We start from the raw sequence: 57,671 nt of genomic DNA on the forward strand, positions 1-57,671 counted from the left end.
CGAAAAGTTGCTGTACTAATGAATGAATTAGGTGAAGTATCTATTGATTCAGACGCAGTCGATGGTGAAACCCCTTTAAAAGAGCTCTTGAACGGCTGTGTCTGCTGCACAATCCAAGGACAATTAGAAGCCCAGCTCCAAGAACTTCTGCATGTACATCAATTAGATGCGATTTATATCGAGACAACTGGTGTTGCTCATCCAATTGAGGTTGTGGATGCCTGTATGTCACCAATTCTAGTGGAAAAAATCAATGTAGAGGGAGTTATTAGCTTAATAGATGCAAAAAGATGGAAGGATCGTAAATCGTTAAATCCACAACTTCAATCATTATTGATTGAACAGGTTAAACATGCTGATGTGTTACTTTTAAATAAAGTTGACGAACTCTCAGATTCTGTTCAAGGTCAGCTTGCTTTTGAAATACAACAAATTAATCCATATGCTAAGTTGTTATTTACAACCTTCGCCGCCATCAATCTAGATGATATACAAGTAGCCCAGCGAAAAAACAGAGAGGCACACGAAGAAATTCGTGTTGATCAACAATTACGTTTAAAAACTTTTGTTTATAAATTCACTAAACCTGTTGACCTTGAGCTATTTGAGGAATGGTTAAGAAATATGCCCGATCAAATATATCGGATTAAGGGATATATTAGATTTACACATTCAGACTCTTTATATTTATTCCAGTATTCATACGGAATGCCACTTTATATGAAGGAACTGGTGAAGATTCCAACTAATTTAGTTTTTATAGGGGAACAGCTCCCCATAGCTGAAATGCGCCAACAACTTGCCCAATTAGAAAGGCAATCACAATAAAAAGAAAAGAAGCTGGGACATAAGGATTTCAGCCAGTGATACACCCGAACTATTAGGTGATATTTTGATGTATCTTTCACCTACTAGTTCGGGTCTTTATTGTTGGTTTGTTGATACTGCATTCTATTTTATAATTACTAGTGGAATGGAGCGGAAGACACTCGACTCCTGCGGGAGATAGAGGAAAGGCTGAGACCCCGCAGGCGTAGCCGAGGAGGCTCAGATTCCTCCCCGCGGAAAGCGAGTGTTTGCAGCGCAATGGAACAACCATGTTCATCTAGCTTAACTAGTTAATTAGTAATAAAGTAAACGAAAACAGTATAATTTGATAGTAAATTAATTGAGAGATTGTTCGGCTTTGAGACCGGTGTAACAGGTTTTGTCCCAGCCTCATTCTGTTTAATTATAACTAATCTTATTAAAAGCAAATACGAAATCTAATGAAAGGAAGAACACATAGAGAAATTAAGGTTCTGGACTTCCTTTTATATAAGCAAACTTATCCTTTAAAAGTATCCATCCTATATAATCCTGTATGGACCTTCTTTAAAAATGGATTCATTTCACCAACATAATTTATTAGTAACTCGTGCATGGCTCTTGTGCAAGCAGTATAGAATAACTTTTGTTCATTTACCTTCTCGTATTCAGACGCATTGAAAATAATAACCGAGTCAAATTCAATACCTTTTGCTAAGTAAGCCGGTACCACTACAACACCCTTTTCATATGTTGAGGTTTCACCTTTTATTAATTTGATATCTGCCATCTTTTTAAGTTTTTCATATACATATTGACTTTCTGCTGCGGTTTTACAAATAACTGCTATATTAGATACATCATTGTTAAGCTGATTGTGAATTTGGTTGATTGTCAGAACAACTAAATCCTGTTCACCATTTCCTTTCGATATAACAGGCAGTTCTCCCTCGCGATTAAAGGGTTCAATATGCTCACTGTCTTCTAACAGCTCTTTTGTAAACTCAACAATTTGTTTAGTTGAGCGGTAGCTTTTCGTTAATGTGATTGTCTCTTTTGACTTTTGGCCACCCAAATGAGATTGTTGAAAAATTGTCCCATTAATAGACTGCGGGAAAATCGCCTGATTAAAGTCCCCTAACAAAGTAAAGCGACTATTCGGAAATAGCAAATAAAGGGTTTCAAGCTGAACCATTGAGTAATCCTGGGCTTCATCGATAAAAATATGGCGGACTGATGTGTTTTTATGAGTACCTTCTATCTGCTCCTTTAGAAATAGATACGGTGCCGCATCCTCAAATAATAACTGTCCTCTTTCTAATGCTTGAATGGTAAACTGGCAGATCTCCTTCCACTCAGTTTGAACATTAACTAATAGGTCCTCATGTATAATAGTTTCTTCTATAAACATCCGCTTATAGATTGCTTGAAGATCAATAAAGCCGTTGTCCTTTACTTGTTGTATGATGGGCCTAAAATGCTCTCTTATTACCATTTTTGAGAGTACTTGCTGTTCTAAGGCTAAATCATTAAACGATTGGTCGGAGAATTGCTTTTTATTTTTCTTTTGAAGCTTTTGATACGCCTCTAAGTAATCCTCTTTATCTAAATACTGAATTTCTTCCTCTACCCACTTTTGACGAATTTCCTGCTTAGCCAATTTTTTAATTTGTCTTAGCAAATGTTCCTTAACAAGCTGGACCCTATTCGGAATGGAGATACTTGAATCCTGTTGATAAAACCATTCTTTTATTTCATGGGCAGGAATTAAAACTCGGTTACCTAAACAAATATCCTTGAACACTAATCCTTGTTGATTTAACTGGTCTACATAACTATTTAACACTTTTAAGAATTCCTCAGATGACTTATAGGTAATGGATGCCATTCTATTTATGTAATCATTCTGCGAAACTCCATGTAATGTATATTCCATTTGTTCAAAAGGATCTTCTATATTAAAATCATCAATTAATTTGTTATGAAGAAAATCCTGATATGTCGTTTGCTGCATATTCTTTTCACCTAGTTCTGGTAATACAGAAGAAATATAATGATTAAACAGGGAGTTTGGTGAGAATAACAGGATATGCTCTGATTGAATAGTTTCACGATATCGATATAAAAGGTAGGCCACACGCTGTAAAGCAGCTGATGTTTTTCCACTACCTGCTGCTCCCTGCACAACCAAAACATCACTCACATCGTTCCGTATTATCTGGTTTTGTTCCTTTTGAATGGTTGCTACAATGGTCTTCATTTGAGTATCTGAATGTTGACCGAGCACCTCCTGCAACAGCTCATCTCCAATTGCAAGACCGGTATCAAACATACCTTTAATTTCAGTATTTTTTATAATGAACTGCCTTTTTAGTGACATGTTACCACAAACAGTTCCTGAAGGTGTTTTATATGCTACCTCACCAGGAAGTGAATCATAATAGAGACTTGAAATAGGTGCTCTCCAATCATAAATTAAGAATTGATCATTTTCGTCCAGGAAGGAAGCGATCCCCAAATAAACTTGACTTACCCTTTCTTCCTCATCAAAGGTCACATCAATCCTACCGAAGTAAGGGCTATTCTTTAATCGATCCAACTTAGATACTTGCCCATATCCATGGCCATGACTCCGTTCTCGTTCAGATAAAAATTCTGCTTGTTGTTTAATTGTAGTAAAGGTTTCAATTAACTCATGTGGTTCGTCTACATTTACACGCACATCTTCCCAGAAATTTTTTCTAATTTCAACAATGTCTGTTTTCATACTAGATAAGTGTTGCTGCATAATCTTTAATTTTTTTTCAACTTCGTGAACTACATGGTTTACTCGTTCCTGTTCGTTATGCCATTCTTGAGTTGAAATACTCATTACATCACTCCTAGTATTTTTTAAGGACCCTATTGACACTCACAGTTTAAACGTGTTAAGATATAATAGGGTAATATTATTATATACACCAAAATACATATCGACCAATAATTATCATATCATGGTTAATCTTTAATATCAATCTTAAATCCAAGACACAGTAGTGTCTTTTTTTTACTTCCTACAAATCATTTCACAAAGCCCTCCATCACCAAATTCTTACATGATCCTGTGTCTAATTTAATTCAATTCATGAATTTTTCTTATATTTGTCCAAACCCTTCTAAATTTATTGAATACGATGTTGTGTAAATTTAAAATTTTAAGGGTGATTAATAATGAAGAAAGTCAAAATTAAATATGTCCAATCGGGGAATCAGCTTCTTGTTTCTAAGGAGTTTTTTGAGCATTATAATCTAAACACTTCCTTACAGTTAAAACTTGGAAGCTGGAGTGCCGAGGTCGTAGTAACACCCGATCCACAAATAGAAGACACTACACTTGGGATCTCTAAAGAATTACTACCCTTTGATTTACCAGAAACTCTTCCTTATGAGATTAATATTGAAGACCACACACTACATTTAGGTCCGATAATTGGAATACTAAATAGTTCAAAATCAAGTAACACGTTAGGAACAAGTAAGCGTAAGGTTTTAAAATCAAGACTTAAAAACTTCGAAGATATAAACGGACTTATTTATGTTTTTTCATTAGAGGATTTAAACTTTGAAGACAAACTAATTAAAGGACATTATTTCCTTCCTACTAATAAAGAAGATAGAGTTTGGGTAGAAGGAACATTCCCGTTCCCAGATTCTATATATAATAGAATTCGTTTAAATCATAAGATTAGAAAAAGTATCATTGAAATCACAGGAAATACACTGTTTAATTCAACTCAATTTGATAAGTACAAGCTCTGGAAGGTATGCTCGACTGATTCATTAGCCTCACAATACGTACCAGACAGTATGCCCTACACCGAACCCAATGACTTTTTCGAGATGATCAATAAACACTCACATATTTATATTAAGCCGATTAGAGGCATGCAAGGAAAAGGAATAACAGTTGCGAAAAAAGAAAAAGGTTCCATTACCTTTCAAACCAGTAATGGTCACAAAACAGTATGTCATTTTATTGAGGAAATTGCTTATTATCTGGGAAAGAATTTAAGTAATAAACATGGATATATTCTTCAACAAGGAATTGATTCATTATACAAAGACAAAAAAGTTGATTTTCGTTTTTACTTTCAAAAAAACCCTCAAAAAGAATGGGTTTGCCAAGGTGTTGTAGGAAGAATTGCTACAAAAGATAGTGTCGTAACAAATTATAAATATCTATCAAAATTATTAACAGGTAAGAAAGCTGTTAGACGCCTCTTTAAGGTGAATAAAAATGAAGCAAATGGGATTATTAATTCTACTATTGAAAAGTGTAAAATCGTTTGTAACTTAATTGATGAACAGATTGGTCATTATGGAGATCTAGCTATAGATGTAATTATTGATAAGAACAAACATCCATATATACTTGAAATAAATAATAGGGTCTATGGAACAAAAAGCTTAAAAAAATTAAAAAAGAAAAAACTGTTTAAAAAAATCAGAACCACCCCTATTGCCTATGCTAAGTCGCTAGCTGGATTTTAAGGTGTAGGGTAAAAGGAGTCTAGACACCTAGACTCCTTTTTTACTGTTTTTCATTAGCTTTTTTTGTTTTTGTTCCTCATCAAATAATTTACGTTTTTTGTTTAAGACTTCTCTTCTAATCGTGGTAATCTTACTTGGGTTTAACCCATGTCCTAAAGAAGCAAAGACATGACCTTTTTGAGGATCAATTAACTCTTCTTTATTATAATATAAACGAGGTGTCTTCCAAAGGGCCTTCAAAGCCTGAGTTAGAGGCATTTCATGATAGCGCTCTGGCCACATCCGTTTAATCTGTTCCTTTACAAGAGGATAATATTTAGAGCTCATTCCCGGGAATAGATGATGCTCTGTGTGATAGGAAAAGTTAAAATGTAATACATCTATCCATTTAGGAACAGTTACCGTCAAGCTATTAGCCAATGGATCATTAATTTCGGTAATTGGATTTAATCGATGATTCGTTGATATATACATCATCACAATAAAATTTGCAATTAATAGTGGTAGTAAGAAAGCAAAGAACCACTTAATCGGTCCAAACCAAAAAAGTAGACCTATCCAAGTTGCCCAAGGTAAGATGGCCTCTACCCAAACAGCTGGTCTTTTCTTTGGATTAAATTCCTTCACATAAAGCGTTAGCATTCTTGTGGAATGGAGAGTGAATTGGACTGAAAGAGAAATAAAACTCGCTAAAGCACGGTAGGAATGTGGTAACTTATAAACCCAGCGTAAGAAACGGCTTTTTGCGAGTTTTTCAAAAGTCGGCCATGCATCAGGATCATGTTCCTCATGCTGTGTATGAACATGATGTGTAAGGTTATGCCATTTTCTCCAAAGCTTTGGTCCAGTTGTTAATGGCCAAAATGCGATTGCACCAAGTAGATCACGAAGCCACGCAGTTCTGACAACCGTTCCATGTAATATTTCATGTCCTAAAAACCCCATTGCAGCAAAGCTTGTTCCTAACACTACCGCGATTCCTAAATAAATAAAAGGATTTAAGTTAAATGCACCAATTGTTATAAAACCAGCAATTGTAATAAGTAGATAAGCAAGCCCTCCCCAAAGTCTTCCAGGTACCGGTTTAAATACATTTTTGGGTAGATGTGGTGAAATCCTTGCAGCATACCAGGCAAATGAATGTAGTTCCTTCAAATTAATCCCCTTTCTTCAACTTGTAATAATTTTTATATTTTTCCTTAGTAAGATGAAGAAAATGTAACGATAAGACTCAAATTTTATTAGAAGCTTCACGGTCCATCCTACTAATGATTATTCAAAGATAGTATCACCGAATTTTTTCATATCATTACAAAAAGTTCCATTATTTTTTACTTCTATCTTTTCTATTTCATGAATAGCATTTTATATAGCTTGTACTCTAGTAGGAGGTATTTAAATTGAAAAAGAAAGGTTTGCTAGCTGTATTAGTGTTAATATTTCTTTGTGCTTGTACCTTTATCGGAGGGAATAATCATCAAGAAACACAGCTGGAAGAAGTTCAATTGCTGCAGGATTATGATGAAATTGTAAAAAAGGCTGAGGATTACTCAAATGAATCTACTAACGGGACGGTAGAGTCCGTTTTTCATCATCAATCTGAAACCTTATGGAAAATTACCTTTTCAAATGGGATCGTCGTTTTGTATGATGAAACAACTGGAGAAATGACACATACGGAAGATTAATTTTTCTAAATGCAGGCACTCTTCATTACATAATGATGATTAGACAAACATTTACATATTTTAAAGTATAGTAGGAAATAGTAAATACAGGAGGTGCATAGTATATGACACAACCATACCTATGTCCAAACTGTAAAACAAATCGTTCTCGTTTTAATGTGATTCAGCAAGTAGCTACTCCTATTAAAATGGATCCACATACTGGTGAGGTAGTTCAGCAATTTACCAATGATGCTTTGGACCCCTTCCACCTACCTTATAAGGGTCCGGAGAAAAGAGTCCAATGTGGAACTTGCGGATTAGTTGAGGATGAGAAAACGTTTATTAAAAGAGCACAATACGGTAAGTAAAGCTAAGAGAAATTCTTGGCTTTACTTATATTTATCATTTTATGATATTCCATGTTTATGATATAGTAGGTGTATGATTTGCAAACGTATTCAAGGAGTACATAAATGAAGGATGCCTTTAAAGACCAAGAAAACCGAATTGCTGAATTAGAAGCGGAAATACATGCTTATCGCTCTCTTCTATCTAATTACCCATCTTTTATTTCCTATAAGGATTACCACCATGGTGTCCAGATTCAAAAACCTCGTGGTTCTTCCACTATTCCTACTTTTTCTAAGATTGAAAAAAAATCAGCACCAACTGAGTTTGTTCATGACATTCAATTAGATCAGGATCTTCCCTTTGAAAAGATTGAGGAGTTTTTACTACCTATTTTCGACACTGTACCACACCATATTGTTTTTATTAATGAGTGGGGAAATATTACATTATGTAACAAAAAAGCAGCCGAGGATCTTGGGGTAGATAGAGACTTAGTAGTAGGAAAGCATATACGTGATCTGCTTAATCTACCAGATGATTTGATCATGCTATTAGAGACCTTATATTCAGGTGAGGCTATTTATGACCGTGAAGTTCTTGATACAAACTATGGTATAAACAATACACGTATTTATCGTGACCATTCTGGAGAGATAAAAAGAGTATTAGGTTCATTTCAATTCTTAAATTTAGTTAAAGAATCTGAGAAACAGGCACTTGCAGGTAGAATTGCTGCAGGTATTGCCCATGAAATCCGAAATCCTCTTACAACAGTTAGAGGATACTTACAATTCTTAAAAGATGAATTTAAACCAGAAACAGCTCAACTAATTAATTCGTTATTAATTCCTGAGCTCGATCGTGCGAACAAGATCATCACTGATTTTTTAACAATTGCAAAGCCGTCTGAACCTAAAGATGAAATGGTTTATATGAATCAATTTATACAAGACCATATAGCCCCCTTCTTAAAAAGCGAGGCATTTTTACATGATGTTGAGATGGTGTTAGATTGTTCACCAGAGTTAGATGATTGTTTAGTATTTATAAACCCTTCAGAAATGCTACAAATCTTTATAAATTTATTCCGTAACTCTGTGGAAGCAAAAAAGAAGAACATGCAACTTAAAATTAAACTTAAAACTAAGCTAGACAAGCAGAGAGTTCAACTCATTTTTTGCGATAACGGACAGGGCATTCCGACGGACCATTTAGAACATATCTTTGATCCATTTTTCACTACCAAAGATACAGGTACAGGACTCGGGCTGTCCCTATCTAGAAAGATGGTTGAAAATCATGGGGGCTCTGTTTCGGTCAGAAGTTCCGAAAAGGGAACCTCTTTCTACATTCTGTTACCCTATGTAAAGGCAGAAGAATATAAATAAGTAAAAAGCACCCATTACTAAACTGCTTCAGGTTGTTACCAATCTGAAAGTCAGCCTAGAAGGGTGCTTTTCTTCTTAAAAGAGTTTAAGGTATTCTCCATAGCCCTCTTTTTCAAGATGATCTTTAGGGATAAATCTGAGTGCTGCTGAGTTTATACAATAGCGTAACCCACCTTGATCACGTGGTCCATCGTCAAAAACATGACCTAGATGGGAATCCGCTTCCTTACTTCGCACTTCTGTGCGCACCATATTATGGGTAACATCGAGTTCTTCCTTTATGGTTTGCTTTTCAATTGGCTTAGTGAAACTTGGCCACCCACAACCAGCATCGTATTTATCTTTCGAGCTAAACAAAGGCTCTCCAGATACAACATCTACATAAATCCCTTCATCTCTATGATCCCAAAATTCATTGCGAAAAGCTGGTTCGGTTCCATTATTTTGAGTCACTTCGTATTGAATTGGCGTTAACTTCGTTTTTAAATCTTGATCCTTGTCCTGATTCTTCCATGCGTCCCTCAAAAACTTCTCTCTTCCAGAGCCAGTACGATATAGTTTATAGCGAATTGGATTTTTTTTGTAATAGTGCTGATGATAATCCTCTGCTTCATAAAAAGGTCCTGCTGTGATAATTTCAGTAACGATTGGCTTTTTAAATTTACCGCTTACCTGTAATTCTTTTTTAGAGGCTTCCGCAAGCTCTCGTTGCTCATCATTATGGACAAAGATTGCCGTTCGATACGATTCCCCACGATCTGCAAATTGTCCACCTTCGTCAGTTGGATCAATTTGTTGCCAAAATAATGTGAGTAATTCCTGATAAGGATAAAGTTCAGGATCAAAAGTGATTTGTACAGCCTCATAATGACCTGTCTTATTAGAGCATACTTCCTCGTAAGTTGGGTTTTCTGTTGTACCACCTGTATAGCCTGAAACTACCTTATGGATGCCTGGTTGCTCATCAAACGGTTTAACCATACACCAAAAGCAGCCCCCTGCAAAGGTTGCAAGCTGAAGATTGTCAGTCATTTATGTAATACCTCCCTATAATTAACTATTGCTATTGTTCCCCATTATAGCAATACCTTACACTATGAAGCTAATACAAAGCCTTATGGGTGAATGCTTACTAACAGAGTGCTGAAAAACGTGCCAGAATAGAATCTGACACGTCCCACCCATTTTATTTAGTCATCCACTCAGGCTTACCAAACCCTTTAAATTCTTCATCAATAACAGCTTCAAATTCTGCTGACTCAACTGCCTCTTTAATATCTTTTGTGAACTGTGCTTCTAGATCGCTAGTATTTACAACCACACGATTACGGTAGTCATCCGGCATATTCTCTAACACTAACGCATCAAGTAAGTCCATCTTAGCAGCCAGTGCAAAGTTCCCTGGAACTGCTGATAAATCAACACTATCTACAGCTCGTGGTAGCTGAGCAGCTTCAATTGGCTCGAACACGAGATTTTTCGAATTTTCAACAACATCCTTCTCAGAAACTGTTAAAGGATTGACAGACTCGTCAAGTTTAATTAAACCCGCATCTTGGAGAATAAGCAATGCACGGGCAGCATTTGTTGGGTCGTTTGGAATGGCAATTGCACTTCCATCTTCAATGTCTTCTAATGAATTAAACTCTTTCGAATAAATACCCATTGGTGCAGTCGGAACGATTATTACTTCAGATAGATCTAACTCATGCTCTTTTGCAAAGCTTTCTAAATAAATTTTATGTTGGAATAGGTTTGCATCTAAGTCACCGTTCGCTAACGCTTTGTTTGGTTGGATATAGTCACTAAACTCAACCACTTCTATTGTATAACCTTTTTCTTCTAAAACAGGTTTTATAGCTTTGGTTACCATATCGGAATAAGGACCAGATGTAGCCCCAATTGTAATTTCTTTATCTTCTACTGTCCCTGAGGCATCTTCTTTTCCTCCACAAGCTGCTAGTAATGCAAGTAATGATAGTGATAATACGAATTTTTTAAACATTTATAGTTTCCTCCATTAGTGATTATTAAACAACATACTTCTTATTATCTTTTGTCTACAACTCTAGCTACTTTATCTCCGGCAAATTGAACAATCTGCACTAAGCAAATTAAGACCACTACTGTTGTAATCATCACGACATTATCATATCGGTAGTATCCAAATCGAATGGCTAAATCCCCTACGCCACCACCTCCGACAATCCCTGCCATCGCGGAATAGGCTACTAAACTAATAATGGTAATCGTTGTTCCTTGAACAATAGAAGGTTTCGCTTCAGGAATTAGCACGTCTTTTATAATCATCCAAGGCGAGGCACCTACCGAAACAGCAGCTTCTATAACGCCTTTATTTATCTCACGTAAGGAAGTTTCTACAATTCTAGCAAAAAACGGAATTGCTGCAACCGATAATGAAACAGATGCTGCTGTAGGTCCTATCGTTGTTCCGGTTATTAAATCGGTAAAAGGTAACAGGGCGACAAGTAAGATGATAAAAGGAATAGAACGTACAATATTTACAATAAAACCAAGCGTTGATTTTAAAGGTATATTTTCCAAAAACAAGCCCTTGTCAGTTACAAATAATAAAATACCTAATGGTAAACCCACAATAATTGCTACAGTCATAGATATTGAGACCATATAAATCGTTTCAAAGAACGCCTTATTTAGATCTGGAAGAAGTTCAATCAAATGATTAAGCAAGGTGAATCACCTCCACGCTTTGTGTTTTTTCTGTAATATATAGAATGGAACGTTCTATTTCCTTCGAGTCACCTGTTAGTTCCATAATGAAAATTCCAAGTGGAACTTCTTTTATGTATTCAATTTTTCCATGGAGGATATTTCCATTCACTTCAAATTTCTTAAATACATCTGAAACAACTGACTCCTCTGCAATCGATCCCTTAAACTGAATTTTTATAATCGTTCCTTTACTAGATGAGATAATATGGTCTGGTAGATCGAATTGTAAGACCGTGTTAATAAACTGTTTAGTTAAATCTTCCTTCGGATCGGCAAAGACATCATAGGTCCGGCCAATTTCAATTATTTTTCCATCCTGCATGACAGCCATTCGATCGCAAATATCTTTGACTACTTCCATCTCATGAGTAATCAGCACAATCGTAATTCCTAGCTCCCTATTAATCCTTTTCAATAATTTCAGAATTGATTTAGTTGTACTAGGATCTAATGCTGATGTTGCTTCATCACATAATAGGACAGTCGGGTCATTTGCCAAAGCCCTTGCAATCCCTACCCTTTGCTTCTGCCCTCCACTCAATTGAGCCGGATACACATTGCTCTTTTCAGATAACCCTACCATTTCAAGTAATTCGGTTACTCTATGGGTAATTTCTGATTTTGACTTATTGGCTGCCTTAAGAGCAAACGCGACATTTTCGAAAACTGTTTTAGAGGAGACTAAATGAAAGTGCTGGAATATCATTCCGATTTTTAGTCTAGCCTTACGTAAATGTTGATTATTTAGACTAGTTAAAGAAACCCCATCGATATGGACCTCTCCTGCTGAAGGCTTTTCTAATAGATTTAGACATCGTATTAACGAGCTTTTTCCTGCACCACTATAACCAACAATCCCAAAGATCTCTCCTTTACTAATTGTTAAAGTAACATCATCAACTCCAATTACTTTTCCTTTTGAAGTTTTATATACCTTTGACAGGTTCTTTATTTCAATCAATTTTGTTTACCCCCTTACCTCTAATTAAATAAAACTTCGTAGATTGTTAACCTAATAAGCTAGCCCAAAGCCTTTCTCGAAGAAGCTTGCTCAAAACTTCTTCATCAGTACTCACTTTCTTACAACAGCATAAAATAAAAAAATCTCTTTCCATTGAAAGAGATAAGATCGTCAAATATATACGACTTATCTCTCAGAATGTAAAACATTCTGCAGGAAGTGGCACCTTTCCAATTAGGAGGTTGCCGGACGTCATTGGGCCTGACCCTCAGTCACTCTTGATAAGTTTATTATGAAATTATGTGAAACTGTTTTTTATCATAAGTCTGATGTGCAAATTTGTCAAACAGTTTTTAATTCACTTTTCATTTTATTTAAAATGCTTAATAAATCCTTCAGTAATAAAATTATAAATTTTCAAAATAAAGGATTGACAAAAATTTCTAACCCATGTAGATTTGGGATTACAGTTATAAACTTACAACTTCATAATCGTTTTTCTTATCCAGAGAGGTGGAGGGACTGGCCCTTTGATACCTCGGCAGCAGACTTTTTCTAGTACTGTGCCAATTCCAGCAAGCATTCGCTTGAGAGATAAGAAGAGATCTGTATATTTATGCTTTTTACTAACCTCTTCTTTTCTTTCAAAAGAAGAGGTTTTTTGTTTGTCAAAAAATATTTTAATAAAGGATGGCGATCACATTGACCAAGCAAATAATTTTAAATGCATTTGAAATGACTAGTGCAATGCACAATTCTCACGGGTTTTGGAAGCATCCAGAAAGTAAGAGACACCGTCACTATAAGAATTTAGACTACTGGCTAGAATATGCAAAACTCTTAGAAAGAGGTAAATTTGATGCAGTTTTTTTCGCAGATGTATTAGGTGTATATGATACGTATAAGAAAAGCAAAGAGCCTTCCATTCGAGACGGACTCCAATTTCCAGTTAATGACGGTGCTCTGATTATCCCAGCCATGGCTAGCGTTACCAATAATCTATCTTTCGCAATCACAGTTAGTACTACATATGAACAACCCTTTGGTAACGCAAGACGTTTCTCTACTTTAGACCATTTAACGAAGGGCCGGATTGCTTGGAATGTTGTCACTTCGTATCTTCCAAATGCTGCTCGAAACTTCAGCTTGGAAGAAATGATTAAACATGATGAAAGATATGAAATTGCTGATGAGTTTTTAGAAGTATCCTATAAGCTTTGGGAAGCAAGTTGGGAAGATGATGCAATTATTGAAGATTTGGAATCAGAAAGGTTAATAGATCCGTCAAAAGTTCATGAAATCAATCATTCTGGTAAGTATTTCAGTGTGGAAGGACCGCACTTAAGTGAACCTTCCTTACAACGTACGCCAGTCATCTATCAGGCAGGAACTTCCGAACGAGGCCGTGAATTCGCTGCTAAGCATGCCGAATGTGTATTTATAGGTGGACCTACTCCTGAACGTGTTAAATACTACTCCAATACAATTAGAGAGCTTGCTAAGAAATATGGTCGGAACCCTGAACATATAAAAATATTCACGTTTTTAAGTGTGATTGTTGCTCCTACAACAGAAGAAGCAGAGCTAAAGTTCGAAGAATACTCACGGTATTGGAGTCCAGATTCTGCTAAAGCACAATTTGGTGGTGCCAGCGGTTACGATTTATCTGAGTACACAGAGAAAGATTATAATAATCCATTTGAATTTAAAAAGACAGAGCATGGCCATTATAAAGCTGCCTCAATGACAAAGGATGCCTCTAAGCAGTTAAAGGTCAAGGAAGCACTCGGTCGAATTGAAAAATTGGATCGCGAAAACTTTATCATTGGTAATCCTGTGGAAGTAGCCAATCAAATCCAACACCTATTTGAACAATCAGGTGTTGATGGCTTTAACCTTAATCACCTAGTAACACCAGGAGATTTAAAAGAGTTTATTGATTTAGTAGTCCCGATTTTACAAGAACGAGGGATTTACAAGACTGAATACAAGAGTGGCTCATTGAGGGAAAAGCTTTTTGACCATGGGAGTAGCTTATTAACAGAAGATCATCCTGCCAGTAAATATCGACAGGTCTATACAGCAAGTAAATAGATTCAAAAGTATCAGATACATCTTCACAAAGGTAGCATAATCGTAAAACGGTTTAAAAAATAAAATATATGAGGTGCTTTAATGAAAAAACATATTATACTATTACTGTCTTCATTATTTCTCGTATTATTAACAGCTTGTGGTGGAGCAGAAAGCTCATCAACAGGTGAAAAGAAAGAACTTGTATTAGGAGCAACAGTTCCTTATAGCGATATGCTAGAGAAGGGTGTCAAACCCTTTCTAGAAGAAAAAGGATATAAGGTTGAGATCAAAGAATTTAATGATTATGTTCAGCCCAATCTATCTTTAAGCAGCGGCTCCTTAGATGCAAACTTATTCCAACACAAGGTATATTTAGAGGCATTTGCAAGTGAGCATGACCTTGACTTATCTGAGGTCATTACCGTCCCCACAGCTCCTATTGGTATTTATTCTAATAAATATAATTCCATAGAAGAAATTGAGGATGGGAGTACCGTCGCTATAGCCAATGACCCCACTAACCTTGCAAGAGGATTAACCGTCCTTCATGAAAATGGAATTATAACTTTTGATGAATCTATAAACCCATTAAAGGCAACAGTAAAGGATATTAAAGAAAACCCAAAAAACCTAAAATTCAATGAAATTGAAGCTGCACAACTCCCACGGTCATTAGACTCTGTTGATCTCGCAGCTGTGAATGGAAACTTTGCAATTTCAGCGGGTATCGATTTAACAACTGCACTCGTATTAGATAAACTGCCGCCTGATATTCAAAATCGAGTTGTTGTACGAACAGAGGATTTAGAGGCTCAGTTCGTTAAGGATATAAAGGAAATCATTGAATCCGATGAATTCAAAAAAGTAATAGACGAGGAATTTAAAGGATTTAATAAGCCAGATTGGATGACTAAATAAAAGGAAAATCTTTAAATGTTTTTCGTGTATAATGATTTGCTCTTCTCCGCTCCGGGATCGACAATCATCCATATAGTAAACCTAAAAAGTGTATGCAGCCATACACTTTTTTCTATTCAGTACAGAGGAACTATAAATCCTCCAGTTTTCATTAGTTAACATGAATCTAGTTAGAGTATGTTTAAAACTAAATTTGAAAGGTAATGTTATTTATGTAATAAATTATAGAAAGAGGTTGAATCATGACAAACGTAAAACTAGCAATAATCTATTATAGCTCAACAGGTACCAATTACCAATTAGCACAATGGGCTGAAGCTGCCGCAAAAGAAACTGGAGCGGAAGTAAAGCTGTTAAGAATACCCGAAACAGCCCCTGACACTGCAATTGATACAAATCCAGCATGGAGAGGACATGTAGATGCAACCAAAGACGTTCCAGCTGTCACATTAGATGACTTAGAGTGGGCAGATGCTTTCATTTTCAGTGTTCCAACAAGATATGGTAATGTAGCATCACAATTTAAATCATTCATTGATACAACAGGTGGATTATGGTTTAATGGCAAACTTGCTAATAAGGTGGTAAGTGCAATGACATCTGCAGCTAACCCACATGGCGGTCAAGAAGCAACTATTCTTTCCATTTACACATCTATGTACCACTGGGGTGCTATTATTGCCGCACCAGGTTATACAGACCCATCACTCTTTGCTGCTGGTGGAAACCCTTATGGAACATCAGTTACCATTAACCAAGAAGGTAAGATGGTTGAAAATGTTGAAGATGCGGTTAAACACCAAGCAAAACGTACCGTGCAAGTGGCATCAGCAGTTAAAACTGGAATGCAATAAACAAAAATCAGGAGAGCTCTCTCCTGATTTTTTTATTTACGATCTATTTTTCAATTGATATCCTTCTTTTCCCCAGCATATAAACAATTGCATCGTCTGCAGGTGGATTGTGTAAACCTGCACGAACATCTCGAAAATATCGTTGTAATGGATTCTTTTCTGACAAGCTTCTAGCTCCCACAATCCTCATTGCTAAATCAACTATAGAATTAGCGCTATTGGTAGCAATATGTTTAACAGCAGCCAGTTCATGAGCTAATGACGCCCTACCCTCGGGATCATTAACCCATTTTAGCGCAACCGAATAAATCAGTTCTCTTGCCTTAAATAACTCCAACTCCATTTCGCCAACCTTTCGTTGGACCTCAGGCACTTCAGCAATAGGACCAGGTAATGTATTGGGTTGATACTCTCTTGCAAATGAAACAGCATAATCTCTTGCCGCTGTTGCAATACCTAAGTATACGGTAGGAATCTGCAGATACCAACCTTTTGGCAGGTTGGTACCACCCTCCTGACTTATAAGTGAATCTTCCTCAATTCGAACATTACTTAAAATTAAATCATCACTTTTTGTACCCTTCATGGAAATACTATCCCAAGTTTCTTCGATTGAGACACCTTCTAACCGGTGATCAATTAGAAACATTCCACGCTGTCCGGTTTGCTCGATTTGAGCAGTTACAATGGAATAATCAAGTGCAATTGCCATTGAAGTAAAAGCTTTCTCCCCGTTAATAACCCACTGATTACCGTCTTTAGTTGCAGTAGTAGTAGGCAGTCCTCCCCTAGAAGGACTTCCTGTCGCCCTTTCAGTAGCCGCAACATTGAATAATGCCTTAGACTGTACGATTAGTCGACAAAGCTTTTCAAACATTAATTCATTCCAAGAATGACTTTCTGCATTTTCTAGAATGCAACCTAAATGCCAACCAATTGATAAGGCAGTTGCTCCATCACCTTGGGCTAATATTTCTTGAATTTGAAGGAATTGATATAGATTTAAACCAGTACCTCCATATTTTTGAGGTACTGTGAGCGCCAAAAAGTTTTCTTTTTTTAAATCCTCAAGATTAGCAAGAAGGCAGTCCCCCTCATCCATTTGACCAGCTCTGTTATCAAAAATAGCTGCAAGTTTTCTTGCTTGTTGGAGTATATCCTCAAAATTTGTATCGGTATTTCCTCTGTTTTCCAACTATTCTCCCCCTAGCACTTCTTTATTTATAGTAATAAAATAAAAAAACCCCTTTCGATATATAGAAAGAGGTTTGTGTACATATTAAACTATACTCTTTCTTATCTGCCAGACCAAAAGTCTGTTGGATTTGGCACCGTTTTATTAAATATTAATAAATGGTTGCCGTGGGTTCTTAGGACCAAGTTCCTCCCCCACTCTTGATAAGTAAAATATTTTGCTATTTAATTTTATATATTAAATTTATCGTATATGAAAATATCTGTCAATTCAAAAAGCTTATTGTTTATCTAATGCAAGCTTGATCATAAGATTTGTCATTCCATCAACAATCTCTGCTTGACCTTCAAGCACTTGATAAAATGTTTGCAGGTACTTTTCTGTAATCTCCATATACTCCCTATCTTGTTTATGTTCACAAATATCCCTGAACAACTCTAATTGTCCTTCTAGGATAATCATTTCTTCATATGTTAAATAGAATTGAATGCCTTCTTCTGTGGATTCATTCTCATTAAATCCATTAAAGACAAGCATCTTTTCTGTAAGATCTTGGAGAACATGATATTCCTTTTGAAGGAGCTTTAGTTCCCGCTTGTTTTTTTCATGTTGGATTGCATAACCCAATGAATGGGTTAAATAAGAAAGCATATGAATCCAGAATGTAATCTCCGTCTTTATTATCAGTAGTTGAATGGCCTGTTCTTCTAACATAGACCTTGTATTTTCTTTTTTTGACTTAGCTTGTATGAAGTCAATAATCATGATTAGTCCCCTCCTGCCGTTATCATACTAGCATGTTTTCAGAAAAAACGGCAGTTGACTTTAATGGTAAGGTGTCAATTATTTTCCAAGTGTATGTTGTTTTCGAAAGACCCATGCCACTAAAGGCGGAACTAAAAATAGAATAAAGAAGATACGAAATAGCTGGAAACCAGTTACAATTGATAAATCTGCTCCAATCGCTTTTGCAGTTAGTCCCATTTCGGCTATGCCACCTGGAGCGGTACTTAAAAAGGCTGTGCCAAGTGAGATTGGATACACCCACTGTAATAAGCCTGCAATTAACACGGTAGAAAGGAGTAAGATTAAACAGGATATAATAGCTCCTGTACCAAACCGTTTCCAGTTTTTCAACTTATTAGGATCAACCATTTTTCCAATATGAATTCCTAGGAAGATTTGAGCAGCAATAAGTAATAACTCTGGAATTGGAAATGGAGTTAAACCAAAAACGACTAAAACAGCACAACCAATAATAGGACCTACTAAGTAAGGTGTAGGAAGTCTCCCTTTCACGGCAAGGAGCGATGATAGTCCTGTTACAGCTATAAAGAGTGTTATTTCCATTACAGTACTCGTTTTTATTGAAGATTCCACAGTGTTTAGAGTGGTAAGTGGTCCACTAAACCAATCAATTCGAACAATGGCTGGTACTAGGTAGATTACTGAAAGAAGACGTATTAACTGAAAAAGAGTAACACTTGTGACATCCACATCATCAATTTCTTCGCCTAATAACACCATTTGTGAAAATCCTCCAGGCATCATTCCGATAAAAGCAGTCTTAAAGTTGATTCCAATAAATCTTGAAATAAATATAGAGACTAAGAGAGAAAAACCAATCAATAAGATGGTTGTTGTCAGCATTGCAGGTAACATTTTTAACATTTGTAAAAGCGTATCATATGTAAATGCAATCCCAAGCATGTAACCAATGACTACTAAAGCACCATTTCTAGTTACTGGTAGACTTTTTATCTCCCGCTTAAGCAAGAGCTTCCAAATAACTACAGCCAGCAGGGAACCGAGCATCCAGGCTAAAGGTAGCTGTAGAAAAGTAAACAGTAGACCACCAATACATGCAATTAAAAGTGTTTCAAAAAATGGGAGTAATTTTTTCACTGGATCACGGCTTTCTAGAAAATAGATGACTATCATTCTTTTATTTTATCACTAAAAAAAGACTGCAACAATGAGCTGCAGCCTTTCATTTACTTACATAAGGTTTGGCGGAAGTGGATGCGGTAAAGTATCATGAACATAAAGTGGCGCAGGGGTTAAACTAGCCTTTGGTCCAAAAGGAACTGGTTGTGATACATAATTAAACACGCCACGACCATCAGGAGCTGGTCCTTGGGCAAATCTACCTTTACTGCTTGCTTCTCCGCGTGATAGATTGTAAAAGTCATAGGATACAGCTTGCTTTTCAAGCTCACGCGGGAAGGTTGTTGGGACAACAATATCACCTTCACGTGCTTCAAGCTCAGCAATCGCTGCCTTCCATATATTTTGGTGCGCAGTATCACGAGCAATTAGGAAAGAAAGCATATCCTTTACACCAGGATCCTCAGCTATCTCATATAATCTTACAGCTTGAAGACGCCCTTGAGATTCAGATGTCAAGTTTGCTCTAAAATCAGCTAAAAGATTTCCACTTGCACCAATATATGCAGCAGTCCATCTATTCCCAACACTATCAACTGGCATTGCACCTAATCCAGAGACAATAGCATGTTGTGGGTTCATTCCGCCCATAATTGCAGCCACTGCTGGATTATTATTATAAGCAGCTTGTTGATCCTCTAACGGAGCCCCATCTAAAAGACGTGCAATCATCGTTGCAAGCATTTCAACATGCGCCATTTCCTCTGCACCAATATCTAATAATAGATCACGATATTTTGCATCAGCACGACCGTTGAAACCTTGAAATAAGTATTGCATCATAACAGAAATTTCACCATACTGTCCCCCGAGAATTTCTTGAAGCTTCTTTGCATATATCGGATCTGGACATGATGGTTTTGCATCATATTGAAGTTCTTTAATGTGATAAAACATAGGTAATTATTCCTCCTTTATTAACATCCCTAACAATGTATAGGGATGTAGGAGAAATGGTGCTTGTATAGGCAAATTCTTTATAAAAGATTTACATTATTTATTTTCTTCTACGGTTACTTCATCAGTATGGATACAATCAAATTCACCAATTTCCTCTTGTATTTGCTCTAGAGTGGGAAGATCATCGTAGCTCTCTAACAACTCATGATTTACTAAACTAACTAAATGGTAGGGATACTCTTCATCAGAAAAAGGTGAATAAATCATTGTATATACTCCTCCACCTTTAGTAAAAAAAAACTGAAGATGGCTAGTTAGTCTCTCTACTTTTTTATTTCTAATTAGAACCAACTCTATCACCTCTACTTTTTCTCTACTAAACTGTATTCTTCTAGCAGAAAAAATAGAACTGATATAGTTAATTCTTATCTAATGAAGCAATACATCCTTTAAGATAGGTATTTCAACCACTACCTCATCACCATATCCCAATTCTAACGATTCGATCAAATCTCGATCTGTTACGATTTCGATGATTGATTGGCTCTTGTCTTTAAGAGGTGACTTATTTTCACTTGCCTCTAAATAGAACACCTTAATTCCATTCACAAAACAAGTATTTGAATGGTTAACTTGCCTCACTCTATCGCATCTTAAATATGGAGGAAACCCGTCTGAAGCAGGTTCCATTAGTTGAATCTGTATAGTAACAGGAAAGAGCTTTATACCTGTCTTAGAAGAGTAGTCGCTCTCTAGTTCCTTCATCCACTGTGATCGTTCGTTAACACCCTTTACAACTTTTCCCCTTATAACCCTCATGTTGTTGCCCCTCCTTTTGAAGTTCTAATTTATCTATTAAAAATTAGTTTTATTAAATACCTTTTCTATTATTATACCGAATAAACTAGTAAATTTTTTCAAATGAAATTCACATTTTATCGACCATGTTCTACATAAGGCGTCAAAGCATGTCGTACCCAATCCGCACATAATTTTGAATCAAATAATCTTTTCCCAATTATTGTAAACCGTGTTATAATAATCTATATTATTTTGACAAAATGTTATGAAAATTATGGAGGTTACGATGCAGCTCATCAAAAACACTACCTTTTTACTTATTCTTTATCTTTTTATAACCATACTTATCACTTTATTGATTCTACTGCCCAGAGAACCACAATACATTCATGTATCAAGGTTTCATATAGAATTTGAGTATAACTTTACGTTGAGTGATTATAAAAATAAAATTATAACTTTTTACGAATATATTAACGAACATAATGGTTTCGGCCAAGCACCAGAAGGAATTTCTTATTATGAGCTTACTGAAAGGTATACAAAACGGAGCTTACAGCTGATTATCCCAGCCTTTCTATTAACCATTTTAATTAGTTACTCAATAAGCTTGCTAATAATGAGAAAACGTATATCCAATCAGTTAGAATTAAAATCCAACCCTCTTTCACTATTATTCTCTCTACCTGATTTTTTTATTTTTATTTTAGTTCAATATTTATTTTTAATGATCAGTAAAAGTACTGGAATTTCGTTTGATCTATATGGAAATGATCGTTGGTTCCATTTCATTCTTCCTTCTAGCATTCTTGCAATCTATCCGATTTATTATTTGACAAAGATCATATTATCAACGTTAACAAATGAAATCCAAAAGGATTACATTAATACGGCCCGTTCAAAAGGTGTTCATAATGACAAGATTGTAAACCTCCATATTCTTTGGAATAGCTGGCCATCTATCCTAGGGCATACCTTTATTGCCTATCTATACTTAATCTCAAGTTTACCCATTATAGAATTACTCTCTGCTTATGACGGTCTTGGGTATCAATTTATTAAAGCAATCAGTAGTTATGATGATCTAAAAGCAATCGCATATGCTATACCGTTTATTTCACTTATTTTTATCTCAAAACTATTATTAGATCTATTTAAGCAAATAGTTCTTCCAAAAAGCGAGGTGCATCACCTTGACTAAGTTCTATAAAAATGTCTCGTTAATGATTGGGCTTGTTTTTCTCTTTATTTTAGTGAGTATTGCCTTATTTCCTGAACTATTCCCCTTTGTTGATACGAAACTAGAACGAATTCTTTATATCTTAAACGAAGACAAAAAGCCTGTAATGCCACCATTTCCCCCGTCTGAAGGAAATATTTTCGGGACTGACCATTGGGGAAGAGATTTGTTCAGTATGATTATTCTTGGTACAAGGGAAACCTTAATTTATGTACTTTTAATTAGTACCATTCGATTTGTAGTTGGGGTACCTTTTTCGTTTCTTGCCTTTCATAAAATTGGAGGGTCACATACACTTTTAGCTATAAGTAACCGACTATTTACATATGTACCTTCTATCGTTACAATCATCATTTTGATGACATTACCGCCTATCTTATTTTCGGAATTCAGGCCATATTTGGTCGTATTAATTATAGCTTTAGTTGAACTAAATAAAGTGTCGACTTCATTAGTTGAAGAAATTAGACATGTATATAAGCAAGAATATATGGTAGCAGCTAAATCTCTAGGAACTAAACCACTTGCATTAATTAAAAGATACTTATTACCACAGCTTTATCCAAACTTGATTGTTAGCTTCTCCTTAGATTTAGCAAGGAATTTTGTTATATTAGCACAGCTTGGTTTCTTCCAGTTCTTTATTGCTCATGTTCATGTCCAGTTAGAAGATGGAAGCTGGGAGTTCCAAAATACCTCTCTTATGTGGCCTAACTTTTTAGGGAATATCCTAAGTGATTTGAGGGGCCCAATCTGGATTCCATTTTTTGCAACCTTAGCAATTAGTTTTGCGATTATCACCTTTACGTTGATTGGAAATGGATTAACTAAACAGTATCGTTCTAGATTTCACTCTTAAAAATAGCAAGAGAGCGTAAACCATTTAAGGTTCACGCTCTCTTTATTTAGCGACGATGTACTCTTGTACGATCACCAGCGATTTTCTTCCATTTTTCTTTTTCAGCCATTTGAGCCTTTTTATCATTTTTACGTTCTAAATAGGCAAGCTCTCGTTGAAGCTTTATATAACTTTGTAATCGGTCTTCCTCAAGCCTACCAGATTGAATAGCTTCACGAACTGCACATTTTGGTTCATTTTGGTGCTCACAATCACGGAAATAGCATAGTTCTGCGAGGTCTTCTACATCTGAGAAGCTTTGATTCATGGCTCCATCTGCCTCCCAAAGCTGAAGCTCTCTCATTCCCGGAGTATCAATAATCATTCCACCTGTTGGCAGATGTACTAATTCTCGATGAGTGGTTGTGTGACGACCTCTACCATCCTCATCTCTTATATCCTGAACAAGTTGTTTTTCTTCACCGAGTAAATAATTGGTTAATGTTGATTTCCCTGCACCAGAAGAACCTAGTAAAGCAACAGTTTGGCCCTCTTCTAAATAGGTCTTTAAGTGTTCTAATCCTTCGTTATTCTTAGCACTCGTTACATGAACAGGTACTCCAAATGCAATGGCTTCAATTTGATCAAGCGTTTCTTCAATATTCTCAGCTAGATCTGATTTGGTTAATACAATAACAGGGTTCGCACCGCTCTCCCATGTCAGAAGCAAATATCTTTCTAAACGCCTAAGATTAAAATCCTGATTTAATGCATTAACTAAGAAAATCGTATTTATATTAGTTGCGACAATCTGCTCTTCCGTTGTTAGACCCGCTACCTTCCGAGAAAATTTGCTGAATCGTGGAAGAATTTCATGAATGCTTGCTCTTCCTTCAGATTGCCTTGGTGTGACCAATACCCAATCTCCAACAGCCGGAAAGTCTTCTCGTCCGTCTGCTTGGAATCTCATCTTCCCTGTTATTTCGGCTAATAATTCCCCTTCTTCAGTCACCACTCGGTACATTCGCTTATGTTCTAATATAACCCTTCCAGCAATCCAATTCTTTTGATTCATCTGTTCAAATGAAGATTGTAATTCGTTATTCCAACCTAATGTTTCTAAATTCAATGTTGTTTCCTCCTACGGAATGTTTTAATTTTTCCCATGAAAAAAAGACCGTACTCACGGTCTTTTATACAATAGACAAAAAAATACCATGAGCTAGATACACAGCCCATGGTACTTTTCCCGTTTAAGTAGAAGAAAACGTTAAAAAGATACAGAGGGCTGTGATATAAAATTAGTTAGAGTATTAACAATTGGCTTTTTCATAAAACATCCCTCTCTTTCCATTCAATTTATTAATCTAATCATACATCACCAAATATGGAATGTAAATACATTTATGGATTTTTTTATTTTTTATACTGAAGGTTTTCAACTACACTAGTACAAAAACATCTATCTAATAAAGCATCTAGTAATAACTAGCAAGCTAGTACATATAATCAAATAACAGAAGGATAAGCAAGCTATATATTGAGTTATTGGATGTGTTTTAGATGGAAAATCGGTTAGCCATAATTTCTAGTTTTTATGCTTTTCTTTCCATATCCTTTTGGGGAATCTCGTTTGTATCGACCAAGGCTTTATTAGATGTTCTTGATCCCTACACAATTATATCGGTGAGATTTGGAATTGCCGCAATCTTTCTATTGTTTCTACTTATAATCCTTAGGGTTAATTTTTTAGTTAGGGCCACACACATCCCATTCCTTTTCATACTGGCCATCTTGGGTGTTTTTGTCCATCAAATTGTACAAGCTTCCTCTCTTCTTTACATTGACGCTTCAGCTGCTGGATGGTTGATTTCTTTTTCACCTGTATTTACAGCGATTCTGTCTGTAATGTTTTTAGCTGAACGATTCACATTGGCCAAGCTATTAGGAATGAGTATTGCCGTATTAGGAGTCATACTAGTAACGACACAAGGGAGTGGACTTCTTTCGCTGTCTCCGAATGTAGGATACTTGTTAATGATTTTCAGTACATTTAACTGGGCGGTCTATTCGATCCTAATAAAGAAATTCATATTACCTTACTCTGCATTAACAATTACCTTTTGGACTAGTCTCATTGGTTTTTTCTTAACCATACCTATCACCTATCGAACAAAGAACTGGAACAACCTTTTTGACATAGCACTCTCTGATTGGACGCACCTACTTTTTCTCGGTATATTCGTATCAGCAATTGCCTACTGGTACTGGGGGAAAGCCTTAGAGGCGTTAGAAGCTACCCAGGTTTCCGTATTGATGTATGTAGAACCACTAATAACATTAATTGCTGCTGTGATTTTATTAAAAGAACATATCGCTATTACCTCAGTTATTGGAGGACTGTTAATCATTTTTGGAGTCTCAATTGTTAATCGGCAAGTATTTAACTGGATTAAATTCAACCTTATAAGGAAATAAATTAGACTGTTAATGAACGGTCTTTTTTTAATTCAAATCAAATTGAACCGTTGATTTTCACTCCAGGTTATTATTGTGCTGTTATTAAAAACATCCTCTTGAGAAACAAACTTCCTTACTTTTATGTTAGACATTGAAAATTTATAATTTTAAGGAACACTATGATACACTAATGTATATGAATGGTTGATTTTACTAAAAGTAATAGAGGTTATATAAGAACTTAAGTAAGATTAATACATAAATCCAATTCTTTTAGAAGGAGGTTGAGCAGATTGACTTATGTTTTTTTACTTATCGGCTTTGCTTTGCTCATAAAAGGAGCTGATTATTTTGTAGAGGGCTCTTCTGCTATCGCAAGATCACTAAACGTATCTCCCCTTTTAATTGGGCTGACCATTGTTGCATTTGGAACAAGTTCTCCTGAAGCCACCGTAAGTATTGTGGCAGCTATCGAACAAAATGCTGGTGTCGCAATCGGAAATGTTGTGGGTAGTAATATTTTTAATATTACCTTTGTTGTTGGAATAACAGCACTAATTAATCCGCTAGTGGTTGAGAATGAAACTATTAGAAAGGAAATTCCCTTTACCTTATTAGCAAGTGTTGCCTTGCTGATATTAATAAGTGATATTTCACTTCAATTCGTAAGTGATAATCTTATTACCAGAAGCGACGGGTTAATATTGTTATTGTTTTTTGCTATCTTTTTATACTACATTTTCGAGGTTGCAAGAAAAAGCAGAGCTAAAGAAACTAAGGATGAGGCCAAACCAAAGGGAGTTTGGGGAAAAAACATATTATTTACCATAGGGGGATTAGCCGCCATTATATTTGGTGGAGATCTTGTCGTTAACAATGCTACCGAAATTGCATTTGCTTTTGGAATGAGTGAAACATTAGTAGGTTTGACCATTGTTGCAGTTGGGACATCCTTACCGGAATTAATTACTTCCATAACGGCAGCACTTAAAAAAGCAAGTGATATCGCCTTAGGTAACATTGTGGGTAGTAATATCTTTAATATTTTATTTGTACTGGGTGCTGCTTCAACGGTTTCTCCACTTCCTGTTGATTCTAAAATCTTTTTTGATGTCACTTTAATGATTATACTAACTGTGATTCTACTAATTTTCTCAAGAACAGGATTTCGAATTGGCAAAAGAGAAGGTAGTGTCTTAGCGATTGTTTATATCCTTTATATGATTTTTATTATTATTAGAAATTAGATTTCTACAAGGAGAATTAAACATCCATGAACTTTGAAGAATTTATTAGTCAGTACAGTAAAAAATTTAAAAATATAGATCCTTCAAATCTTGATCTAATAAAGGAATTAGTCAATTTAGCCATCGATTCTTTTAAGCTTAAATCATTTGTGGAAGTAGAAGTAGTAAATAATCAGGAAAACAGCTTTTTATATGTTCACTCGATGGCAGAAGAAAATTCACTATCAAAGATTGTTCAATTGGCTATTGGTGATGGATCAGACCTTTCAATTGAAGAAGTTTTTAGGGGACAAATCATTAGACAGTATTAACAATAGAAAAAACGAGTAAAGAATCAATGGATTCTTTACTCGTTTTTTTTAGGTAACTCATTCTGAAGGTTTGTCTTCCCTCCATGCAGTTTGCACATCTCCAACCTCATCTGTATCAAGAACAAATGAACCGTTAGAGTACCTATCATTAGAACGAAGCTTAATCGGATCTATTGTTTCTGATGAATTCCCATCAGTTTGTATATAAATTAAATGTTTTTGATCGATAACTGGGATCATTTTAACAATTCGATGTGGATTTGCTTTTAGCTCACGAAGCATAATCACACCACGCTTTGCCCTTGTAGCTTTCTCAAATTCTGATAATGGCATTTTCTTTGTTGCCCCACGCTGTGTGACAAGGACTAGATTAACAGGTTGGTCCGGAATAATTAACGATCCTGATACTACAAAATCTCCATCCTTCAAATTAATACCTTTTACTCCAGCCGATCTTGCACCGGTAGGATTTACTTCCTCTTCTGAAAACCACAGAGCATACCCATTGCTGGTTGCTAAAAAGATATCCTGCGTTCCGTCAGAGATATGGACTTCTATTACTTCATCCTTATCCTTTACATTAATAGCTACGAGTGGTTTCGAATAACGTTGTGCCTTATATTGATGTAACTCCGTTTTCTTTACCATACCATTTTTAGTCACAAATAAGAGGTAATAAGGCGTCTCAAAGTCTTTAACAGGAATTCCCTCAACAATTTGTTCATCTCTCTCAATCGGAACGATATTGCCAATATGTTGTCCTAGGTCCTTCCAACGAATATCAGGCAATTCATGGACAGGCAAATACAAATAATTCCCCTTATTGGTGAACAATAGTAACGTCTCGGTTGTATTAATTTCAATTTGTTTAAGGAGTCTGTCTGTATCCTTCATCCCGAAATCTTGTCCGTTAGATGCTGCGTATGAACGTTGGCTTGTTCTCTTTACGTAGCCATCCTTTGTAACTGTTACAATGACATCTTCAGAGGGAACCATTACTTCAAGATTAATTTTGATTTCCTCTATTTCAGCCTCTATTTTCGTTCGACGTTCGTCAGCATAGGTCTTCTTTACACGTTTCAGATCTGTTTTAATAACAGAGGCAAGCCTAGCCTCACTGTTTAAAATCTGTGTTAACTCTGCAATTTTCGCTGTTAGCTCATCTGATTCCTGTTGTAAGGCTGTGATGTCTGTATTTGTTAAACGATATAATTGCAAGGATACAATTGCCTCAGATTGAGGTTCGGTAAACGCAAATTGTTCCATTAAGTTTTCTTTTGCATCCTTTTTATCTTTAGAAGCACGAATTGTTGCGATAACCTCATCTAAAATGGAGAGGGCCTTCATAAGACCTTCCACTACATGTTGTCTTTCCTCCGCCTTTGCCAATTCGTATTTGGAACGATTAGTTATCACTTCTTTTTGATGTTCAATATAAGCGTCCAATAAAGAAGGCAGGCTCATTAAACGAGGGCGTCGGTTATAGATGGCTACCATATTAAAGTTATAAGGTACCTGTAAATCTGTATTTTTATATAAAAAGTTTAAGACGCCTGATGCGTCCGCATCCTTTTTTAGTTCAATTACAATACGCAGCCCTGTTCTGTCCGTTTCATCACGAACTTCAGAAATACCTTCTAGCTTCTTATCAAGCCTTAGCTCGTCCATTTTTTTAACAAGATTAGATTTATTCACTTCAAAAGGTATCTCAGTCACAACAATTTGCTGTCTACCGGCTTTAATATCCTCAATTTCAGCTTTTCCACGGATAATAATTTTGCCTTTTCCTGTTTCAAATGCCTTCTTAATACCATCGACACCTTGGATAATCCCACCAGTTGGAAAATCAGGGCCCTTCATGACAGTCATTAAATCTTCAACTGTTGCATGGGGTTTATCCATTCTCATTATTGCGGCATCTATTACCTCTCCTAAATGGTGAGGTGGAATTTCAGTCGCATACCCCGCTGATATCCCTGTTGAACCATTCACAAGTAAATTAGGAAACATAGCTGGTAATACAGTTGGTTCCTTACTTGTATCATCAAAGTTTGGAACAAATTCTACCGTTTTCTTCTCAATATCACGTAAAAGTTCAGAAGCAATTGCAGATAATCTTGCTTCCGTATAACGCATGGCAGCTGGAGGATCCCCGTCCACACTACCATTGTTACCGTGCATTTGAACGAGTAGATTTCTCATCTTCCAATCCTGACTCATTCTTACCATTGCATCATATACGGATGTATCTCCATGTGGATGAAAATTACCAATTACGTTACCGACTGTTTTTGCTGATTTTCTAAAGCCCTTTTCAAAGGTATTCCCCTCAGCATGCATCGCATAAAGAATTCTTCGTTGTACAGGCTTTAATCCATCACGTGCATCAGGTAGAGCACGCTCTTGAATAATATATTTACTATATCGACCAAAGCGGTCTCCTAACACTTCCTCAAGTGGTATATCACGAAATATTTCCTGTGTCATTCAATTTAAACCTCCTCAGATACCGACAAAGTTTCATTTTCTAGTAAATTCGGGTCATCTTCCATACCAAAATCCACATTTGTCTCGATCCATTTTCGACGAGGTTCTACTTTGTCTCCCATTAGTGTCGTGACACGACGTTCAGCTCGAGCTGCATCATCAATTCGAACCCTAATAAGTGTTCGAGAATCGGGATTCATTGTCGTATCCCAAAGTTGATCAGCGTTCATTTCACCAAGACCCTTATAGCGCTGTATCATATAACCCTTACCAATCTTCTTTAAAGCACTCTGTAAATCATCCACAGACCAAGCATATTCAATTTGTTCCTTTTTACCAGTTCCTTTACTTACCTTATAAAGTGGAGGCAGTGCTATATAAACTCTTCCTGCCTCAATCATAGGCCTCATATAACGGTAGAAGAACGTTAATAGTAATACTTGAATATGAGCGCCATCAGTATCAGCATCTGTCATAATCACAATTTTATCGTAATTTATATCTTCAATAGAAAACTCTGGACCTACCCCTGACCCTATCGCATGGATAATTGTGTTAATTTCTTCATTCTTGAAAATGTCAGCAAGCTTCGCCTTCTCCGTATTAATTACCTTACCTCTTAATGGAAGAATTGCTTGGAAACGACGGTCACGACCTTGCTTTGCAGATCCACCAGCAGAGTCACCCTCAACAAGATACAACTCATTTTTTTGAGGATTTCTAGATTGTGCAGGTGTTAGTTTTCCACTCAATACTGACTCCGAACGCTTGCGTTTTTTTCCGCTTCTAGCATCTTCTCTAGCTTTACGAGCAGCTTCTCTAGCCTGGTAAGCTTTAATTGCTTTTTTTACTAGCAGTGTACTGACTTCTGGATTTTCTTCCAAGAAATATAATAACTTTTCAGACACAACTGAATCTACAGCTGAACGTGCTTCACTTGTCCCTAGTTTACCTTTTGTTTGTCCTTCAAACTGAAGAATCCCCTCAGGTATTCTTACCGAAATAATAGCAGCTAAGCCTTCTCGTATATCTGTACCTTCTAGGTTTTTATCTTTTTCCTTAAGGAGATTTACTTTTCTAGCATATTCATTAAAGATTCGTGTCATCGCTGATTTCGCACCAGCTTCATGGGTACCGCCATCCTTGGTTCGGACATTATTAACGAATGACAATACATTCTCAGAATAGGCATCATTGAACTGAAAAGCAAATTCAACCTCTATCTCGTTGGATTCTCCCTCCATAAAGATTACTTCATGAAGTGTATCCTTTTCTTCGTTTAAATACTCAACAAATGCCTTGATTCCTGTCTCATAAAAGTAGACATCATGCTGATCGAATCGTTCGTCAATTAATTCAATTTTTAATCCCTTTAATAAAAAAGCTGATTCTCTTAATCGTTCACTTAAGGTATCAAAGGAATAAGTCGTGGTACTAAAGATGGTAACATCCGGCTTAAAATGAATGGATGTACCAGTTTGTTTTGTCGTACCGATTTTTTCGAGGGTGGTAACAGGTTTTCCACCAGCTTCAAATCGTTGTTTATAAATAAAACCATCTCGTTTAATTTCCACTTCTACCCATTCAGAAAGAGCATTCACAACAGAGGCACCTACACCGTGTAGACCTCCACTTGTTTTGTACCCACCTTGACCGAACTTTCCTCCAGCATGGAGTACAGTGAAGATTACTTCAGGGGTTGGCTTGCCGAGCTTGTGCATCCCTGTTGGCATTCCTCTCCCTTTATCTGAAACAGAGATGCTGTTGTCTTTGTGTATTTTTACGATGATGCTTTCACCAAAACCGGCTAAAGCTTCATCAACTGAGTTATCGACTATTTCATAAACAAGGTGATGAAGACCTCTCTGATCGGTGCTTCCAATGTACATTCCAGGTCGCTTTCGAACCGCTTCTAACCCTTCTAGTACCTGTATTGCATCATCATTGTAATCAAATGGTTGTTGTTGCCTTGCCAAAGAGTTCGTCCCCTTTCATTCTGAAGAAGAGCTATTTTACTTACTAGCTCATGCTGCCAATATGCTCATTTCGAGCACTCCTCATTATCTTTCTTTGTTCATCTGTTAACGAACATCTATTCCTTATTGTACTTGTTGTTTATCATTTCGCAAACACCAATTTTAAAAAATAAAAAAAAAACCCTTGATAGATCAAGGATTTAAAAGGGAAATTTATTTTGTTAAGGCATGTTCAACCTTAATACAACGGTTCATAATTACCGTTTTTCCTGATTCCTTTATCAACTCGTACGCTTCCTCATTCTCGATCCCAAGCTGTGCCCAAAATACGTCAGCATCAATTTCTAGGAATTCTTTAGCATGCTTTACTAGATATTCAGGTCGCCTAAACACATTCACTATATCTACATGCCCATCAATTTGGTTAAGAGAATCTAGCGCCTTTATTCCTAAGGCTTCAGTAATATTAGGATTAACTGGGATAATCTCATACCCTAATTTTTGCATTGCTTCACTTATCATATAGGATGACTGTGTCGAATCATCAGAAAGTCCAATAACTGCAATTCTCTTACTCTTTTTTAAAATGGTACCTATTTCATCTCTACTTGGATTTGAAAAAGTCATAATAAGTACTCCTTTATCCTTTTTCTTACAATATGCTATATTTTGTAGCAGAGTTCAAGTAGGTTTGCTTAAGAATATTGATTCTCACAGTCTTCATGCCCACCATATATCATCGAGAGCATTTCGGCTGAATCATCATTTGACACTTCCTGATAATCCTTTGCAAAATGTCTGAGGCTATCACAGAACGCTACATTGTCCTCCCCAACACCTTCTGACCAGCTTTTAAAATTCCGAAAATCCTGAACAGGATCATAAGATTCAAACTTTGCAATTACATCTGATTCGTTACCAAGTGACGTCACTTCAATTCCTTTATAAGTTTCAGGATTAAGTTCATCGTATTTTACACAAGTATAAAAAATCATCACAACATCCCCTTTGTTAAATAAGTCATTGATTGTGTTATATTTTGTTTTTTTAGTTGATTTATTCATAGTTGTATCAAACACTCTGCCTGTCACATCTCTGTATAAATTTCCCAATCATTTCAAGTTGTGGGGTTTACCTTTTTAATTCCGTCGGAGGACGTAGAATTCTTAGATGTTTCACCTTAAGAAGCGATGAAGTTCGTCCTTTCTGAGGGCGTCACTTCTTCGAAACCAAAAAAGGAGCCAGGATCTATTTAGATCACTGGCTCTTAAATTTTATCTTTTCTTAGATTTATTTCCAGCTTCTCCATTTCTTTTGCCTCTTGCTGGTCCAATAGACGATGCTTTTTTACCTGTACGTTGATCCTTCCTATTTTTAGAACTAGAGGCTTTTCCATTTTTAGAGGAAGTTGTCTGATTTGATTTCCGCTCTGGACGATCCTCAGCAAATTTTTGTTTCTGATTATCACCTTGGTTATCTAACCTTTTTCTTTCAATGGTCTGACCCATTTCTTTTTCCATTACTCTTAGTTGTGGAAGGTCCTTGGGGGTGATGAAGGAAATTGCTAAACCTTTACTTCCTGCCCTTCCCGTTCTTCCAATCCTGTGAATATAACTATCGACATCTTCGGGAATATCATAATTAAATACATGTGTGACTCCTTCTACGTCTAAGCCCCTTGAAGCAACATCTGTTGCAATTAAATACTGTATTTCAGCTTTTCGAAATCTCTCCATTACCTTTTCCCTTTTTGGCTGTGAGAGATCTCCGTGAAGGACATCACAGTTATACCTTAACGCTCTAAGGTTTTCATATAGCTTATCTGCACGTCGCTTTGTCCGACAGAAAATTACCGCAAGAAACGGACGATGCTCATCAAGAATCTTGCAAAGTGATGCTTGCTTGTGACGGTCGGTTGTCTCATATACGAGTTGCTTGATTTCTTCAAGGGTTTTATACTCATCTGCGATCCTTATTGAGACAGGATTTTGCATATATCTTTTCGCCAATGATTGGACTTGTGCTGTTAAAGTAGCCGAAAAAAGCATGGTTTGGCGTTTGTTAGATGTTTGTTTTATAATTGCTTCGACTTCATTGATAAACCCGATGTGGAGCATTTGATCTGCTTCATCTAACACTAGCATTGAAACATCTTGGAGCTGAATGGTTTCTCGTCTAAGATGATCAAGGATACGTCCTGGAGTACCGACGACAACGTGAACCGTACCTGCTAATTTTTTAAGTTGTCTCTCGACGTCCTGGCCACCATAGACAGCTAGCACATTTACATCCTGCGACTTGTACTTATTGAATTCAGTTGTTATTTGAATAGCAAGCTCTCTAGTTGGTGATACAACTAGGGCTTGAATTGAGTCTTGATCCAATTGAATACGATCTAATATAGGCAAAATAAAAGAAATTGTTTTTCCAGTCCCTGTTTGTGCTTGGGCCATTAAGTCCTTGCCCTTTAATATAATTGGTATTGCTTGTTCCTGAACGGGTGTCGGTACTGCAATTCCGTTTTTCTTTAATGCATGTTGTAAAGGTTGGCTAACCCCTAATTGTTCAAAATCCTGCAAACTTTTTCTTCCCCTTCTCTATTGAGAGCTTTTTACTTTAGTTTCACCACATAGGTGATTTTCAATAAGGCTGTTTCCGGAACTTTGTTTCCTATTACAGCAACTATGTCTCACTAACTTTTTCTTCCTTTTTATCAAACAGGAAAGATACCCTTGTTCCATCCTCATTGAATTGAAGACGAGCATCAAAGGTTTTATCCCCTTTTTTAAATCCCTTTATCACGTCTGTCATACCAGTACTAATTAGCTTTTTAACTTGGGTTGCACTGAGTTTTTTTGTTAGTATTACTTTTGAGACGGTAAAAGAGCATTTCGACGTAGAATAGTTCGAACAGCCGTAGAACTTACCTTTATCGATAACAGTCCCGCCACAGAGCTTACATGTACCAACGGATACTCCAAGTGAGGCTTTGCTGGAAACTCGTTGAATGGAACTTATATTCAGATCCTGAAAGCTCCATTCAGCTGAAGAAGTAATCGCATCCTGAATTATTTTCTCAGACAGCTTCTTTGTTTGTTCCATAAATGTTACTGCAGATGCCTTACCTTGTCCAATCTCAGACAATCGTTGCTCCCATTTTGCAGTCATCTCAGGAGAAGCTAAGATTTTATCTCCAATGGCTCTAATTAAAACTTTACCTTTATCTGTTGCAAACACCTGATTTTTCTTCACATCGATATACTTTCGATCCTTTAGCATCGTAATAATACCCGCTCTAGTAGCTTCTGTACCTAACCCTTCTGCTTTCATAAGAATCTTCTCTAACTCAGAATCCTCTAAATGCTTTCCTGCTGTTTTCATTAATGTAATCAGCTGTCCTTCTGTATAACGTTTTGGTGGCTGTGTTTTTCCTTCTTTTACCTTTACCTTTGTTACCTTTCCACTCTCTCCTTTTTCAACGATTGGCAAGATTGTTTCCTTCTCCTGCTCATCCTGAAAAATCACCTTACGCCAACCTTCTTGGATTTGCTGTTTACCCTTTGAAACAAACTCAGCTCTTCCATCTACTAAAGTAGTAATGGTTGTATAATCAAAAATTGCCTTCTCATGATGGGCAGCAAGTAATTGGCGAACCACTAAATCATACAATTTTTGCTCATCACCTGAGAGCTTATTGGGATCTACTACCTGTTCAGTTGGAATAATGGCATAGTGATCGGTTACCTTTTTATCGTTTACATAGCGTTTATTATCTTTAATAGAATCAATAGGTAAAGGAAAAAGGTCCTTATACGTAGCAAATTGACTTAGCTTTCTTAAAATCTCGGGAAACGTATCGGCTTCTCCTTCTGTTACAAAGGAAGAATCAGAACGTGGATAAGAAACGATCCCTTTTTGATATAGCTGCTGCAGAACATCCAATGTTTTTTTGGGTGAAAACTTATACCGTTTATTAGCGGTTGCCTGTAAAGAAGAAAGGTTAAAGAGATAAGGTGGCTGATATTCTTTTCTTTCAGTTTCCATTTCCTTTACTTTGGCTTCTTTGTTTTCACAAAATGCAGCTATTTTTTTAGCCATCTCCTCTTCTTTAAGACGACTTTCTTTGTCCTTTTCCCACTTTCCTTCGTAGGTTTTACCATTCATCTTAAAGGTAGCTAACACTTCCCAAAATAGTTCTGATTGAAAGGCATCAATTTCATTTTCTCTTTTTACAATTAGAGCCAGAGTCGGTGTTTGAACACGACCTGCCGAAAATACATCAGACATGCCCTTGTCCTTCAAAAGGATGCTGTACACTCTTGAGGCATTCATCCCAACGACCCAATCAGCACAAGCCCTCGTATAAGCCTCGTAAAATAAATTCCTTGTATCCTCTTCTAATAAGAGTTCTTGAAATCCCTTGTATATTGCCTTTTTCGTTAATGAAGAAATCCACAGTCGCTTCATTGGCTTTTTCACGCCGGCCAGATTGATGATATTTCTGACAATCAATTCACCCTCACGTCCAGCATCCCCAGCATGAATGATTTCTGTTACTTCTTTTTTTATTAATAAACTTTTTACAACTTGAAATTGTTTATATTTAGACCGTTCTACTTCATATTTAAACTTATCAGGAATGATGGGCAGTGTTTGAATAGACCATCTCTTCCATTCTGATTTATATTTTTCAGGTGCGATTAATTGGCATAAATGTCCTACTGCCCATGTCACATAAGCACCTTTAGGAAATATCTCATTCGGTAAAATTTCAATATATCCCTGCTGCTTTTTTGAGTTAAATGGTGAAGCCAGGGTAGATCCCTGGTCTGGCTTTTCTGCAATAATTACTTTCATGTCTTTCTCCTTGATTTCTAACAAACTAATACGATTCTATCCTAAATATTCTTCAATTAGCTCGTAGTTAAATTGGATTTTTATTAAGAGTGGCTCCTGCTTTTTAGATTGCGGAAGATGTAGATGAGGTTTTATTGAACTATTTTGAGGCTGTTTGTCGTTTCTCATTTCCATGTATTCAAAATCCTGTGTAATTTCCATTACCATTTTTTCCATATTAAATCCCTCCTATTCTAGTATTATAGCATTTACCTGTCATGGATATGATGGTGAGTTTATAATTTCATGAAAAAAGCAGGCACATATACCTGCTTTCCGTTTTTATTTATCTGTATACTCATACTTTGTCATGTTTTAAAAACCTACCCACTTAGAATGATTCCTTATTTCTTTAATATGACTATCGTTTTAAAAAGGTCACCATCTAGATCTATTTCTAGATGACCATTATGATGATCGACAATAGATTTAGCAATTGCTAAGCCTAATCCGGAACCTTCCGTGTGTCTAGATTCATCCCCACGTTTAAAACGTTCAAATAATTCATCAATATTTTCCTTTAGGTCATATTTAGAAATATTTTTAAACGTAATCATGATTTCATCATCATTCTCTTCAGTTTTAATATAGACTCTAGAGTGGTCCAATGAATATTTTAAGATGTTATTAATGATGTTATCAAATACTCTCCACATTTTCCCGCCATCAACTAATGTAAAGATTTGTGGCTTACTTGACGAAACCTTAAATTCAAGATGAGACTCTCTCACTTTTTCATCGTATTCTGCCATAGCTTGTTTGATTAACTGAACAATATCAACCTTTTTTAGATCGAGCTCAATATCCCCGCTTGCCATTTTTGATACTTCAAATAGATCATCAATTAACACCTTTAAGCGCTGAGATTTCCGATCAATAATATCTATATAATTCTCTCGTTCTTCCTCACTAATGTCTTTATTTTTCAAGAAACCTGTGTAATTGATGATGGAAGTTAAAGGCGTCCGTAAATCATGACTAACATTTGATATTAACTCTGTTTTAAGTCGTTCACTTTTCGCTTGTGCCTTTTGTGAAAAGCGGACACCTTCATTTAGCTTGTTTAAGTTAGAAGCTAATTCGGATAAAGGTCCCTTTCCCTTTATGGCAAGGTCTTTCCTTTCAACTCCAAGCACCATATTTTCTGAAGCTTTTAAAATGGCATGAAAATATGCCAGTTTTTTCAATATATAAATTAATAAACAAAAGCCAATAAAGCCAGCAAACAGAAAATAGAGTAGTGGATTAGAGTACCGGAAGAAAACTACAGAAGTTCCCGTCAAAAATGCAATACTCAATACCACTAAAATCTTAACTAGAGGTTTATTCAATAACTTTTTATCAAGGATCTCTTTCTGCTGTAAAAACCAGCTATTCCTCCATTCATTCTTTAACGTATCAATCTTTTGACTAGCCAAATAAATTTGGCCAATCCATAGAGAAAGTGATAGACAAAAGAAAAGAGAACCAATTATGTGTTCATTGAAAGCATCTAAAAATAGTAAGAAAAGGAAAGAAGTAAAACCGAAAATCATTAGTTTAAGATCAATGATAAGTTTTTCATACATCTTAATAATTGGTTTAACTCTATTAATCAGTTGATTTCTAGTCGTAAAGGCAAGAATTCCACTAATTAATATAGAAAGGATACCCAATGATAGATTTATAAAGAATCTCTTTTTTTCATCTATAAAATCATACATTTCTTCAATTAATAACCCATGATAGTTAGGATTTACTTTAGAGACGGCAATATACCCATGCAACCCTTCTGTAATGAAGGTTCGATTTACCTCTGTTAATTGATCGGTTGATCCAGTATGATACGGAAACTTTTGAAAATAGTAACTTCCATTTTCCACTTGTTTTTCATCTTTACCATTAATATTTGTATGAACCTTGCCATTTTCTTCAATATGATATAAGAACTCTCTATGTTTCTCTTCAAACATTGATTGACTATATTTAATTTGCTCAGCTTTTTCCTGTTTTTTCTCTCCTAAGATCAGCTCTTCTATCTCAGTATCTGATTTTGAATATTCTACTTCTAATTTAGCAACCTTTTCATCTATTTCACTGTTCAAGAAATCAACAGCTTCCCTATCATTATTTGCATTAGCCTCTGAAAGCCTTTCTTCATATTCAGCCTGAAGAGCAGCCGTCTGAGCCTCCAATTCAGCAGCCAAAAACTGTTTACGCTCTTCAATTTCAATAGTGTCTACCGTAATATTGGTGGAACCTTCCCTTGTTTCATTGAAAAGATATAAAAATTCAAGCAACTGATTAGCAAATAAGTCCGTTTCAAAATAGCTCCCTTTGTAATGTTGAAATGAGCTATAAGAGTAAGGCATGAGCTTTGCTACTCCAAAAAAAAACAAAACTCCAATTACCACTAGCATGATGAGTGATTTATTTTTCAATTTTATATCCAATTCCCCACACCACCTTTACATATCTTGGATCTTTCGGGTTAATCTCAATTTTCTCTCGAATTTTACGGATATGAACAGCCACGGTATTTTCCGCATTGTAGCTGCGTTCATTCCACACTCTCTCGTAGATTTCATCTATTGAGAACACTCTAGAAGGATGTAACATTAATAGCTCGACTATTTTATATTCAATCGGGGTAAGTTTAACATTCTCACCGTTTATCGTGACTTCCTTGGTTTCTTGGTTCAGCGTCAAGCCCCTGATATTAATCAGTTTTTTCATTCCTTCATATTGTCCTAGCTTCACGTATCTTCTCAATTGTGATTGAACTCTAGCAATTAATTCAAGTGGATTAAAGGGCTTCGTTATGTAGTCATCCGCTCCCACCCTTAACCCTAGGACCTTATCAGAATCCTCACTTTTAGCAGATAACATAATAATTGGTATGTTTCTTTCCTCTCGTATCTTGAAGGTTGTTTGGATACCATCCTGCTTTGGCATCATGAGATCCATAAGGATTAAATGAACCTCATTTTCTATCAATAAATCGATTGCCTGTAACCCATCCGAGGCATGAAGTACGTTCATTCCTTCATTTCTTAAGTAAATCTCAAGGGCATCTCTAATTTCTTTTTCATCATCTACTACTAAAACCGTGTAAGCACTCACTTTATTCACCGTCCAATTGGAAACTATTGCTATTATATCACTCTCCTCCTTACCTTTTGATAGTTTTATTATGAACTTGATTTCTGAAGAAAGTATTTCTATAAATCTTAAGTTTTTCTTAAGATTAATGGCTCAGAATTCCAAACTAGTGTAATCCATTATCTTAACGAGCTAATCTTCAATCTAAATAAAAAATAACGGGAAACTCTTGGAGGATAGAAGTACCAAGGTTTTCCGTTATCTATAGTATCAGGCATGTTATTTTCCAACTGCTTTTTTCACTTCAGGGAGTAACTTAGTTTTTCCTTTTAGTTTGAGCTTTATGGCTCCTGTTCCTAAAATGACTCCACCTATAATGAAGGTAAAACCAATAATATGCTTAGCATAAATTTGTTCACCTAGTAATAAGACAGAGCCTACTACTGAGAAGAATGGACTTAGGTTAATAAATATTGACGTTGTACTAGCTCCAAGGTGGTGAATCGCGTAGTTATAGACCATATGGCCAAGTCCTGTAGCAATGACAGCAGATAAAAATAATATCAACCAAACGTAGCCTGGTATTTCTGCTGTGGAAATCGATCCATGTGATTCTGTAAAAAAGCTAATAATTAAGAGCATGATTGATCCAAATACTAACATCATCCCAGTCATTTGACGTGATTCTATGTTAGCAGCAAGCTTCTTAATCAAGATAAAGCTAACAGCCTGAGTAATTACCCCACCTAAGACATAAAGGTCACCAATTGATAGTTCATTTAATTGACCATTTTCATTCATAACAATAAAGTAAACACCCATAAGCGCTATAAAAATACCTAACGACTTTGTCATAGTCAGCTTTTCATTTAGGAAAATCATAGCCAAAATAGAGGTGCATAAAGGGATTAGTCCTAATATTAAGCCAGCATTAGTTGCAGTCGTACTCATAAGACCAACCGCTAAAAATAAATGATGACCTACCACCCCAACTACTGCGGCAATTAGCAAGCCAACTATGTTTTTTCGGCTTACTTTTTTTAAGCTTTTTGTTATTAATAAAAACAAGATCACCGTAAGTCCTGCAATGAGAATTCTTGTTCCTTGCATGAAGGCAGGTGGAAAATAGGTGACTAGAATTTTGACTGCTGATACATTAAATCCCCATATCACCATCAACCAAAATAACAAATGATACAATAACCATTTCGACACAACAAAAACCTACCTTCTCCTCAACTTGACTAGATAAACTTTACCAACTTCAACCTCACAAGTAAAGGGTTAAATCTTTACAATAAATATCAAATAGTAGTATGGTAGAAAGGTTGATTTTTTAGGCTCTTTTTGTATAGTAACATCTTAATACAAAGGTAAAAATCCGGCTTCCTGAGATTTTTAAGCAAATCAACAATATAAAACAACTTTACTAGGAGATGGATTGAATTGAAACACCAGGGTAAGTCAACAGGGATCTTAAAGACGTTTCTTTTTTCCTTTCATGCTACAGGATTTGTCGTCACTAGTTTTTTATCATTATTTCTCATTGAAAAGGGAATGACTCCCTCACAAATTGGCTGGATTCTTGCCATTGGACCCATTGCCTCCCTAATTTCTGAACCTATTGCTGGATATCTTAGTGACAAATATAAATCTGTTAAGAAGGTTATTCTTTTTAGTGCAATCGGGATGTTCGTTTCAGGTATTATTTTCTTTCAGTTTGACCAATTTCTCTTGTTTGCGATTTTTGCTTATTTCTTATTTTTCTTTATGGCACCCATAGGAGCACTTGGTGAAAGCCTTGCTCAAAAAACTGCTAATCAACTAGGAGTCCCCTTTGGTAGTTTAAGAATGTGGGGTTCGCTAGGATTTGCTATATCTAGTGTTGTAACAGGATATGTACTGAATTACCTTGGAGTAGAAAACATTATGATTCCCTTTTTATTTTTCACAGCTATTGTCTTACTAACTAGTTGGTGGCTACAGGATGTAAAGGGATCTGATAAACCGGTTCAGCTTTTAGATGCATTTAAGTTATTGAAGGATGCACGATTTATTACATTCCTTCTTGTGGCATTAACCATTACGATTGCTCATCGTGCTAATGATGTCTACCTTAGTTTATTTATTAAGGAACTTGGTGGGGATGAAACACTTATCGGATGGGCTTGGTTTGTAGGGGTTTCTATTGAAGTCTTTGTTTTTGCGATTAGCCATTTGTGGTTTCGTAAATTCCACGAGCTTACTTTCATTATGATTGCAGCTCTACTTTATGGAATTCGTTTCATCGGAATGTCCTTTGCCTCAAGTCCGATTGAAATCTTTATTTATCAACCGCTACATGGTATTATCTTTGCCATATTCTTTACAGCATCCTTCTCCTATGTAACCAAAATTGTCCCTGAGCAACTACAGTCTACAGGCCATGTACTTCTTGTTTCTGTCTTCTTTGGTTACTCAGGAATCATTGGGGCATTAGCAGGAGGATCTATCATGGAGGATTATGGTATTCATACGCTTTATCTATTATTAGGGATAAGCTCACTACTTGGCCTAGTCTTATTAATTATTTATAAATTTGTTTTTCAAAAAACCATCATAAGTGATTCGGTCGCCCGCACCTAATCATAAAGGACCATAGCATTGGATAGACCATGCTATGGTTCTTTTTTTTACAATGGACGGTAAATAAACAGAGTCGTTTATTTTTGTCCAACTACAAGTCCTAGAGAAATCCAACGGCCACGATCCTTATTAATTAGTTCTCGCTCTGCATCTGAGATGCTTGCCTTGTCTCGATACTGCAACCACCAATCATAGGCTTCTTTAAAATAGTAGTATTCAGCAACAGTTAGCCCTTGATCTGCAAAAAGGTTTACATTCCACTCTAAAGTAGAGAAACACTGTTGAAATCCTAAATTAAATTTACGGTCTAAATCTACTAGCTCTAAAGGCATTTCTTCAAGTAAGCACATCGGTTCAGCAATACCAATTCGTGCTCCTGTTTTAGCAACCCGAATCATTTCAGCTAAAGCAATTGGGCGCTCATCTCCTATCATTTCAAATGACCCAATACTAAGGATGGCATCAAATGTTTGCTCAGCAAAAGGTAAAGATTGAGCCTTCACTTTCATCTGTAAAACCTGATTTTCCACACCTAATTCCTTAGCGTAAGCTTGGATTTCATTATCTTTTGCCCACGGTTCAAGGGTCACAACTGTTGCATCCCATGTCTTAGCAATCGTTGTAGCAATTTGACCAGAGCCACCACCGACCTCTAAAATTCTCATACCCGGTTTTATTTGCAAGGCCTCTACTAAAGGTAAGGCCATTTCAAATGTTGCTGGTCCCCAAGCCTTAGGATGTTTAATTTCTAAAAAAGGATTGTGACGTAAGCTATTTTCCATATTGAATCCCTCTATCTTTTACAATTTAATTAAATTCAGTAGATTGGTTTTTATTTATTTTCAGAGAAATCGAAAACAAAAATATAGCTACCATTAGGCAAAACATACTACCAGCCCACAATAAACCAGTAGCACCTAATCGTAATGATATCTCTTCTGATGCCATTGGATGAATAGATTGTCCATCCTCTGCCATAACATTGAAGGTGATTGTTCGAATTGCTGAGTTGATAGCGATGCTTAATAGTAGTAAATGTGCTACTAAACTCCCATATGCACCGCTGACTATTAAATTATTTTTTCTGTTCCTAAACCAAAAATAAGCTGTAAGAATAAAAGATAAACCTATTAATAGTGTTGAGCCAATTGTAAGTAATTGAATCGTTTCCTCTTCCATTGGCATATTTCTCACTCCTTTATCGCTTCCAGTTTTACATTAACATATTTTACCATAATTCAGGAACTTATTTTCTATGTTTTAGTGATTGATCAATTGCTTCCCAAGCATCATCACTCGCAAAATAACGGCTCCATGTAGCCACACCTGCAAGTTGATATTGATGGACCAACTGACTCCTACGAGAAAGTGAATCCAAATCTTCAATCCATACCTTATACGTTGCCTTTTCCTCTTCATCTCTATATTCTGTGTAAAATTGACCTGATTCCTGATCAAATATAGGAACAAGATTATGTTCTGTCACCCACTGCTTTATTTTATCCATAGAATACGCTTTTGAAGATACTTCAATATTTCCACCTTCAGTATCCTGTTCCTTCCAAATTCTCGCATATAATGGTACACCAAGAATTAGTCGGTCATGTGGGACAACTTCCAATAATGCTTTAAGGTTAGCTTCAACCCATGGGAAACTGGCGACACTACCAGATATCGGTGAGGTTGCCCAATGTTCATCATAAGCCATTACAATTAAATAATCAACGATCTCAGCTAGCTTTTCCCGCTCATAAAATTTTGACCATGTTTCACTATCTGAAATAAAAGTAATGTCCATTGAAACAGTTAATCCAGCCTCATGCATATAAGGTGTTAATTCTTTAACAAATTGAGTCACAAGCTGTCCATCTTTTAGGTAGACATTTTCAAAATCAATATTAATTCCATTTAGCTTATACATTTCACTATAATGAAGAAGTTGACGAATCATTGTTTGCCTTGTTTCAAAAGTCTGTAAGGCAGTAACAGTTAAGTCTGGATTGAAATCATTGGAGAAAAGTCCCCAAATTTGATGGTTGTTTGCTTTAGCCCAATCGACATACTCCATTGAACCTAAATTTGCAACCTCCCCTTGTTCATTCTTAATTTTAAACCAAGTAGGAGAAACCACATTAACACCAGTTAATGTAGGTAATAGTGATGTGTCAGGATTTTTCGTATAAACAGCTTCCCATGTTAAATTAATCGGCCATTGAACCTGAGGAGAAAATCTCGGTTCCTGTTTTCTACTAATGACTACAGTTTCAGTTTCACTAATAGAAACTACCTTTTTGGGAATATAGCCTTCCATGCCATTTTCTTTTCGAATGAGGTAAAAAGACTCCTGTTCCTCTTGAATCACTACTTCTTCACCCTCTATTACTTCAGAGGTATAGGGAGTTCTGATATCAGGTTCTGTTCGTAACCTTAAGGTGTGCTCACTTTTTGCTGACAATATTTTTCCGTGTATAATTGTGTCTCCGTCCTTTTGTAGTAACACTGCTCCTGATTCAAGCAATTTAGCCTCAAAAGAATAATAGTCTTTTAGCAATTTGAACGATACGTAAACTTCCCCATCATTTACCATTGTGGCTGGAATCTCCAATTCTACTGGCTCTTCATTGATAAATACGGTCAAAGAATCAGAAGGTAGTTGAAGCACTTTATCTTTCGTTGTTACGATTAACGAATTTGAAGACTTGTCCATTAAAATTCCTTCATCAATATATTGTTGAAAAAAAGGTAAAGGAAAATAAATCTCTTGATCTTTTATAAAAGCCTCATATTCTATTTCCCCATTATAGATAATTGGATGTTTACTAGTGAAATAAGGTATTTTTTCAGTTGAGGGAAAAGGATATAATAAGAAAAATAGACTACTAGCGATCAGTATGATTGAAGTTATCATTCCAATTAATATAACAATCATTGGTACATTTCTTTTACGATGTGTTTCAATTCTTTGCATTATTCTGCCTCCCCTCTTCCATCCTACTTAAACTTGGGCTAAAATGAAAGAGGATTTCATAATATATGAAGTAAGTGTCCGCGTACATAAATAGTAATAATAATATTGAAAGGAGAACGTTAATGGTAATAGCGATTGTAATTGTCCTTGCCTACTTGATCGGTTCCATTCCCTCAGGGTTAATTGTAGGGAAACTAGGATACGGTATAGACATAAGAGAACATGGGAGTGGGAATTTAGGAGGAACCAATACTTTTCGGATCCTTGGTAAAAAAGCTGGTTTTATTGTCACAATTGCAGATATCTTAAAGGGTACATTAGCTACTGCTCTTCCATTTATCTTTGGAGTAGACATTCATCCATTACTAGTCGGTACCTTTGCTGTAGTTGGACATATGTACCCGATTTTTGCAGGCTTCAAAGGTGGAAAGGCCGTTGCAACCTCAGGCGGAGTTCTCTTATTTTACAGTCCTGTCCTTTTCATCACCATGGTATTAATCTTTTTATTATTGTTAGTCGTGACTAAATATGTATCATTATCCTCTATGCTTACTGGACTTTATACCATTATTTATAGCCTATTCACTAGAGACCTTCCTTTAATCATCGTGGTTAGTGTACTTGTTGCCTTCGTTTTTTACAGACACCGGGCAAATATAAAACGTATTATAAACAAAACAGAACCTAAAGTGGAGATTCTGAAAAAGAAAAACAAGAAAAAGTAATCTTTCCGATTACAAACAGGATCTCTTTTTAGAGTGCGAAACGTGAAAAAACAACTCAAATAGCATGTTAAATCTCCTATGATTTAGCATGCTATTTTTTAATTGGCATATAAACAGAAAATTAAAACTGTAATTAGCATGACAAAAAGCAAAGTAGAATAAGCGGATTTTTTCTGTCTATTGTAGGTAATCCAATTATTTAAACTATGAATCATCACGATGATTATAGTGCTAATTCTTTTGATTTTAATTCAGTTATTTGTACTAAGATAGATCTTACTAATTGATTGTGTGATGAAGGCTGTCTACCAATTTCCTATTTAGTCATACATTTTCATCCTTCTTTTGCAGCCTTGAGGATGTTTTTTAATTTTTGGGCATACAATATTGACAATACACCTTTCCAAAAGGAGGAAGCTGAATGGTTAATAAGAAGAAATCGAAAAATTTTGTGTATGAGGTAGAAGTATCAAGTAATTCAAATGATCATGAAGAGTTTGCATTAGAATTATTTGAACTAATGGAGGATGCCACCAGAACAGGTCCACATAAAAAAATTAATAATTTTGATGAACTACTGGATTGGAATGAAGAATTTGATAATGGGGAATCCTAAAAATTGTCAATAAATTTAAAATAATTGATACAATTTGTCTAATTTTGTATTATAGTTGAGGTAGATGACAAAAAGGAGCCCATTGTTTATGAACAAACGTATCCTATTCTTTTCTATTTCATCATTCTTTGTTCTACTAACCACCTTTATATTATTTTTTGTTTTCATTCAGAAGCCCACTACACCAGATGTAGTATATGAACCTGTTCAGGATCATGTCTTCATTGAAAAAAATCTAACATCCAAGAATTTTAAAAGCACAGCATCATTAACAGCTGTCGGAGATATACTCATCCACAGTCTCGTATATAATGCTGCAAAAACTGGAGATGGCTATGATTTTACTCCGATGTTTGCTGATGTTAAACCTTATTTAGAGAGTGCAGACGTCACGTTTGCCAACCAGGAAACGATGATTGGTGGACAAGAACTGGGGTTATCCACTTACCCCAGGTTTAATAGTCCATTTGAGCTTGCAGATACACTGCAGGATTCCGGAATTGATATCGTATCAATAGCTAATAATCACACGATTGATCGCGGCGAGCAGGCTGTATTAAATGGCACAAGCTACTATAATAAAATTGGCATGTTATATACAGGTGGTTATGCCTCAGAAGAAGATAGTGAGAAAATAAGAACGATTAAGCGAAATGGAATTACCTTTTCGTTTCTTGCCTACACTTATGGGACAAATGGAATCCCTGTTCCAGAGGGAAAGTCATATTTAGTCAATCTGATTGACCTACCAAAGATTTCAACTGATATTAAACTTGCTAAAGAAATAAGCGATGTAGTAGTTGTTAGCTTGCATTTTGGGAATGAATATCAACGGATGCCAAGCGAAGAACAACAATATATAGCAAAAGAAGTCATTGGTGCCGGGGCCGATCTCATTTTGGGTCATCATCCGCATGTTCTTCAACCGATGGAATGGATCGAAGCGGAAAATGGTAATAAAGGCTTTGTCGTATACTCTTTAGGAAACTTCCTTTCAGGACAAAAATCGATTTACCGTGAAATTGGAGGAATCTTTTCCATCTCTATCAATAAGGAAGTTACGGATGGTAAAACAACTATTGAACTCAAAGACCCCTCATTTATTTCTACCTATGTCGCAAGAGCCCATCAATATAAAATAGTTCCATTAGAAAAAGCCTCACAGTATGGATTATCTGGAGCAGAAGGTATCTATGAGGAAATTACACAGCATATGAACAAGCTTCTTCCAGAAAATCAAATCGCTCAAGCAGACTAAGCTTGAGCGATTTTTAATGGGTACCTGTTATAACTTACGATCCTTTCATCCAGATAAGTGAATGAAAAGTCAATTGGTGGGTGATCACTTAACAAATGGTCGAGAAAGATGGGAATATTTGATACTATTTCTGTAGATTGACGAATCCACTCAATCGTTTTCCATTCAAGTGGACCTTCCTCACTTTCAAGCACCTCTCCAGAAAAGAAATCTGCACGATAAACATGCATTCCACTTTTGCCGTTCCAACTCACGATTCCACGGTAACTAAGGTCATATACAGTGAGACCCGTCTCCTCCCGAACCTCTCGTATAATAGATTTTAATGGATCCTCCCCCTTTTCAATCTTGCCTCCAACCCCGTTCCACTTATGAAGATTTGGAGATTTCATTCGATATAATAAAAGTAACTTGTCATTTCTTTTGATGAAACAAATGGTATAAGGAATCTCCAGATTTCCTCACTCCTAACCCGAAAAGTTTGTGCACGGTAATCTATTTCTTTATAATAAGGTTATCCATCGTACTGAGAAAGGAGCTCCTCATGAAGCTATCTATAGATGAGCAATCAGCAAATTGGTATCAAAGTGAATTAGACTTAAAGACAGGTGAATTCCTCCGATTTTATGTACGATACGGGGGTCATGGTACAGTGCTCTCTGGATTTTCGTTAGGTGTATCCAAAGATGACCCCGAAGAAATCGGAATGAGTATGGATGCAAACGGAATCACATACTTTGTTGAAGAGAGGGATTTATGGTATTTTGATGGTCACAATCTTCAAGTCATTTTTAACGAAAAATATACAGAGCCTGAATTCAAGTATGTAAAGCCGTAGTCTTATTGCGGCTTTTTTATATGAAATCTTTCTAACTGATCATACACTTCTTCTTTAAGTAAAATTTCTTCCTGAATCTCTCCAATCAAGTCAAAATGAGGATAGCGTTCACGATGGTGGATCCATTCAGGCTTCAGTCCATATTGTCTACCCCACTCAGTTAGTAGCTCAAGGTCGGAACAGCCTGCTTTCGTGACCGTGTTTATATGAGGATACCGTGGGTGTAACCAATAATGAGTTATAAACACAACCGATGTACCTATCTCCACCTGCTTCTTCCACGTATCTAATTCGACTCGTTTGATTCCAAATGCCACTATTCTTCAACCTTTACCTTCGCTGCAAGATAAGCCTCATGCCACTTGGGGTATGCTTTTCGAAAAGCAATGGGTCGGAAGGAATCCTTTTTCACACAAACGTGGGTAGAACGTGCCGTTACTGCTAACTCTCCACTTGGTGTAACCACTTCATATTCATAAATTGAGCGGAATCCATCATACTCTGCAATCCAGGTCTTAATTAGAGCTGTTTCTCCGTACCGTAAGGGTTTTTTATACGCAATCTGTAGATCAATTACAGGAGATACAACCCCTTCTGCCTCTAGTTCTGCATAACTAAAACCCAAATCTTTAATTAAACCAGTTCTCCCTATTTCCATCCATACTAAATAGTTCGCATGGTAGACAACTCCCATTTGGTCTGTTTCTGCGTATCTTACTTCAATTTCTCTACTTGAAATCAAGTTACTTCCCCTCCTCTTGTAATCGATATGAAGATAATACCTCTTCAACGTCCTTCTCGTTAATCTTTGAAAAATCCTCTTCCAATAAATCAGTTTGCTCCATGATTCGTGCAGCTTGGATTTGTAATAATTCATCCACTAAATTATGTGCAAATCGACCGTTTGCAGTATGCTGATACTGATCAATAAATTGTATTAACAAGTTTAGAGCTTCTTGTGTAAGCATGTACTCATATTGTTCCACACGTTTTAGAATGATGTCCACCATTTCTTTAGCTGTGTAGTCAGGAAAGTGAAAAAACTTTTTAAACCTTGATTGTAGACCAGGATTACTTTTAAGTAAACCCTCCATTTCCTGTGAATACCCCGCTAAAACAATAACTAGATTTTCATTGTGTTTAGTCATCTCATCTACGATAGTATCAACAGCTTCTTTTGCAAAATCGGTTGTCCCATTAGAACGTAAAGAATAAGCCTCGTCAATAAACAACACACCACCAAGGGCTTCCCTAATCTTTTTCTTTGTTTTAAGAGCCGTTTGTCCCACATAACCTGCTACTAAGTCTGCTCTTCCTGTCACGACGAGATGGCCTCTTTTCAATAACCCTATTTCCTTTAACATTCTTGCATAAATTGTAGCAACTGTTGTTTTTCCAGTTCCTGGATTACCTGTAAATACAGCATGCAATTGAATGGGAACGTTCTTAAAGCCCTTCTCCTTTCTTACCTGCTGTAATTGGACGAAGTGCTGAATCTTTTTCATTTCATCTTTAATACCCTCTAGACCAATCAGTTCACTCAACATTTCCTCAGGTGATTGTTCATCTAGGTCTTTATTGGTTGCAAGTAAATCCTTCTTTTCTAATAGAGTAAGATCAAAGCTATCTACATCATCAAGATTAATCGTTGCGCCTTTTTGGAAAATGGCATCAATAACAATATTCTTTACTGTACGAGCATTACCAAAAGTCTCATCGACTCTCTCCTTCTCTATTCGTGACTCAAGCTCAATGACGGCTTCTTCTGTTAGCATATAATCATTATCAAGTGCCACCTTTTTTGCAATTTCAAGTAGCTCTATGTTTGTATAATCTGGTAAATGAATATGGTTACTTTCGGGAAAACGACTTCTAAGACCAGGATTTGATGATAAAAATAGCCTCATTTCTTCTGGATAACCCGCTAGAATAACTGCAAACTTACCAGCTAATTCTCCACTTGTCATTAATGACACGAGCGTGTCAATAGCTGTTTGTCCATAATCATTGGATGATTGGCCTTCTCGTTTTAAACTATAAGCTTCATCAATGAACAATACGCCTCCTAAAGCACGTGAGACTGCATTTTTTACATTCTCCTCTGTCTGTCCAATATATGACCCAATAAGATGGGATCGATCCACCTCAATCACTTCTGCTTTTGATAAAACACCTAATTCATAATAGATACTCGCTAGCATTCTTGCTAATGTAGTCTTACCCGTACCTGGATTCCCGGTAAATACCATGTTGAGACTAATCTCATCCTTCATGTTAAAACCAAGTTTTTTTCGTCTATTTTGGTACTGAAGATAGTGTGAATGTCGGAATACTCGTTCCTTGACTTGGTTCAATCCAATCATTTGCTCTAATTCCTGTAAGCTTGTTGGCCCTTCTTTCGGTTGATTCTTCTTTTCACCCGATAAGAAAATCTTTTTAAAAGTTTCTATTTCCTCAACTGATTCTTTAATTTCATCTAAATGAACTGATGTATGAAAGACTCCACTTATTGAGGAATAATATTCTTCAGATGCCTTTAGAAGCTTTATTACATTTTCGTTTAGCCGTTCCGCTGCCTTCAACCACTCTTTTGCCAATTCACTCAATTCGTCATTTTGGATATCCATCTGATTTAAAGTGTTTTCATATTCCTCTAGAAACGCTTTGCAACGGCTTATATATTCTTCTGCGAGTTTTCTTTTGGAGGTTCGATTATCTGTCTCTCTAATATGAGGAAACTGAAGCTTACTCGGTAAAGTTTTGAGCCTTGAAAAAATAATTCGGTTATTAAATTCAAGTAAATCGGGACAATCTGGATCCATCATCTTAGCTCGATGTAACCAGTTAATGGCTAATTCATCAACCTCGTTTAGCCGATATGACCTTGATTGAGCTAATAAAATTAATAAAGAGGCCTCCACCTTTGGATCTGGATGTTTCTTTAAATATTGAAGTAATTCTACAATGGGTCCTTCTTCTTTAATAAATCCTCGTTCTTTTATTTCTTCTTGCCATTGATTCATTTTTATCTGATTAAGATTTATCTGTCTATTTTTCATATTTTATCACCTCCTCTATCATAGCAATGAATGGGAATAAAGAAAATGACCAAGCTCCTATGCTTGGTCATCTATGTAGCGTGGATTATCTTTGGTTGTTTTGTCTTGCCTCGTCTTTCACTTCGTTCCGGAATGCATCTAAGCTTTCACGACGACGATCATTCTTTGCTTCAATATCAGCACGATCCTTTTCATTAGAGAGCTCCATTGTTGCTTCTGCTGCTTCCATATTTTCGATCGTATTATGAATCATTTCCTGTAATTTTTCTACATTATCACTACGGTCATCAGGATTTGGACGTTGATTAGCCATTTAAAAGTTCCTCCTATCATTTTATAATTTATTGGTACAAAAAATAGTGTTTCTATTTCACTTTCTGTTTATGTAAGCTAGCTCATTTATTTTTTATGTAAAACAGGGACATAAAAGTCCCTTATGGTTATTCACCTTTTGTTTGGATGACCTGTGGTTGCTCTCCAGACTGATCTTGATACTTTTTCCCTTTGTTTCCACCATATGCTCTAGGTTGAGTACCTAAATGACTTGGCACAAAATGCTTACTATCCTTTTTTGGATTACTCATTACATTCCCCCCTTTAACGGTACTATTTACTATATTGGTTTCCACTATACAAAAAAAGAAGCTGGTAGGTTTACCCGCTTCTTCCTTGTTATTCAGCTTTTCCTAACCTCTTCTGTTCAATTCGATCTTCTATTCTTTCTAATGCATCTTTGTCGTTAAGCAATTGTCTTTTATTTTCAAGGACTAGTTCCTGAAAAGACCGCTTTTTACTTTTTCTCATCTATAAGACACCTTCTTTCCTGGCAGTTATTATTCTTTTTATTCCCAATAATTGAATGAATTATGCCAGTTTTGCGAAAATTTATTAAATAGAAAAACAACAGCTCTACCACTGTTGTTTTTAATCGAGTGAATTCACTAGTTCTTCCATTTTTTGTAGTGTTAACGGACCAATAAACTTAAACTGAACTTCACCCTTTGAATTAATAAAAAAGGATGTAGGCAAAGTCAATACTTTATAAGTTTCACCAACTTGACCTTTACGATCTAGTAAGACAGGAAATGTATACCCATTTTCAACAATATATTCTTCTACCGCTTCATCACTTTTCTCAGTATTTCTTAAATCCACGGCTAGCACAACTATGTCTGGATGACTCTCAAAAAATTCTTGGATTTCAGGCATCTCATCCCGACAAGGTGGACACCAACTTGCCCAGAAGTTAATAAACACTTTTTTTCCTTTTAATTCTGAGAGCGTTACTTGTTCACCAGACAGTGTTTCTAAAGTAAAGTCAGGTGCTACCTTATTTATTAGATCACCTTTTTCAATGACTGCCCCAATTTGTTCATTCGGGTTAAAGGGATTCGTCTGTGTATTGGCTGATGTATTGACCGCTTCTTGATTTTGCTTAACCCATACTTGTGTATAAACCGTATATCCAATTAGACCAATTAGTATTCCAATTGCTAAAAACCTTTTCATCTTTTCACCCTTCCAAGCCAGATTACAATTACTATGGTGGATAGTATGTAAGTTCTTAACAGCTTATTCGATGTACAAAATTTATGTGAATGAATAAACAGTATATTAACTTTACATTTAACATTTTATCATGGATTGTCTCAATTTCCTATCTACTCATATACCCCGAATCTTTCCAAAAAGCTCTGTTAAAGTTTGTTGTTGATTTCCGTTCCAGGACACTCGCTTTCCGCACTTGCACAGGATGTGCTGGCTTCTGCGTTGCTCACAGGACGTGAGCGACCTTAGCAGAAGTTCCTTTGAGCCTCCTCGGCGTTACCGCCTGTGGGGTCTCCTTCACCACGCTTCTCCCGCAGGAGTCTCGCGTCCTTCCACTTCAATCAACTCTGCTAAAACTCGACACTATAATTTAACACAGCTTTCAAAAAAAAAAGAGAGCTACATGATCGTAGCTCTCTCCATTCATTAATTTTCTTTTAACTTATCACGTAATACCATTTGTAGAATTCCACCATGACGGTAGTAATCAACTTCTACATCACTATCGAAACGAACAAGAACTTCGAACTCTTTCTTGTTACCTGCTTCGTCAGTTGCAGTAACTTTTGCCGTATCACGTGGTTTCACGCTCTCATCGATTTGAACTTCAATTGTTTCTTTACCAGTTAAACCAAGTACCTCTGCATTTTCACCCTGCTTAAATTGAAGAGGAAGAACACCCATGAATACTAGGTTACTACGGTGAATACGCTCAAAGCTCTCAGCGATTACTGTTTTAATACCAAGTAGATTTGTTCCTTTTGCTGCCCAGTCACGAGATGAACCCATACCGTAGTCATTACCAGCAAGTACAACAAGTCCTACTCCATCTTGCTTATATTTCATACAAGCATCATAGATAGACATTACTTCATTTGTAGGCCAGTAAGTGGTATATCCACCTTCAGTACCAGGAGCAACTTGATTCTTAATACGAATATTAGCAAACGTACCTCTAGTCATGATACGGTCATTACCACGACGTGATCCGTAAGAGTTAAAGTCACGTGGTGATACACCTTTCTCTTGTAGGTATCGGCCTGCTGGTGTATCCTTACCAATTGCTCCAGCTGGTGAAATATGGTCAGTTGTTACTGAGTCACCAAACTTACCTACTACACGTAAGCCCTTAAGTGGTTCAACGATCCCTGGCTCTGGAGATAATCCTTCAAAGAATGGAGGATTTTGAATATATGTTGAATCATCATCCCATTGATATAATGCATCTTCAGTTGTCTCAATCTCATTCCAACGAGCGTTATCATCAAATACCGTTTCGTATTCTTTACGGAATAAGTCAGGCGTAACAGTATCCTTAACCAATGCATTAATTTCTTCAGTAGTTGGCCAGATGTCTTTAAAGAATACGTCGTTCCCATCCTTATCTTTACCAATCACATCACTTTGAAGGTCAACATCTACTGTACCTGCAAGTGCATATGCCACTACTAATGGTGGTGATGCAAGATAGTTTCCTTTTACTAGCGGGTGAATACGGCCTTCAAAGTTACGGTTACCAGATAATACAGATGTAACCAGTAAATCATTCTCAGCGACTGCCTTCTCGATTTCATCTGCTAAAGGACCTGAGTTACCGATACATGTTGTACAGCCATACCCTACTGTATTAAATCCTAATTTCTCTAGGTAAGGTAATAAACCAGAGTTCTCTAGGTACCCTGTTACCACCTTTGAACCAGGAGCTAAAGAGGTCTTAACGTACTTCGGTACCTCTAACCCTTTTTCAACTGCCTTCTTCGCTACAAGTCCAGAAGCAATCAATACATATGGGTTAGATGTGTTTGTACAGCTAGTAATCGCTGCAATCGCAACAGCACCTGTTTTCATAGTTGTTTCATCACCATTGTTGAACTTAACCGTAACTTCCTTAGTTAGGTCAGTTGGCTTTAAACCAAACCCTTGGTTACCAGCAGGAGCTGTTAGAGCCTTGTTGAATGACTCTTTCATCATTGAAAGTGGAATTAAATCTTGAGGACGCTTAGGACCTGAAAGATTAGCTTCTATTTCAGAAAGATTGATTTCAACAACATTTGTAAATACAGGCTCTTCTGCATCAGGAGTAAAGAATAAACCATTCTCTTTAGAATATTGTTCTACTACACTAATTAACTGTTCATCACGACCAGTTAGACGTAAGTATGAAAGTGCTTCATCGTCAACTGGGAAGAAACCACAGGTAGCTCCGTATTCAGGTGCCATATTGGCAATCGTAGCACGGTCTGCAAGTGGTAGTTTAGCAACACCAGGACCAAAGAATTCAACGAATTTATTAACTACACCTTTAGCACGAAGTACTTGAGTAACCTTTAAAGCTAAGTCAGTTGCTGTAGTACCATTTGGAAGGTCTCCTACAAGCTTAACTCCAATTACCTCTGGTACAGGGAAATAAGAAGGTTGTCCTAGCATTCCAGCTTCCGCTTCAATACCACCTACACCCCAACCTAAAACTCCAATGCCGTTAATCATTGTAGTATGTGAATCAGTACCAACTAAAGAATCTGGGAACGCTTCAAATTCACCATTTTCACCTTCTACAGCATGAACAACGTTTGCTAAGTATTCTAAGTTTACTTGGTGAACAATTCCTGTTGCAGGAGGAACAGCACGATAGTTATCAAATGCTTTTGTTGCCCAGCTTAAGAAATTATAACGCTCTGCGTTACGTTCAAACTCAAGATCCATATTGAAAGCTAATGCATCTGCTGTCCCAGCTCTGTCAACCTGAACAGAGTGGTCAATTACAAGATCCACTGGCTTTTCTGGGTTAATTTTTTGAGGGTCTCCACCTAAATCAGCCATTGCTTTTCTTAATGATGCTAAGTCAACTACAGCAGGAACCCCTGTAAAGTCCTGAAGAATGACACGTGAAGGTTTAAACGGTACGTCTACTTCCTTCAGTTCATCCGTTCCCCATTTTGCTAAGTTTTCAACGTGTTCTTTTGTAATCACACGGCCGTCATACTGACGTAAAACTGATTCTAATAAAACTTTGATTGAGTAAGGTAAGCGGGACACATTTCCAATCCCTGCTTCTTCAAGGGCTTTTAAATTATAATAATTGTACTTCTTTCCATTCACCTCAAAGGATGAACGTGATTTGAATACATCGTTTGTAGCCACGAGTACTCCCCCTTTTCATTCATATTAACAGAAAGCTCACTGAACAATTTTAGCAATCCTTCTACTACCTACCTTTTTATCTTAATACAAGTATATACATAAGTAAATAAAAAGAAAGTTATGGTTTGTTATAAGGATTTCTTATTGAAAAAAAACCAAAAGTGATTTCTCCTTGTTGAATTTTCTTTACTAACATATTTTTCTCCTAGATGACTCATTATATAACTACGGAGGTGAGGTAGATGGCAAAGCGTAAAGCAAATCACGTCATTCCAGGAATGAATGCAGCAAGTGCTCAAGGAGTAGGTGCAGGATATAATGAAGAATTCCAGAATGAACCATTAACAGCTGAACAACGACAAAACAATAAAAAACGAAAGAAAAATCAATAATGCTTCGATTTATGGAAGAAGGGGCATAGCCTCCTTTTTCTATTTTATTTGAGAAATTAATAAACAATTATAGTATGTAGATGACTCCTATTTTTAGATCATACCTTTTACTGGATACATATAAAAAACACTGCGAATTGCTGCAGTGTTAGATTTGATGACCCATACGGGATTCGAACCCGTGTTACCGCCGTGAAAGGGCGGTGTCTTAACCGCTTGACCAATGGGCCGATATGAATATGAGACTGGCGGAGAAGGAGGGATTTGAACCCTCGCGCCGCGTTAACGACCTACACCCTTAGCAGGGGCGCCTCTTCAGCCACTTGAGTACTTCCCCAAAATATGGCTCCACCAGTAGGATTCGAACCTACGACCCTTCGGTTAACAGCCGAATGCTCTACCGCTGAGCTATGGTGGAATAGTGGAATGATGTACAAATACAAACAAGATTCTTTATACAAAATAATAAGGTAAGTTATTTTCGCTAACGCGAAAAAACTTTGATGGGCCTAAATGGACTCGAACCATCGACCTCACGCTTATCAGGCGTGCGCTCTAACCAACTGAGCTATAGGCCCATTCATTAGTACAAAGATTAAGCGGGTGATGAGAATCGAACTCACGACATCAGCTTGGAAGGCTGAGGTTTTACCATTAAACTACACCCGCAAATGGCTGGGCTAGCTGGATTCGAACCAACGCATGACGGAGTCAAAGTCCGTTGCCTTACCGCTTGGCTATAGCCCAAAAAATTAAAAATAAAATATGGGGCGACCGAAGGGAATCGAACCCTCGAATGTCGGAACCACAATC

At 36.5% G+C, this 57,671-nt stretch carries 54 protein-coding genes, 7 tRNA genes, 1 pseudogene and 3 riboswitches (2 of these 65 running past the window's edge); of the genes and pseudogenes, 19 read left to right on the plus strand and 43 right to left on the minus strand.

Annotation, left to right across the window (positions count from 1 at the left end; translation table 11 throughout):
* Positions 1–828, plus strand: the 3' portion of a protein-coding gene (locus M1D60_RS13130; RefSeq protein WP_456275322.1) for a CobW family GTP-binding protein. Its footprint begins 93 nt before the window's first position; the window shows 828 of its 921 coding nt (coding positions 94–921); its start codon lies beyond the left edge, outside the window; it ends in the stop codon at positions 826–828.
* A 499-nt stretch (positions 829–1,327) separates the two neighbouring features.
* On the opposite strand, the gene helD is transcribed toward M1D60_RS13130, so the two are convergent.
* Entirely contained in the window at positions 1,328–3,679 is a 2,352-nt protein-coding gene (gene helD / locus M1D60_RS13135; RefSeq protein ID WP_456275323.1) for an RNA polymerase recycling motor HelD, read from the minus strand.
* Between the two features lie 338 nt (positions 3,680–4,017).
* Between helD and M1D60_RS13140 the strand changes: the two genes are divergently transcribed.
* Complete coding sequence (locus M1D60_RS13140; RefSeq protein ID WP_456275324.1) at positions 4,018–5,337, plus strand: YheC/YheD family endospore coat-associated protein; 1,320 nt, start codon at positions 4,018–4,020, stop codon at positions 5,335–5,337.
* A gap of 27 nt (positions 5,338–5,364) precedes the next feature.
* Here M1D60_RS13140 and M1D60_RS13145 read toward each other — a convergent pair whose 3' ends face one another.
* A complete protein-coding gene (locus M1D60_RS13145; protein ID WP_456275325.1) occupies positions 5,365–6,492 on the minus strand; it encodes a fatty acid desaturase family protein in 1,128 nt (375 codons plus the stop codon).
* Between the two features lie 245 nt (positions 6,493–6,737).
* Between M1D60_RS13145 and M1D60_RS13150 the strand changes: the two genes are divergently transcribed.
* The 3 genes from M1D60_RS13150 to M1D60_RS13160 all read left to right on the plus strand — a co-directional run bounded on the left by M1D60_RS13150 (position 6,738) and on the right by M1D60_RS13160 (position 8,746).
* Positions 6,738–7,025 carry a hypothetical protein gene (locus tag M1D60_RS13150; RefSeq protein WP_456275326.1) on the plus strand — a complete coding sequence of 96 codons (288 nt, stop codon included), beginning with the start codon at positions 6,738–6,740 and terminating at the stop codon, positions 7,023–7,025.
* A gap of 104 nt (positions 7,026–7,129) precedes the next feature.
* Positions 7,130–7,375 (plus strand): DNA alkylation repair protein, encoded by a 246-nt coding sequence (locus M1D60_RS13155; protein WP_456275327.1) that lies wholly within the window; start codon positions 7,130–7,132, stop codon positions 7,373–7,375.
* Between the two features lie 105 nt (positions 7,376–7,480).
* Positions 7,481–8,746 (plus strand): two-component system sensor histidine kinase NtrB, encoded by a 1,266-nt coding sequence (locus M1D60_RS13160; protein WP_456275328.1) that lies wholly within the window; start codon positions 7,481–7,483, stop codon positions 8,744–8,746.
* Positions 8,747–8,821: 75 nt separating this feature from the next.
* Here M1D60_RS13160 and msrB read toward each other — a convergent pair whose 3' ends face one another.
* The 5 genes and pseudogenes from msrB to M1D60_RS13185 form a co-directional block, all read right to left on the minus strand.
* Positions 8,822–9,199, minus strand: coding sequence for a peptide-methionine (R)-S-oxide reductase MsrB (gene msrB, locus M1D60_RS13165; RefSeq protein ID WP_456279443.1), 378 nt, complete (start codon positions 9,197–9,199; stop codon positions 8,822–8,824).
* A gap of 57 nt (positions 9,200–9,256) precedes the next feature.
* Positions 9,257–9,778 (minus strand): annotated as a pseudogene (gene msrA, locus M1D60_RS13170) (peptide-methionine (S)-S-oxide reductase MsrA); the annotation flags it as partial.
* Positions 9,779–9,932: 154 nt separating this feature from the next.
* On the minus strand, positions 9,933–10,751 hold the full coding sequence (locus M1D60_RS13175) for a MetQ/NlpA family ABC transporter substrate-binding protein (protein WP_456275329.1): 819 nt from the start codon (positions 10,749–10,751) through the stop codon (positions 9,933–9,935).
* 44 nt (positions 10,752–10,795) lie between these two features.
* Positions 10,796–11,395, minus strand: coding sequence for a methionine ABC transporter permease (locus M1D60_RS13180; RefSeq protein WP_456279444.1), 600 nt, complete (start codon positions 11,393–11,395; stop codon positions 10,796–10,798).
* A 55-nt stretch (positions 11,396–11,450) separates the two neighbouring features.
* Positions 11,451–12,461: a methionine ABC transporter ATP-binding protein gene (locus M1D60_RS13185; RefSeq protein WP_456275330.1), complete on the minus strand. Its 1,011-nt coding sequence runs from the start codon at positions 12,459–12,461 to the stop codon at positions 11,451–11,453.
* Between the two features lie 183 nt (positions 12,462–12,644).
* A riboswitch (SAM riboswitch) is annotated at positions 12,645–12,749 on the minus strand.
* A gap of 210 nt (positions 12,750–12,959) precedes the next feature.
* A riboswitch (SAM riboswitch) is annotated at positions 12,960–13,062 on the plus strand.
* 101 nt (positions 13,063–13,163) lie between these two features.
* Between M1D60_RS13185 and M1D60_RS13190 the strand changes: the two genes are divergently transcribed.
* The 3 genes from M1D60_RS13190 (at position 13,164) to wrbA (ending at position 16,309) form a co-directional block, all read left to right on the plus strand.
* The gene (locus tag M1D60_RS13190; RefSeq protein ID WP_456275331.1) at positions 13,164–14,555 is read left to right on the plus strand and encodes an LLM class flavin-dependent oxidoreductase; all 1,392 of its coding nucleotides are present in this window, start codon (positions 13,164–13,166) and stop codon (positions 14,553–14,555) included.
* Positions 14,556–14,636: 81 nt separating this feature from the next.
* Positions 14,637–15,455 (plus strand): MetQ/NlpA family ABC transporter substrate-binding protein, encoded by an 819-nt coding sequence (locus M1D60_RS13195; RefSeq protein ID WP_456275332.1) that lies wholly within the window; start codon positions 14,637–14,639, stop codon positions 15,453–15,455.
* Between the two features lie 242 nt (positions 15,456–15,697).
* Complete coding sequence (gene wrbA, locus M1D60_RS13200; protein ID WP_456275333.1) at positions 15,698–16,309, plus strand: NAD(P)H:quinone oxidoreductase; 612 nt, start codon at positions 15,698–15,700, stop codon at positions 16,307–16,309.
* A 43-nt stretch (positions 16,310–16,352) separates the two neighbouring features.
* On the opposite strand, the gene M1D60_RS13205 is transcribed toward wrbA, so the two are convergent.
* The 6 genes from M1D60_RS13205 to M1D60_RS13230 all read right to left on the minus strand — a co-directional run bounded on the left by M1D60_RS13205 (position 16,353) and on the right by M1D60_RS13230 (position 21,170).
* Positions 16,353–17,504, minus strand: coding sequence for an acyl-CoA dehydrogenase family protein (locus M1D60_RS13205; protein ID WP_456275334.1), 1,152 nt, complete (start codon positions 17,502–17,504; stop codon positions 16,353–16,355).
* Positions 17,505–17,602: 98 nt separating this feature from the next.
* A riboswitch (SAM riboswitch) is annotated at positions 17,603–17,714 on the minus strand.
* A gap of 69 nt (positions 17,715–17,783) precedes the next feature.
* Positions 17,784–18,269 carry a hypothetical protein gene (locus M1D60_RS13210; protein WP_456275335.1) on the minus strand — a complete coding sequence of 162 codons (486 nt, stop codon included), beginning with the start codon at positions 18,267–18,269 and terminating at the stop codon, positions 17,784–17,786.
* A gap of 78 nt (positions 18,270–18,347) precedes the next feature.
* Entirely contained in the window at positions 18,348–19,409 is a 1,062-nt protein-coding gene (locus tag M1D60_RS13215; RefSeq protein WP_456275336.1) for an AbrB family transcriptional regulator, read from the minus strand.
* 93 nt (positions 19,410–19,502) lie between these two features.
* Positions 19,503–20,348, minus strand: coding sequence for a manganese catalase family protein (locus tag M1D60_RS13220; protein ID WP_456275337.1), 846 nt, complete (start codon positions 20,346–20,348; stop codon positions 19,503–19,505).
* Between the two features lie 96 nt (positions 20,349–20,444).
* Entirely contained in the window at positions 20,445–20,618 is a 174-nt protein-coding gene (locus M1D60_RS13225) for a hypothetical protein (protein WP_456275338.1), read from the minus strand.
* Between the two features lie 162 nt (positions 20,619–20,780).
* Positions 20,781–21,170: a hypothetical protein gene (locus M1D60_RS13230; RefSeq protein ID WP_456275339.1), complete on the minus strand. Its 390-nt coding sequence runs from the start codon at positions 21,168–21,170 to the stop codon at positions 20,781–20,783.
* A 268-nt stretch (positions 21,171–21,438) separates the two neighbouring features.
* On the opposite strand from M1D60_RS13230, the gene M1D60_RS13235 reads away from it, so the two are divergent.
* Both M1D60_RS13235 and M1D60_RS13240 read left to right on the plus strand, forming a co-directional pair.
* Complete coding sequence (locus M1D60_RS13235; protein ID WP_456275340.1) at positions 21,439–22,353, plus strand: ABC transporter permease subunit; 915 nt, start codon at positions 21,439–21,441, stop codon at positions 22,351–22,353.
* Positions 22,346–23,251, plus strand: a complete 906-nt coding sequence (locus M1D60_RS13240) for an ABC transporter permease (protein ID WP_456275341.1) — start codon at positions 22,346–22,348, stop codon at positions 23,249–23,251. The genes M1D60_RS13235 and M1D60_RS13240 overlap by 8 nt, the downstream gene beginning before the upstream one ends.
* 46 nt (positions 23,252–23,297) lie before the next feature.
* Here M1D60_RS13240 and rsgA read toward each other — a convergent pair whose 3' ends face one another.
* Entirely contained in the window at positions 23,298–24,359 is a 1,062-nt protein-coding gene (gene rsgA / locus M1D60_RS13245) for a ribosome small subunit-dependent GTPase A (protein WP_456275342.1), read from the minus strand.
* A gap of 434 nt (positions 24,360–24,793) precedes the next feature.
* Here rsgA and M1D60_RS13250 point away from each other — a divergent pair, with 434 nt between their 5' ends.
* The 3 genes from M1D60_RS13250 to M1D60_RS13260 all read left to right on the plus strand — a co-directional run bounded on the left by M1D60_RS13250 (position 24,794) and on the right by M1D60_RS13260 (position 27,248).
* On the plus strand, positions 24,794–25,708 hold the full coding sequence (locus M1D60_RS13250; protein WP_456275343.1) for a DMT family transporter: 915 nt from the start codon (positions 24,794–24,796) through the stop codon (positions 25,706–25,708).
* Between the two features lie 275 nt (positions 25,709–25,983).
* Positions 25,984–26,937 carry a calcium/sodium antiporter gene (locus tag M1D60_RS13255; RefSeq protein WP_456275344.1) on the plus strand — a complete coding sequence of 318 codons (954 nt, stop codon included), beginning with the start codon at positions 25,984–25,986 and terminating at the stop codon, positions 26,935–26,937.
* A 26-nt stretch (positions 26,938–26,963) separates the two neighbouring features.
* Positions 26,964–27,248 (plus strand): DUF6407 family protein, encoded by a 285-nt coding sequence (locus M1D60_RS13260; protein ID WP_456275345.1) that lies wholly within the window; start codon positions 26,964–26,966, stop codon positions 27,246–27,248.
* A 57-nt stretch (positions 27,249–27,305) separates the two neighbouring features.
* On the opposite strand, the gene parC is transcribed toward M1D60_RS13260, so the two are convergent.
* The 10 genes from parC to M1D60_RS13310 all read right to left on the minus strand — a co-directional run bounded on the left by parC (position 27,306) and on the right by M1D60_RS13310 (position 40,903).
* The gene (parC, locus tag M1D60_RS13265) at positions 27,306–29,735 is read right to left on the minus strand and encodes a DNA topoisomerase IV subunit A (RefSeq protein ID WP_456275346.1); all 2,430 of its coding nucleotides are present in this window, start codon (positions 29,733–29,735) and stop codon (positions 27,306–27,308) included.
* A gap of 5 nt (positions 29,736–29,740) precedes the next feature.
* Entirely contained in the window at positions 29,741–31,711 is a 1,971-nt protein-coding gene (gene parE, locus M1D60_RS13270) for a DNA topoisomerase IV subunit B (protein WP_456275347.1), read from the minus strand.
* A 213-nt stretch (positions 31,712–31,924) separates the two neighbouring features.
* Complete coding sequence (locus M1D60_RS13275; RefSeq protein WP_456275348.1) at positions 31,925–32,338, minus strand: CoA-binding protein; 414 nt, start codon at positions 32,336–32,338, stop codon at positions 31,925–31,927.
* 68 nt (positions 32,339–32,406) lie between these two features.
* Entirely contained in the window at positions 32,407–32,706 is a 300-nt protein-coding gene (locus M1D60_RS13280; RefSeq protein ID WP_456275349.1) for a hypothetical protein, read from the minus strand.
* 279 nt (positions 32,707–32,985) lie between these two features.
* Entirely contained in the window at positions 32,986–34,290 is a 1,305-nt protein-coding gene (locus tag M1D60_RS13285; protein ID WP_456275350.1) for a DEAD/DEAH box helicase, read from the minus strand.
* A 103-nt stretch (positions 34,291–34,393) separates the two neighbouring features.
* On the minus strand, positions 34,394–36,568 hold the full coding sequence (locus M1D60_RS13290; protein WP_456275351.1) for a DNA topoisomerase III: 2,175 nt from the start codon (positions 36,566–36,568) through the stop codon (positions 34,394–34,396).
* Positions 36,569–36,604: 36 nt separating this feature from the next.
* Complete coding sequence (locus M1D60_RS13295; protein ID WP_456275352.1) at positions 36,605–36,784, minus strand: hypothetical protein; 180 nt, start codon at positions 36,782–36,784, stop codon at positions 36,605–36,607.
* Positions 36,785–36,951: 167 nt separating this feature from the next.
* Positions 36,952–39,039 (minus strand): histidine kinase dimerization/phospho-acceptor domain-containing protein, encoded by a 2,088-nt coding sequence (locus M1D60_RS13300; protein WP_456275353.1) that lies wholly within the window; start codon positions 39,037–39,039, stop codon positions 36,952–36,954.
* Positions 39,017–39,709, minus strand: coding sequence for a response regulator transcription factor (locus tag M1D60_RS13305; RefSeq protein WP_456275354.1), 693 nt, complete (start codon positions 39,707–39,709; stop codon positions 39,017–39,019). Before M1D60_RS13305 ends, M1D60_RS13300 begins: the two co-directional genes overlap by 23 nt.
* Before the next feature lie 258 nt (positions 39,710–39,967).
* The gene (locus M1D60_RS13310) at positions 39,968–40,903 is read right to left on the minus strand and encodes a DMT family transporter (protein WP_456275355.1); all 936 of its coding nucleotides are present in this window, start codon (positions 40,901–40,903) and stop codon (positions 39,968–39,970) included.
* A gap of 231 nt (positions 40,904–41,134) precedes the next feature.
* Between M1D60_RS13310 and M1D60_RS13315 the strand changes: the two genes are divergently transcribed.
* Positions 41,135–42,313, plus strand: a complete 1,179-nt coding sequence (locus M1D60_RS13315) for an MFS transporter (protein WP_456275356.1) — start codon at positions 41,135–41,137, stop codon at positions 42,311–42,313.
* Positions 42,314–42,390: 77 nt separating this feature from the next.
* Here the strand turns inward: M1D60_RS13315 and M1D60_RS13320 are convergent, their stop codons facing one another.
* The 3 genes from M1D60_RS13320 to M1D60_RS13330 form a co-directional block, all read right to left on the minus strand.
* Complete coding sequence (locus M1D60_RS13320; RefSeq protein WP_456275357.1) at positions 42,391–43,095, minus strand: SAM-dependent methyltransferase; 705 nt, start codon at positions 43,093–43,095, stop codon at positions 42,391–42,393.
* 25 nt (positions 43,096–43,120) lie between these two features.
* The gene (locus tag M1D60_RS13325; protein ID WP_456275358.1) at positions 43,121–43,498 is read right to left on the minus strand and encodes a hypothetical protein; all 378 of its coding nucleotides are present in this window, start codon (positions 43,496–43,498) and stop codon (positions 43,121–43,123) included.
* A gap of 61 nt (positions 43,499–43,559) precedes the next feature.
* The gene (locus M1D60_RS13330; RefSeq protein ID WP_456275359.1) at positions 43,560–45,281 is read right to left on the minus strand and encodes a glycosyl hydrolase family 18 protein; all 1,722 of its coding nucleotides are present in this window, start codon (positions 45,279–45,281) and stop codon (positions 43,560–43,562) included.
* Between the two features lie 122 nt (positions 45,282–45,403).
* On the opposite strand from M1D60_RS13330, the gene plsY reads away from it, so the two are divergent.
* From plsY to M1D60_RS13345, 3 genes are all read left to right on the plus strand, one after another.
* Complete coding sequence (plsY, locus tag M1D60_RS13335; RefSeq protein ID WP_456275360.1) at positions 45,404–46,006, plus strand: glycerol-3-phosphate 1-O-acyltransferase PlsY; 603 nt, start codon at positions 45,404–45,406, stop codon at positions 46,004–46,006.
* A 421-nt stretch (positions 46,007–46,427) separates the two neighbouring features.
* Positions 46,428–46,622 (plus strand): hypothetical protein, encoded by a 195-nt coding sequence (locus M1D60_RS13340; RefSeq protein ID WP_456275361.1) that lies wholly within the window; start codon positions 46,428–46,430, stop codon positions 46,620–46,622.
* Positions 46,623–46,710: 88 nt separating this feature from the next.
* A complete protein-coding gene (locus tag M1D60_RS13345) occupies positions 46,711–47,880 on the plus strand; it encodes a CapA family protein (protein ID WP_456275362.1) in 1,170 nt (389 codons plus the stop codon).
* Here M1D60_RS13345 and M1D60_RS13350 read toward each other — a convergent pair.
* Positions 47,877–48,335: an NUDIX hydrolase gene (locus M1D60_RS13350; RefSeq protein WP_456279445.1), complete on the minus strand. Its 459-nt coding sequence runs from the start codon at positions 48,333–48,335 to the stop codon at positions 47,877–47,879. The genes M1D60_RS13345 and M1D60_RS13350 overlap by 4 nt on opposite strands.
* A gap of 89 nt (positions 48,336–48,424) precedes the next feature.
* On the opposite strand from M1D60_RS13350, the gene M1D60_RS13355 reads away from it, so the two are divergent.
* On the plus strand, positions 48,425–48,718 hold the full coding sequence (locus tag M1D60_RS13355) for a HesB/YadR/YfhF family protein (RefSeq protein ID WP_456275363.1): 294 nt from the start codon (positions 48,425–48,427) through the stop codon (positions 48,716–48,718).
* A gap of 2 nt (positions 48,719–48,720) precedes the next feature.
* On the opposite strand, the gene M1D60_RS13360 is transcribed toward M1D60_RS13355, so the two are convergent.
* The 8 genes from M1D60_RS13360 to acnA form a co-directional block, all read right to left on the minus strand.
* Complete coding sequence (locus M1D60_RS13360; protein ID WP_456275364.1) at positions 48,721–49,035, minus strand: hypothetical protein; 315 nt, start codon at positions 49,033–49,035, stop codon at positions 48,721–48,723.
* The gene (locus M1D60_RS13365) at positions 49,035–49,460 is read right to left on the minus strand and encodes an acyl-CoA thioesterase (protein ID WP_456275365.1); all 426 of its coding nucleotides are present in this window, start codon (positions 49,458–49,460) and stop codon (positions 49,035–49,037) included. The genes M1D60_RS13360 and M1D60_RS13365 overlap by 1 nt, the downstream gene beginning before the upstream one ends.
* Before the next feature lies 1 nt (position 49,461).
* On the minus strand, positions 49,462–51,777 hold the full coding sequence (locus M1D60_RS13370) for an AAA family ATPase (protein ID WP_456275366.1): 2,316 nt from the start codon (positions 51,775–51,777) through the stop codon (positions 49,462–49,464).
* An 85-nt stretch (positions 51,778–51,862) separates the two neighbouring features.
* Positions 51,863–52,090 (minus strand): small acid-soluble spore protein Tlp, encoded by a 228-nt coding sequence (tlp, locus tag M1D60_RS13375; RefSeq protein WP_456275367.1) that lies wholly within the window; start codon positions 52,088–52,090, stop codon positions 51,863–51,865.
* Positions 52,091–52,217: 127 nt separating this feature from the next.
* Positions 52,218–52,361: an acid-soluble spore protein N gene (locus tag M1D60_RS13380; protein ID WP_456275368.1), complete on the minus strand. Its 144-nt coding sequence runs from the start codon at positions 52,359–52,361 to the stop codon at positions 52,218–52,220.
* 88 nt (positions 52,362–52,449) lie between these two features.
* Positions 52,450–52,581, minus strand: a complete 132-nt coding sequence (locus M1D60_RS13385; protein ID WP_456275369.1) for an FbpB family small basic protein — start codon at positions 52,579–52,581, stop codon at positions 52,450–52,452.
* A gap of 120 nt (positions 52,582–52,701) precedes the next feature.
* A complete protein-coding gene (locus M1D60_RS13390; protein ID WP_456275370.1) occupies positions 52,702–53,286 on the minus strand; it encodes a TlpA family protein disulfide reductase in 585 nt (194 codons plus the stop codon).
* A 465-nt stretch (positions 53,287–53,751) separates the two neighbouring features.
* On the minus strand, positions 53,752–56,466 hold the full coding sequence (gene acnA, locus M1D60_RS13395; protein WP_456275371.1) for an aconitate hydratase AcnA: 2,715 nt from the start codon (positions 56,464–56,466) through the stop codon (positions 53,752–53,754).
* Positions 56,467–56,708: 242 nt separating this feature from the next.
* Between acnA and sspO the strand changes: the two genes are divergently transcribed.
* Positions 56,709–56,858, plus strand: coding sequence for a small acid-soluble spore protein O (sspO, locus tag M1D60_RS13400; protein ID WP_456275372.1), 150 nt, complete (start codon positions 56,709–56,711; stop codon positions 56,856–56,858).
* 158 nt (positions 56,859–57,016) lie between these two features.
* Here sspO and M1D60_RS13405 read toward each other — a convergent pair.
* From M1D60_RS13405 to M1D60_RS13435, 7 genes are all read right to left on the minus strand, one after another.
* A tRNA-Glu gene (locus tag M1D60_RS13405) sits at positions 57,017–57,088 on the minus strand.
* 16 nt (positions 57,089–57,104) lie between these two features.
* Positions 57,105–57,195: transfer RNA gene (locus M1D60_RS13410), tRNA-Ser, on the minus strand.
* A 6-nt stretch (positions 57,196–57,201) separates the two neighbouring features.
* Positions 57,202–57,276, minus strand: a tRNA-Asn gene (locus M1D60_RS13415).
* A gap of 86 nt (positions 57,277–57,362) precedes the next feature.
* Positions 57,363–57,436 (minus strand) — tRNA-Ile (locus tag M1D60_RS13420).
* Positions 57,437–57,456: 20 nt separating this feature from the next.
* Positions 57,457–57,527 (minus strand) — tRNA-Gly (locus tag M1D60_RS13425).
* Between the two features lie 3 nt (positions 57,528–57,530).
* Positions 57,531–57,605 (minus strand) — tRNA-Gln (locus M1D60_RS13430).
* A 19-nt stretch (positions 57,606–57,624) separates the two neighbouring features.
* Positions 57,625–57,671 (minus strand) — tRNA-His (locus M1D60_RS13435); it runs 29 nt beyond the window's last position.

The organism is Bacillus sp. AK128, from assembly GCF_053903075.1.

Coding starts and splice junctions, on each gene's coding strand:
- helD (WP_456275323.1), bottom strand. CDS start 3,679: ATGAGTATTTCAACTCAAGAATGGCATAACGAACAGGAACGAGTAAAC.
- M1D60_RS13140 (WP_456275324.1), top strand. CDS start 4,018: ATGAAGAAAGTCAAAATTAAATATGTCCAATCGGGGAATCAGCTTCTT.
- M1D60_RS13155 (WP_456275327.1), top strand. CDS start 7,130: ATGACACAACCATACCTATGTCCAAACTGTAAAACAAATCGTTCTCGT.
- M1D60_RS13160 (WP_456275328.1), top strand. CDS start 7,481: ATGAAGGATGCCTTTAAAGACCAAGAAAACCGAATTGCTGAATTAGAA.
- M1D60_RS13175 (WP_456275329.1), bottom strand. CDS start 10,751: ATGTTTAAAAAATTCGTATTATCACTATCATTACTTGCATTACTAGCA.
- M1D60_RS13180 (WP_456279444.1), bottom strand. CDS start 11,395: ATGGTCTCAATATCTATGACTGTAGCAATTATTGTGGGTTTACCATTA.
- M1D60_RS13195 (WP_456275332.1), top strand. CDS start 14,637: ATGAAAAAACATATTATACTATTACTGTCTTCATTATTTCTCGTATTA.
- wrbA (WP_456275333.1), top strand. CDS start 15,698: ATGACAAACGTAAAACTAGCAATAATCTATTATAGCTCAACAGGTACC.
- M1D60_RS13210 (WP_456275335.1), bottom strand. CDS start 18,269: ATGATTATTGACTTCATACAAGCTAAGTCAAAAAAAGAAAATACAAGG.
- M1D60_RS13220 (WP_456275337.1), bottom strand. CDS start 20,348: ATGTTTTATCACATTAAAGAACTTCAATATGATGCAAAACCATCATGT.
- M1D60_RS13225 (WP_456275338.1), bottom strand. CDS start 20,618: ATGATTTATTCACCTTTTTCTGATGAAGAGTATCCCTACCATTTAGTT.
- M1D60_RS13230 (WP_456275339.1), bottom strand. CDS start 21,170: ATGAGGGTTATAAGGGGAAAAGTTGTAAAGGGTGTTAACGAACGATCA.
- M1D60_RS13235 (WP_456275340.1), top strand. CDS start 21,439: ATGCAGCTCATCAAAAACACTACCTTTTTACTTATTCTTTATCTTTTT.
- M1D60_RS13250 (WP_456275343.1), top strand. CDS start 24,794: ATGGAAAATCGGTTAGCCATAATTTCTAGTTTTTATGCTTTTCTTTCC.
- M1D60_RS13260 (WP_456275345.1), top strand. CDS start 26,964: ATGAACTTTGAAGAATTTATTAGTCAGTACAGTAAAAAATTTAAAAAT.
- parC (WP_456275346.1), bottom strand. CDS start 29,735: ATGACACAGGAAATATTTCGTGATATACCACTTGAGGAAGTGTTAGGA.
- M1D60_RS13275 (WP_456275348.1), bottom strand. CDS start 32,338: ATGACTTTTTCAAATCCAAGTAGAGATGAAATAGGTACCATTTTAAAA.
- M1D60_RS13280 (WP_456275349.1), bottom strand. CDS start 32,706: ATGATTTTTTATACTTGTGTAAAATACGATGAACTTAATCCTGAAACT.
- M1D60_RS13290 (WP_456275351.1), bottom strand. CDS start 36,568: ATGAAAGTAATTATTGCAGAAAAGCCAGACCAGGGATCTACCCTGGCT.
- M1D60_RS13295 (WP_456275352.1), bottom strand. CDS start 36,784: ATGGAAAAAATGGTAATGGAAATTACACAGGATTTTGAATACATGGAA.
- M1D60_RS13320 (WP_456275357.1), bottom strand. CDS start 43,095: ATGGAAAATAGCTTACGTCACAATCCTTTTTTAGAAATTAAACATCCT.
- M1D60_RS13325 (WP_456275358.1), bottom strand. CDS start 43,498: ATGCCAATGGAAGAGGAAACGATTCAATTACTTACAATTGGCTCAACA.
- M1D60_RS13330 (WP_456275359.1), bottom strand. CDS start 45,281: ATGCAAAGAATTGAAACACATCGTAAAAGAAATGTACCAATGATTGTT.
- plsY (WP_456275360.1), top strand. CDS start 45,404: ATGGTAATAGCGATTGTAATTGTCCTTGCCTACTTGATCGGTTCCATT.
- M1D60_RS13340 (WP_456275361.1), top strand. CDS start 46,428: ATGGTTAATAAGAAGAAATCGAAAAATTTTGTGTATGAGGTAGAAGTA.
- M1D60_RS13345 (WP_456275362.1), top strand. CDS start 46,711: ATGAACAAACGTATCCTATTCTTTTCTATTTCATCATTCTTTGTTCTA.
- M1D60_RS13355 (WP_456275363.1), top strand. CDS start 48,425: ATGAAGCTATCTATAGATGAGCAATCAGCAAATTGGTATCAAAGTGAA.
- M1D60_RS13370 (WP_456275366.1), bottom strand. CDS start 51,777: ATGAAAAATAGACAGATAAATCTTAATCAGATAAAAATGAATCAATGG.
- tlp (WP_456275367.1), bottom strand. CDS start 52,090: ATGGCTAATCAACGTCCAAATCCTGATGACCGTAGTGATAATGTAGAA.
- M1D60_RS13380 (WP_456275368.1), bottom strand. CDS start 52,361: ATGAGTAATCCAAAAAAGGATAGTAAGCATTTTGTGCCAAGTCATTTA.
- M1D60_RS13385 (WP_456275369.1), bottom strand. CDS start 52,581: ATGAGAAAAAGTAAAAAGCGGTCTTTTCAGGAACTAGTCCTTGAAAAT.
- M1D60_RS13390 (WP_456275370.1), bottom strand. CDS start 53,286: ATGAAAAGGTTTTTAGCAATTGGAATACTAATTGGTCTAATTGGATAT.
- sspO (WP_456275372.1), top strand. CDS start 56,709: ATGGCAAAGCGTAAAGCAAATCACGTCATTCCAGGAATGAATGCAGCA.